Genomic DNA, 55242 nt, shown 5'->3' on the forward strand with positions numbered 1-55242 from the left:
CGCCTGCTCCGCGCTGGCCGACCACCACCAGATCGGCGGCGGCCGCCTCGGCCAGCAGGGTGGCGGCGGGCGAGCCCATGTCGAGACGTCCCCTGACGTCCAGCCGCGGCGCCAGCCCCCGGGCGAGGTCGACCCCCCGGTCGAGGACGTACCGGCCCATGTGCGCCAGGACGTCCATCGTCGCGGGATCGACGAAGTTCACGGGGTACGGCTGCCGCCAGACGTGGCAGACGGACAGCGGGACGAACCGCATCCGCGCTTCCTCGACGGCCCAGCGCACCGCCTGCTCACTCGCCTCCGAGCCGTCGTATCCGACGACGATCAGACCTTCGTCACGTGCCCGCATGGCATCCCCCGCCCCGCTGTATGTCCCCTCTCTCTATGTTTGCCCCGTTTGCTGGTTATGGCGAGCATCGGGTCGGGAGACGCGCCTGGCGCGGCCGGCGCCGGGCATGGAGGCGCGCCGGCCGTGGCGGATGCCGGGCACGGAGACGCGGAGGATCAGGGGAAAGGGCCGGCCGCGGCCGGGAGGGGGACCGGCCGGAAGGGGGGCCGGATCAGGCGCGCACCATCGCGGCCTGCTCCGCGGGCGAACGCTCCTCCCGGGGACGGCCCTGCGGGCCGGACTCCGGTGCGGCGTCCCCCTCGGCGGAACCGGGCCGCTGCGGCCCGGCCTGCGTGGAACCCGCCTGCTCGGGACGGCCCTGATCCGGGCGGGCGGCCTCGGCGGGGGCCGCCGTGGCGTGGGCGGCGTCCGCGGCGGATCGGCAGGCGCAGTATCCGTTCGCCACGATCAGCCGGGCTCGCTGCGCCGTGTAGGCACGCGCGTCCGCGGCGGGCGGGACACCGTTGCAGGTGGCGCAGACAACGGGCTGACGATCCATGGGCGGGATTCCTTCCTGAGGGGGCCGCCGGACGATGAAGACCCGATCGGCTGACTGCTCCTGCCCAGAGGAGAAGGAGTGAATCTCCCTGTCGGGACTTCCATCGTACTTCGTGTCATAGAGCGATCATGCGGATACGGAAAGCGATCTTGGGGTGTTCGTCGCGCCTCCGGGGGAGAACTCCCGTCACTATAGGGTTTTTCCGAAACAGCGGGTGAACTAGTGTTCGATTATGCCGAAGATCCTGCTCCTCGTTGACGTCCAGCGCAACATGCTTGAACCTCCGGGCCCGGTGCCCGCCGCGCGGGAGGTCTCGCTCGCCCTCACGACCCTGCTGGAACGCGCCCGTACGGCCGGCGCGCCCGTCGTCTTCGTCCGGAACAACGGAGGGGAGGGCGACCCCGACCTCCCCGGCACCCCCGGCTGGGAGCTCGTCCACGACGTGCTCCCCGGCGAGCACGTGATCGACAAGCACAGCCCCGACGCCTTTCTCGGCACCGGCCTCGCGTCGCTCCTGCAGCCTGCGGCGCCGCTGGTCGTCGCGGGGATGCAGAGCGAGTGGTGCGTGCGGGCCACGGCCCTGGCGGCTCTGGAGCGGGGCCACCCGGTCACCCTCGTGCGCGGCGCCCACGCCACCTACGACGCCGGCGAGCCCGCCGCGGCCGTCTCCCGGAGGGTCGAGGAGGAGCTCGCCGCCGCGGGCGTCCGGATCGCCGATCTCGACGAGGTCACTATGTCGTGACCGTGTTCTTCGTGGTCCTCCCGGCGCCGTTCTTCGTGGTGTCCTGGGTGATGACGGGCCGCTCCCCGCCGAGCGGGCGCCTCCGCAGCAGCGCGTTGGCGGCCACCGCGACGCACACCAGGCCGAGCAGGAGGCCCCAGCTCACGTCGGTCAGGTGGTGCATGCCCCGGTACATCCGCGAGTAGGCGATCATCAGGGGGATCCCCAGACCGACCGCCCACCACAGCACGTTGAGGATCTTGTAGCGGTGGGTGTGCAGGGTCAGTATCAGCGCGAGGCCGCAGTAGAAGGCGACGGCCGCGCTGGTGTGGCCGGAGGGGAAGCTGGAGGTGGGGGGCGCGGGGTCCAGGTGCTGCACCTCCGGCCGCTTGCGCTGGGCGAAGACCGTGGCCAGCAGGAAGATGGCCGACTGGGAGAAGACGGCCAGCGTCAGGAAGGCCGACTCGTTCCAGCGCTTGAACGCCAACCGGAAGACGATGATGAGCACCGCGGTGCCGGCGATGATCGTCGGCATGTCGGAGAAGGCGGTGAAGGTGTCCGTCAGCGAGTTCCAGAAGGCGTTGCGGTCCTTGGTCATCGCCGCGTTGACCCCCTCGTCGTTCGCGATGAGGGTCGTGGTCTGCAGGACCTTGGTGATGAGGAGCCCGACGCCGATCGTCAGGGCGGCCATGAGGACGAGCGGCAGGAGGATGAGGCGCGCCGCGTTCTTGAAGTCGATCGACGTTTTCGACATGGCGCGCGAACTACCCTAAAACATCTCCTCAGAACGTTCCGGCTCGACACCTTCCTTGTGCGGTTCGACCGGCCTGCGGCCTTCCTCGCGCCGCCAGCTCTCGAACCCGGCGACGGTCCCGGCGACCACCACCACGCCGAGGGTGAGCCCGGCGGTCACGTCGCTGAGCCAGTGGACGCCGAGCGCCACCCGCGTGTAGGCGACGAAGATCGAGATGGCCGCCGCGACGATCCACGCGGTCATGCGCGCGGCCGTGCTCCTCAGGTACGGCAGCAGGATGAGCACGAGGACGCACACCCCCGTCGCTGCCGCCATCGCGTGCCCGGAGGGGAAAGAGGCGCCCGGCGCCGTCGCCACCGGGTCGGGCAGGACGGGCCGCGCCCGGTTCACGATCTCCTTGACCGCGAGGTTCAGCAGCCCGCTGACGGTGATCGTGACCACCGCCCACACCGCCAGCCGCCGGGCTCCGCGGTACCAGAGCCACAGGGCCGCGGCCACCACCAGCGCCCGCCACACGTTCGGCCCCAGCACCTCGGTCGCCACGCTCAGGAAGTGCGTGTAACGGGGCTCCGCGAGGGCGCGGATGTGCAGGCTCCGCGCCACGCTCTCGTCGAGGTCGTTCAGCGGGGTGAAGGAGGAGACGACGAACACCAGGAGCAGGATGAACGGCACGGCGAACAGCGCGACCAGGGCCACCGCGAGGGTGAGTCGCGTACCCAGACGGCGGTCCGACGCCTTCCTGTCATGGCGGCCGGGCAACTTGAGCATTCCCTACGGGTACCCGAGGACGCCCGGATATGCGTGGGAGACCGCAAAAGGGAAGCCGCCGGTTTCCGGTGTCCCGGTCGCGGTGACCGGGAGGCCGCCGTCAGGCGGCGCGCCGGGCCTCGCGCCGGGTGGTCCAGCGCAGAACGTCGCAGTGCCGCCGCTCGGCCTCGGCGAGGGCGGCCTCTCCGGCGTAGGAGTCGAGTACGGCACGCAGCCACGGCATCTGCTCGGTGACGTCCCGCCACGCCTGGGCCGGGTCACCCGCGCCGAGTTCGAGCAGCGCGTCCAGGTGCGCCGCGTAGGCGGTCCACCACTGGCGGCTCAGCTCGGCGAGGAACCCGCCCAGGCCGCCGAACTCCTGCTCGATCTCCGGCTCCCACCACGGCGGCACGGTGGTGGCGCCGGTCTCCTCCAGGTCGCGGAGGACGACACGGGCCAGGGTGCGCCGGCGGCGGACTGCTGCGGAACGTGACAGAGTGCTCATATGCCTCACTCTGCCGTCTTCCACTTGCTGATCACTTAAAACCCTGTTGACGGCGGTTGCGGGGGTGTGCCCGGACGGCGCCCGGGGTGTGCCGGACTGTGCCCGGGGATGTTCCGGAGCGTGCCCCGGGACGCGCCGGACGGCGGCCCGCCGGGAGCGATTGGCCCAAGGCACCGGACGGCACTAGTCTTTGCCGCAGATCATTCCGCCTTGCGTCCGCGGAGCTACCTCGGCTCGGAGGAAGCTTTTCCCATGGCTCAAGGTGATGGACCATCCCGGCCCGTCGGCTACGACCCGGACCCCTCGCGCGGTGTTCCCCGCGCCGGCGCGCGCGGGCGGCACGTCGACCGGCCGCCCGGAATCCGGCGGCCGGACCGGCCGTGACCGGGCTCCCGGCCCCGGCCCGGCCCGGCCCGGTTCACGAACCCGGGCGATCCGGTTCCCCGGCCCGGCCCGGTTCGCGGGATCCGATCGGTCCGGTTCCGGGTCCGGAACGGCCGTGAACGGCAGCCCGTGAAACCCCGGCAGGAGAGCGTCCCATTGGACTCGCGGTGGCCGCCCCAAAGGTAATAACCGTTATTTCTCCTATTTCTGGGCAGTCGTAACGCTCACGTCAAGTAGGTAGGCCGACGCTGAAAGGCGCCACACATATGACCCATGTCGATCCGGACTCACTGGTCGCGAGTCTCAGACGTCTCCAGACGGCCTCGTCCGCCCAGGGGAAGGGCATCGTCCACCAGCTGGAGCGGGCCGTGGACGTCGTGGACACCCTCTTCGGCTACTCGGGCGCCGGCCTGATGTTCGCCGAGGAGGGCGGCAAACTGCGCTACCTGGTCGCCACCGACGACCGGGGACGCAGCCTCGAAGGCGCGCAGCTCCACCTCGGCCAGGGCCCGTGCGTGTCGGCCTACGCGGAGAACACCGCGGTCACCTCGACCGACGTGCACTCGGACCCGCGCTGGCCGAAGCTCGCCGACCTGCTCCACCCCGAGGTGCGGGCGGTCGCCGGGGTCCCGGTACGGCTCGGCGGCGACCCCGTGGGCACCCTGAACGTCTACCAGTCGGAGCCGTACGAGTGGGACGAGTCGGATGTCCAGGCCCTCTACGCCTACGCGGACGTGATCGAGCAGCTTCTCAGCGCCGCGATGGCCGCCGAGGAGAAGAGCGCCCTGGCCGAGCAGCTCCAGTACGCCCTGGACTACCGGGTCGTCATCGAGCGGGCCATCGGCTACCTGATGGGCAAACACGACCTCACCGCGGCCCAGGCGTTCACCGGGCTGCGCAAGCGGGCCAGGGACAGCCGCCGCCGGGTGGCCGATCTCGCGGCCGAGGTGCTGGGCGAGGGGGCGGGCGAGCCGAGGTGAGCGCGCGCTCCGCGACGACCGGCCGGGGCGAGCAGGCACCCCGCGGCCGGCCGGGCCGGGCGGACGCCCCGCGGCGGACGGCGGGCACCCCGCGGCCGGCCTGAGCGGGCGTCCACCGGCGAGCCGTACCGCTCGCCGGGGGCACTAACCTGATCGGTGATGTATCGATTCGTGTTCACGCAGGTCCTCAGCCGCTTCGACCCGGAGGATGTGCACCATCTGACGGTCCGCGCGCTCCACCTCCTGTCGGTGACGCCCGCGGTCAAGCGGCTCGTCCACCGGCGGCTCGCCCCCCGCGACCCCGCCCTGCGCGTGCGGGCGTTCGGCGTGCACTTCCCCGGCCCGTTCGGGCTGGCGGCGGGCTTCGACAAGGACGCCGGGTGCGTGGAGGCCATGTCCGCGCTCGGCTTCGGCCACGTCGAGGTGGGCACGATCACCGCGCACGCCCAGCCGGGCAACGCCAGGCCCCGCCTGTTCCGCGTCCCCCGCGCCCGCGGCATCGTCAACCGGATGGGCTTCAACAACGCCGGGGCGGGCGCGGCGGCCCGGGTGCTGAGCCGGCCGCGCGGGGTCCCGGCCGTCGTGGGCGTCAACATCGGCAAGACCAAGGTCGTGCCCGAGTCCGAGGCCGTCCAGGACTACGTCACGAGCGCCAGGGAGCTCGCCCCGCTGGCCGACTACCTCGTCGTCAACGTCAGCTCCCCGAACACCCCCGGCCTGCGCGACCTGCAGGCCGTCGAGCTCCTGCGGCCGCTGCTCGCGGCGGTCAAGGAGGTCGCCGACGCCACCCCCCGCCGCACCCCGCTGCTGGTCAAGATCGCTCCGGACCTGGCCGACGACGACGTCGACGCGATCGCCGACCTGGCCCTCGATCTCGGCCTCGACGGCATCATCGCCACCAACACCACGATCCGCCGCGACCTGGACGCCGCCGGGCGGGGCGGCCGGCCCGACGAGCACTGGAACGAGACCGGCGGGCTGTCCGGCCGTCCGCTGAAGGACCGCTCGCTGGAGGTGCTGCGCAGGCTGCGCGCCCGGGTGGGCGACCGCCTGACGCTCGTCTCGGTGGGCGGCGTGGAGGACGCCGACGACGTCTGGGAGCGCCTGCTCGCCGGGGCCACCCTCGTCCAGGGCTACAGCGCGATGATCTACGAGGGGCCGCTGTGGGCCCACCGGATCCACCGCGAGCTGTCCCGCCGGCTGCGCCGCCGCGGCGTCACCGACCTGCGAGAGGTCATCGGCCTCACGGCGACCGGAGCCGATACCCTCACCGGAGGAAACGAGGGTTGGAGGCGCTGATGAGTGTGATCACGTATACCGTCACCGGGATGACCTGCGGCCACTGCGTCAGCTCGGTCAAGGAGGAGGTCGGCGAGGTCCCCGGGGTCACCGGGGTCGAGGTCGACCTGGGAAGCGGCCGGGTCGAGGTCTCCGGCGACTCCCCCGACGACGCGGCGATCCGCGCCGCGATCAAGGAGGCCGGCTACGAGGTCGCCGGCTGACCCGCGCCCCGGCCGGCGCGGGCCGTACGGCGCGGCGCCCCGGACCCGGCGTCGCGCGGACGACCCGCGCGGCCGGTCAGGCCCCGTCTCCGGCGATGCTGGGCCGCGTGGAGTCGGCGAGGTGGGTCATCTCCTCCAGCCGCCGCATGACCTCCTCCACCTTGACGGCCCGCGGCCGGTGGCGGCGGTGGCCCGCGCCGCCGAGCTGCCAGGGGCGCGGCCCGGACGGCGGGCGGTACTCGACGCCCAGCGCGTCCAGGCGGTCCAGGTGGCGGGTGAGCCGTTCCGGGAAGTCGGCGCCGGCCGCGCCGGACCAGGTGACCTCGGCCAGCGCGCAGCCGCGGGGCCAGGCGCGGTAGTCCACCGCCCGTCCGTCGGGCAGTCGCTCACTCCACAGCTGGAACTGCGCCCCCAGCACGCGCCCGCGCTGCCCGGCCGTCCACGAGGACGGCGCCGGGTCGAAGGCCGCCACGTCCGCCAGGGTGATCGCGTCACCGATGGCGATCGGCTCGTCCTCCGAGGCGGACTCGGCGTAGTCGAAGTACAGCGGGAAGACCGGCGTCTGCACCACGTCGTGGCCCGCCTCGGCGGCGCGCCGGGCCACTCCCGTCCCGCGCCAGGGCATCACGATCGTGTCGGTCCGCAGCGCGCCGCTGACGAACGCCTCGTCCCAGACGACCGCCCGGCTGCCCCGCCCGGCCAGCTCGTCCGCCAGTCGCCGCAGGAACCAGGCGTGCAGGTCGCTCGGCTCGGCGAGCCCCAGCTCCTCGCGGAACGCGGTGATGGCCGGTGAGGCGGCCCAGTCGTCCAGCACGCACTCGTCGCCGCCGATGTGCACGTAGGGCGTCTCGCCCAGCGCGCCGAGCAGCTCGTCGAACACGGCGGTCAGGAACTCGATCGTCTCCGGCAGCGGGGACAGGATCGCGGGGGAGATGCCCCAGCGGTCCAGCACGGTGAAGGGCGCGGGCTCCCGGCCGTCCGCGGCCCGCGCGCCGAGCGAGGGGTAGGCGGCGAGGATCGCCGAGGCGTGACCGGGCACGTCGATCTCCGGCACGACCGTAACGGCCCTGGCCCTGGCGTAGGCGGCGATCTCCGTGAGGTCGCCGAGCGTGTAGTGGCCGCCGTGCGGCACCTCGTCGAAGGCGTCCTCCTCGCCGCGGAGGCTGGTGATCGTACGCGGCCGGTGCGAGCCGATCTCGTGCAGCCGGGGCGCGACACGGCTCTCGATCCGCCAGCCCTGGTCGTCGACCAGGTGCAGGTGGAGCCGGTTCAGCTTGTGCGCCGCCATGAGGTCGACCATCCGCAGCACCTCGCGCTTGGGCAGGAAGTGCCGTGCCACGTCCAGATGGACTCCGCGCCAGGAGAACGCGGGCGCGTCCTCGACCCGGCCGCACGGCACCGTCCACGAGTCGCGGGCCGTCGCGGCGCGGAACGCCTCGGCGCCCAGCGCCTGCCGCAGCGTCTGGCCCGCGTAGAACGCGCCTGCCCGGCCGCCGGCCGTGATCCGGACACCCTCGGGCGTCACCTCCAGCGCGTAGGCCTCCTCGCCCAGCGCCGGGTCCTCCGTCACCGTGACCGGCCCGTGCCCGGCGGGACGCAGGTCCAGCACGGGCAGCGCCCGGCGCAGGGAGTCCACCGGTCCGACGGGGCCCGTGACGCCCGCCCCGGAGGGAAGGTCGAAGGACCCGCCGGTCCGGTCGAAGCGGACAGGACGCGGCAGAAGATCAGTCATGCCTTCAGATCATGCCAATCCCGGCCGGACCGCGCACCCCCCGGACGGTCCGGCGGCGAGGCCGCGTGTCACCTCAGGTAGGTCTGCAGCCCGTTGGCCAGGGCGGTGGCGATCCGCTGCCGGAATTCCGGGCTCTCCAGCTTGGCGGCGTCACCGGCGTTGCGCATGTTGCCGGTCTCGATGAAGATCTTCGGAACCGTGGAGAGGTTCAGCCCGCCCAGGTCGTTGCGGAAGCTCAGCGCCTTGGAGCCGACGTAGGTGGAGTACGGGATGCCGGTGCCCGAGCGGTAGGCGTTCCTGACGTCGATGCCGAGCCGCCGGGAGTCGGCCACCACCGGGTCGACCGGGCCGCCGATCTTCTTCGGAATGATCACGTGGAAGCCGTGGTCGGCCGGGCCCGCGCCGTCGGCGTGGATGGAGATCGCCGCGTTCGCCTTCGCCTTGTTGCCGATGGCGGCCCGCTCGGTGATGCATGGGCCCACGCCGTTGTTGCCGTGCCTGGTGAGCTTCACCGTCGCGCCCCGGCTTTCGAGGATCTTCTCCAGCCGCCGGGAGACGTCCCAGGTGAAGGCCGCCTCGCTGTAACCGCTGTTGGTGGCGGTGCCGGTGGTGTCGCACGCCTTGCGCTGGGTCAGGACGTCGACCTGCTTGTTGATCTTCGCTGGGTACTTGTAGTTGGCCCCGTTGTGGCCCGGGTCGATGACCACGGTCTTGCCGCTCAGCGGCTTCGCCGAGGTGGTCCCGGCCGCCGGCGGGGTGGTCCGCGCCGTGGTCGCCGGGGCTGTCTCCGCCGCGGGACCGCTCGGGGCCGTCGCCGGATTCGCCGCGCGGGGCGCGGGCTCCGCGTCACGCGCCGGACCCGCGGCGGTGGCACCGCCACCGCACGCGGCGGCGCTCAGGCCGCAGGCGACGAGGGCCGTCGCCAGTGCTTTACTGGTCACGCTCATCCCCCTCGAAGGAGTCGTCAACCACCCAACTTACGTGGCTCGGAACGTGACCGGCGCCACCGTCACCAGACGTGGTCGCCCATCTCCTGTTTGGTGAGGAGCGAGGCGAGCTCCCGGGCGTCCTCGGCGTCCAGCCCCAGGACCACGCGCGGGCGCCCCCACGGATGGTCGATCGAATGGGCCACGTAACTCGCCACGGACTCGGCGCCGACGTCTCCGGCGCGGCCTCGGGCGGCCCTCCAGTGTGCCCACGCCCGCTCCAACTCGGCGGCCGCGCGCTGGGCGCATGAAACCAGTTCTGGATCACGCATCGTCAACCCCCTCCTGTCACACAGGAGTGAACACCGGTGGCTTTCCGCCACTTCGGGGGTTGACCAGGTCTTGACGGGAAACTGGGGCCCGCCTGGGCGCGGTGCGACGCATCCAGGCGGACGCCTCAGTCGGGAGCCGGGCCGGTGGTACGCCGTACGACCAGCCGCGGCGTCACCTGGCGCAGCCGCGAGGCCTTGCCGGGGTCGCCGATCCGGTCGCTGAGCAGCGCCGCGGCCGAGCGGCCCATGTTCCGGCGCGGCTGCTCGACGGTGGTCAGCGAGATCGGCGCGGTCCCCGCGAGGTGGGTGTTGTCGTACCCGATCACCGACAGGTCCTCGGGCACCCGCAGGCCGAGCTCGGCCGCCACGGCGAGCACGCCCATGGCGACCGTGTCGTTGGCGGCGAAGATCGCGGTCGGCCGGGGGGTGCGGGTGAGCAGGACGCGTGCCGCCGCCGCGCCGCCCTCCTCGGTGCAGTCGCCCTGCTCGACCATGATGTACGGCGCCAGCGCCCGGCGGCGCATCGCGACCAGGTAGCCCTCGCAGCGGAACCACCCCGAGGAGAACCGGGAGCCCTCGACGTGGGCGATCCGGCGGTGGCCGAGTTCCACCAGGTGGTCGATGGCCAGGCGGGCGCCGAGCTGGTCGTCGTCGACGACGATGTCCACGCCGCCGAGGTCGGTCTCGCGCTCGCCCACCACGACCGTGGGCGTGTAGGAGGTGGCCTCGATCAGCGTCTCGCTGGTGGGCGCGATGCCGAGGAGCACCAGGCCGTCCACCCGCAGCTCCAGGAACGCTCCCACGGCCTCGTCCTCGAAGGCGGGGTCCCACTGGCTGTTGCCGATGAGCAGCCGGAGCCCGTCGCCGTGCAGGCTCTCCTGCAGGCCGTCCAGGAACTCGGCGTAGAAAGGGTTGTGCAGGTCGGCGACGAGCGCGCCGACCAGGTGGGTGCGGCCCTCGACGAGGCTGCGGGCGACCGCGTTGGGCCGGTAGCCGAGCTCCCTGGCCGCCTGCAGCACGGCCTGCCTGCGGTGCTCGCTGACGTGCGGTGACCCGCGCAGGACGAGTGACACCAGCGACTTGGAGACGCCGGCGCGTTCGGCGACGTTACGGATCGTCGGCCGTGGGCGCGGTCCGTAGCCGTCGGGCGCGACGGGTTCGGTGAGCCCGCGGGCTCGGGTGGCGGTGACATTGATCGGCGGACCTGACATGGCTCTCCCCCGTGATGGTGGATGGGCACCTGTCACTCAAAACGATCGAGAACCCGAAGGGGTACGGCCTGTGTTCAGGAAGTCCGATCTTGCGATGGCCGCGGGTGCCGGGCCGTACGGGCGGGCACCGGGCGGCGTGCCGCGCGCAGGGCGCCTCTGACCAGGCGGGACGTCACCGGGGGAAGGCCGCCGAGGGTGTCGTCGGCGCGGCGTGGTGCGCGGGAGAACGGCGGCGGCCCGCCGGGCGGATCCGGGCGGGTCCGCCCGTCCGGTTACGGAGCGGATACGGAACGATCCACCGGACGGGCCGGGACGGCTCGCGACACGCGCGGACGGCCCCGGACGAGGCGGCCCGTACGGGGCGGAAGACGATCGGCGCGCGAGGCGCGGACGGCCCCGGGAGGCCCGGTCGGCCCCGGGTGCGCGCGGGCGTGTGACCCGGTGCGGACGGCACGGGCGGCACGGTACGACCGGTGCGGCCGGCGCCGTGCCGGGGCGGCGCCGGGCGGGCGGCGCCGCTCCCCACACAACCGGTGTGGTCTGCGCGCCCACGGCGTGAGCGCGCGGTTGGTCCCCCTAGTTTCTGAAGCGATCGATCCCCGTCTTACTCGGAACGCTGTTGCGGAATCCCCGCGAGCAGCGCCCGGACCTCGGTCTCCCGGTAGCGGCGGTGACCACCCAGGGTGCGGATGGACGTCAACTTGCCCGCCTTCGCCCACCGGGTGACGGTCTTGGGATCGACGCGGAACATGGTTGCGACCTCCGCCGGGGTGAGCAGCGGCTCTGCCTCGGGTGTACGAGCTGACATTTGTGCGGCCTCTCCTCCATGTGGACCGGCGACAGCGATCCTGCGACTTGACGCTTGTCACGGATGTCCGCTTATGGCCCCTTGCGTGCGGCTGTTCGGACCATATGCGGCATCACCCGATGTGACCATACAGCCACGTAGAGCGATTGGCGAGCCTTTGCGGGGCTCATCTCTCTTGTGCACCTGTTGTTGTCACGCTCGGTGATTCTAGCGACACGTTTCGTGGTATCGCAGTGAAAACGGCAAACTACTCAGTTCGTAGATGTGTCGCCGGTCATCGACTGAACTACTTATGCAGGTCAGAGGGATGATTTGCGACTCAGTTTGCTGATTCGAGAAGTTGTATTGATCTCCAGCGGAGAATCACCCGCCGGTACATGGTGAAGGCCAACTCTTCCTCGCCGGTTTCCAGACCCGTCAGGGCCGCCGAGACCTCCGCGACCGAGTGGTCGGCCTGCAGCGTGTCGTCGTCCATGAGGTGGACGATGCCGCCGTAGTCGAGCTCCACCAGCGAGTGGGGATGGAACTCCTCCAGCCAGCGCGCCACCTCCTCGATCCCGGAGATCAGCGTGTCGTCGCCCACGTGCCTGCGGACGATCTGCAGGGCGCGGGCGCTGCGGCGCCTGGCGTGGGCCATGGACGTCACGTAGATCAGGTTGCGCGTGGTGGTCGCGCCGCTCCGGGGCCGGCCGTCGTCCAGGACGAGCCACCGCTCGTTGTGGTCGAAGGGGACGAACCACTCCGTGGGAACGTGCCACGTCGAGGTCCGGATGTTGGTTCGCAGCGCCGCCGAACCGCCGCGCCGCTTGAACCTGTCGAAGTCGTCGGCCGTCTGCTGGGCGACGGTGAGCGGCACGAACCGCTCCGCGAGGCGGGCCGGCGTCGCCCCCCGGAAGCGGGAGAAGGCCAGCCACGACCTCAGCCGGCTCTGCCAGGGGCAGACGTACAGCACCTCCTCCACGCGCCTGAGATAGGCGTTGGGGCTCTCGTGGGGAGGGGCCGGGACCGGAGGGACGCCGAGCAGGCGCCGTACCGCCTCGCCGTGCTCGGCGCGCAGGGCGCCCGCGCGGCGGGGCCGGTCGGCGGCCTCGGCGTAGGCGGCCCAGGAGGCGCGTTCCTGCGGGGCGAACGCGGCCAGCGGTTCGTAGACGCGGAGGTAGGCGGCATAGGGCAGCACGACCGTAATCGTGTCATGAAGAACCGCTTCCTGTCCGGTATCGACCCCGTGCCCGCCGGGCGGGCCCGGGGCCGTCCGCCGCCGTCAGGCCGTCCCACCTGGTGGGAAGGCGGGGTTTCCTCCTCCGCTGTCCCGGAAGTTGTGGTTACTCTGAGACTGATCTCCGCCGCGACGGAGCGGCGGACCTGAACGACCGGGAGTCACCACAGTGACCGACGTCTTCGGGCTGTCCCACCAGGACATCAGCCCCTCGAACGGCCAGACCAAGCACGAGCAGGTGGTCTTCTGCTCCGACGAGCGCAGCGGTCTGTACGCGATCATCGCGATCTACAACACGGCCCTCGGGCCGGCGCTCGGCGGCACCAGGTTCTACCCCTACGAGAGCGAGCAGGCGGCGCTGGCCGACGTGCTCAACCTCTCGCGGGCCATGGCCTACAAGAACGCCCTGGCCGGGCTCGACCTCGGCGGCGGCAAGGCCGTCATCATCGGGGACCCGGCGGCGGACAAGAGCGAGGCGCTGCTGCGCGCCTACGGCCGTTTCGTGCAGTCACTGGGCGGCCGCTACTACACCGCCTGCGACGTCGGCACCTACAGCGAGGACATGGACGTCGTGGCCCGCGAGTGCTCCTTCGTGACCGGCCGCACGCCGGAGCAGGGCGGGGCGGGCGACTCCTCGATCCTGACCGCCTTCGGCGTGTTCCAGGGCATGCGCGCCGCGGCCGAGCACACCTACGGCTCGCCGAGCCTGCGCGGCAGGCGCGTCGGCGTCGAGGGCGTGGGCAAGGTCGGCCACCGCCTGGTCGAGCACCTCCTCGCGGACGGCGCCGAGGTCGTGCTCTGCGACGTCAGCGAGCAGGCCGTCGAGCGGGTCAGGGCGCGGCACCCCGAGGTGGACGTCGTCACCGACAAGACCGAGCTCACCGGGGCCGACCTCGACGTCTACGCGCCGTGCGCGCTGGGCGGGGCGCTGGACGACGAGACGGTCGCCCGCCTGCGCGCCAGGATCGTCTGCGGCGGGGCCAACAACCAGCTCGCCCACCCCGGGGTGGAGAAGGAGCTCGCCGGGCGCGGCATCCTCTACGCGCCCGACTACCTGGTCAACTCCGGCGGGGTCATCCAGGTCGCCGATGAGATCGGCGGTTTCGACATGGACCGGGCGAAGGCAAAGGCCACCCAGATCTACGACACGACTCTCAAGATCTTCGCCATGGCCGCTGAGGACGGGGTCCCCCCGGCGGTCGCAGCCGATAGGCTGGCGGAACGCAGAATGTCGGAAGTCGGGCGAATTAGGGGCATTTGGCTGGGCCACTAGCGCCTCGCGCCCATACGGCGTACCGAGCCGGGCGTAAAACAGGTACGGTTGTAGTCGAACGAGAGCTGACGCCTCAAGTCAGGTGGCGTCAGTGCGTGGTGCGTTAGCGACGAGGGGTCGGGCACGACCCCACACGAGGGGGTCGAGCCAATGGGGCGCGGCCGAGCAAAGGCCAAGCAGGTCAAGGTTGCTCGCCAGCTGAAGTACAACAGCGGTGGCACTGATCTTGAGCGTCTTCGCAACGAGCTCGGAGTCAGGGACGACTCCAACCACGGTGACGACGCCAACGACTCCTACGACGAGCTGGCGGATCGCTATGCCGATTACGCCGACGACTTCGACGACCGCGACAGCGGCCCGCCCGGTCGCCGTTAGGCCCAACTTCAGACGGAGCGTGAGCTGGACACCCGGTGGCCTCGGGCCACCGGGTGTTTTCTCCGTGTCCTGACCGAAGAGCGCCCCGGATCCCCGGGGCGCTCTTCGTCGTATCGGGCCGCCCGGGGACCGGCGCCGGCCGTACGGCGAGACGGGAGCCGTACGGCCGGCGGACGGGACGACGCGGCGGGTCCCCCTGATCTAGCGGTAGCGGGCCAGGCCGGTGCCGGGGACGACCTCGCCGAGCACCCAGGCCGGGAGGTTCCGCTCCGCGAGCAGGGCCAGGGCGGCGTCGACGGCGTCCGGCGCGACCACCGCCGCCATGCCCACACCCAGGTTGAAGGTGCGGTCCATGTCGGCCTGCGCCACCTTGCCGTGCCCGGCGAGCACCTCGAAGATCGCCGGAGGGGTCCAGGAGGACCGGTCGAGCAGGGCGTCCAGGGTCGGTGGCAGGGACCGCGACAGGTTGCCCTCCAGGCCGCCGCCGGTGATGTGGGCGTAGGCGTGGACGTCGACGGCGCGGGCCAGCTCCAGGCAGTCGCGGGAGTAGATCCTGGTCGGCTCCAGCAGCTCCTCGCCCAGCGTCCGGCCCAGCTCGGGGACCTCCGCCTCCAGGGAGAGGCCGGCCAGCTTGATGACGTGCCGGACCAGCGAGTAGCCGTTGGAGTGCACGCCCGAGGAGGCCAGGGCCAGCACCACGTCGCCCTCGCGGACGCGGTCCGGGCCCAGCATCGCGTCGGCCTCCACCACGCCGGTGGCGGCGCCCGCGAGGTCGTACTCGTCGGCGCCCATGGCCCCGGGGTGCTCGGCCGTCTCGCCGCCGATCAGCGCGCAGCCCGCGAGGCGGCAGCCCTCGGCGACGCCGCCCACGATCTCGGCGATCCGCTCGGGGACCACCTTCCCGCAGGCGATGTAATCCGTCATGAACAGCGGCTCGGCGCCGCAGACCACCAGGTCGTCCACGACCATGCCGACCAGGTCGACGCCGATCGTGTCGTGCCTGCCGAGCGCCTGCGCCAGCATCACCTTGGTGCCGACGCCGTCGGTGGAGGCGGTCAGCAGCGGTCGCCGGTAGGACAGCAGCGCGGAGGCGTCGAACAGGCCGGCGAAGCCGCTGGGGTCGTCGACCACCTCGGGCCGCCGGGACCGCGCGACCTTCGACTTCATCAGCTCGACGGCGCGCTCGCCGGCGTCGATGTCGACGCCGGCCGCGGCGTAGCTGGTCACAGCTTGGCCTCCAGGACGTACTTGCCCACGTTGTCGCGGTCGATGGGAATCGGGTACACACCGTCGAAGCAGGCCCGGCAGAGCCGCTCGGCGGGAAGCGTGGTGGCCTGGGTCAGGCCCTCCATCGAGATGTAGCCGAGCGAGTCGGCCCCGAGGGAGGCGCGGATCTCCTCCACGCTGAGCGAGCCGGCGATCAGCTCGGCCCGGGTGGCGAAGTCGATGCCGTAGAAGCACGGCCAGGAGACCGGCGGGGAGGAGATCCGGACGTGGACCTCGCGCGCGCCCGCCTCGCGCAGCATCTTGACGATCGCCCGCTGGGTGTTGCCGCGCACGATCGAGTCGTCCACGACGACCAGGCGCTTGCCCGCCACGACCTCCTTCAGCGGGTTCAGCTTGAGCCGGATGCCGAGCTGGCGGATCGTCTGGGACGGCTGGATGAAGGTCCGGCCGACGTAGGAGTTCTTGACCAGGCCCTGGCCGTACGGGATGCCGCTCTCCTCGGCGTAGCCGACCGCGGCGGGGGTGCCCGACTCGGGGGTCGGGATGACCAGGTCGGCCTCGACCGGGTGCTCGCGGGCCAGCACCCGCCCGACCTCGACGCGGGTGGACTGCACGCTGCGGCCGGCGATCGTGGTGTCGGGGCGGGCGAGGTAGACGTACTCGAACAGGCAGCCCTTGGGGTCGGCCGCGGCGAAGACGCGCGAGCGCACGCCGCGCTCGTCGATGGTGAGCAGCTCGCCCGGCTCGATCTCGCGGACGAACGTGGCGCCCACGATGTCCAGCGCCGCTGTCTCGGAGGCGACCACCCAGCCGCGCTCCAGGCGGCCGAGCACCAGCGGGCGGATGCCCTGCGGGTCGCGGGCGGCGTAAAGGGTCTTCTCGTCCATGAAGACGAGGGAGTAGGCGCCCCTGACCTGGGGGAGGAGCTCGGCCGCGGCGTCCTCGATGGGCCGGCCGCGGTCCTGCGCCAGCAGCGCCGCGAGCACCTCGGTGTCGGTGGTCGCCCTGGTCGAGCCGGGGGCCAGGCGCCGCGCCAGCTCGGGGGTGTTGATCAGGTTCCCGTTGTGGGCGAGCGCGAGCCCGCCGTCCTCGGTGGAGCTCAGCGTCGGCTGGGCGTTCTCCCAGACGCTCGACCCGGTCGTCGAGTAACGGCAGTGGCCGACGGAGATGTGGCCGCGCAGCGTGCCGAGCACCGACTCGTCGAAGACCTGGGCGACCAGGCCCATGTCCTTGTAGACGAGGATGCGGTTGCCCTCGCTGACCGCGATGCCCGCGGACTCCTGTCCGCGGTGCTGCAACGCGTACAGCCCGTAGTAGGTGAGTTTGGAAACTTCTTCCCCCGGCGCCCAGACACCGAAGACGCCGCAGGCGTCCTTCGGAGGACGGTCTTGGGGATCAAGGTCATGGCTCAGCCGGCCGTCGCCCTTCAGCACATGCCTCAGTCTAGGTCGGCCGAATCGCTGCTCGCGCTCCGGGGGGCGCCCGGCCTTGACCGAACTATGATCTGTCGTTTGCCGTGTCGGCCTGTTTCGGGGCAAAGGGCGGGGGGAGTGTGAGGTATCCGGCATATCTAGCGTCGGGAGAAGAGACGTGACAACACCTGAGGATCCGCGCCAGCCCGACCCCCGGCGGGAGCCGGGAGAGGAGGGCCCGGAGGAGACCCGGCCACGTTCCCCGGAACCGCACGTCCCCGGTGAGGACGAGGACACCGAGCAGCCGCCGGTCTCCACCCCCTCGGAGCCCACGCCGCCCCGCCACCCGGACGTGCCCACCGCACCGGAGGTCCCCGAACCGATCCGGTCGGAGCCGGAGCCCCCCTACGTCGTGCCGGGTTCCACCCCGCCCGCCTACCCCGGGTGGGAGAGCGCGCCCGAGGAGGCGGCCCACGAGCCGCTCGGCGAGCCGGGCGTGCCGCCGATCGCCGCGCAGCCTTCCCGCTTCGACCCCCCGCCGGGCGGGGAGGAACGGCAGGGCGAGCCCGGTGAACCGGAGCGGCCGGGCGAGCGTGCCGAGACGGGCGGAACGGGAGGGCCGGGCGGAGTGAACGAACCGGGCGGAACCGGTGGACAGGGCGGAGCCGGTGAGCAGGGCGGAACCGGCGGGCAGGGCGGAGCCGGTGAGCCGGACCGGGCCGTGCCGCCCGGTGGGGAGCCGGGCCGGGGCGCCGCGCCGCCGCCGGGCGGCGGGCCGTACGAGGGCGCTCCGCCGTACCAGGGAGCCCCGCCGTACGAGGGGGGCGGCCCGTACCGGGGAACCCCCGGCTACCCGGGGGGAGGCACGGGGGAGACGCCGGCCTACCCGCCCGCGGGCGGCGGCGAGCCGTACGGGACGGGCGGCGCCTACCCGGGGCCGGCGCCCTACCCGGGGTATCCGGGGGGCCGGTGGGCGCCGGAGAAGCCGAGGACGGGGATCGGCACCGCCGCGCTCGTGCTCGGCATCGTGAGCATCTTCCTGCTCCTGGTGTGCGGTTTGGGCGTGCTGACGGCGGTGGCCGGACTGATCGTCGGCATCGTCGCGGTGGCGAAGAACTCCGGCCGCGGGCGCGGCTGGGCGGGCATCATCCTGAGCGCGCTGACCCTGATCATCGCTGTGGTCTTCCTGAGCTGGCTCTACAGCAAGGTCGGCGACTGCGCCAACCTGCCGTCCGAGCTCCAGCGGCGCTGCATCGAAGACCGGCTCGGCATCCAGGTGAGCACGCCGTGACCGCCGGACGGTGACCGCGCGCCCCTCCCGGCGGGATCCGGCCCGCCCGTCGGACGGGCTGCCCTGACGGGTGCGGCCGAACCCGGTGTGATCGGGCCGGGAGTCCGGACACGGGTGCCGGGACCGGATGCCGGACGTGGAAGGCCGGACCGGGGCCCGGGATCGCCCTCAGGGCACCGGGAGGTACGCCGACAGGTCGGCCCTGGCCCCGCTCGCGGAGACCTTCCCGGCGGCCGTCGCCTCGGCCCACGTCACCCGCCCGGTGGCGAGCTCCAGCCAGGTCCGCGCGTCGGTCTCGATCACGTTCGGCGGGGTGCCGCGGGTGTGCCGGGGGCCTTCCACGCACTGCACGGCGGCGTACGGCGGGACCCGCACCTCGACGGTCCGTCCGGGAGCCGCCGCCGCCAGCCGGTCCAGCAGGTGCCGTACGGCCAGCCGCGCGATGTCCCGCTCGGGCCGCAGATCACGGTCGTAGGCCCGCAGCACCACCGGCACGCACGCGGCCAGCAGCGCCGCGGGGCTTCCCGGCCCGTCGTAGGGCGGCTCGTCGAGCGCGGTGAGCTGGGCGTCCAGCGCGGCGCGGACCTTGGCGGGATCGGGCTTGTGAGGCGGCACGCCCCCCATCATGCCCGCCCCCGGGAGCGGCGCGGCCGGTGAGTCGCCGGCCGTCGTCCCGTCCGGAGTCCTGGTGGGCCGCTCTCGCTCGACGCGCGGAGGCGGGGCGGCGCGGCCGGTCAGGCACCGGCGCGGGGGGTCACGAGCCCGTGGTCGTAGGCGGCGATGACGAGGTGGACCCGGTCCCGCGCGCCGAGCTTGGCGAGCAGGTGGGAGATGTGGGTCTTGACGGTCTTGACGGAGATCGTGAGGTGGTCCGCGATCTCTCCGTTGGAGAGCCCGGCGCCGACGAGCGCGAGTATCTCGACCTCCCTGGCGGTGAGCCCGCCGACCGGCGCGGGCTCGCGGACGGCCGGCGTCCTCAGGTAGTGCTCGACGAGTCTGGTGAGGATCGAGGGGGCGAAGAGCGCCTCCCCGGAGTGGGCGCGCCGGATCGCGGCGATGAGCTCGCCGGGCTGGATGTCCTTGAGGAGGAACCCGGACGCCCCGGCGCGGAGGGCCTCGTGGACGTACTCGTCGAGTTCGAACATGCTGAGCACGAGGACCCGGGTCGCCGCCAGGTGCGGGTCGGCGCATATCCGGCGGGTGGCCTGGATGCCGTCGAGCACGGGCATCCGCACGTCCATCAGCACGACGTCGGGGCGGGCGGCCCGGACGGCGGCGAGCGCGTCGGCGCCGTCGCCGGCCTGACCCACGACCGTGAGACCGGGGTCGTGGTCGATGACCATGGCGAGGCTGCGCCGGAGAAGCGGCTGGTCGTCGACGAGCAGCACCCGGATCGGGCGCTCACCGCCGTCCGCGGCGGCTTCCGGAACGGCTCCCGGAGAGCCGTCCGGGGTCACGACCCCGGCGGTGTCCGGCGTCGTCCCGCCGGGGCGTCCCGTACGGCCGGGCGCGGTCACGCCGCCTCCCCGTCCGGGATGCGGGCGGTGACGCGGAAGCCGCGCCCGGCGCGCTCCGCGCCGAGGACGCCGCCGAGCGCGGTCACCCGCTCGTTCAGCCCGAGCAGGCCGTGACCGGCGCCGGGCCTGGCCGTCCAGTGGCCCGCGGGACCGTCGTCGTCGACGGTGACGACGACGGCGTCCGCGTCGCGGCGGAGACGGACCCGGACGCCGGTGGGGCCGGCGTGCCGCGCGGCGTTGTCGAGGGCCTCGCGGATCACCTTGCAGACCGCCACCTGGACACCCGGCGACACCTCCCCGACCGGCCCGAGGTCGAGCCGGACACGCAGCCCGGCGAGCCGCGCGGCCCGCACGATCCCGGGGACCCGGCCGAGGTCCTCCACGGGGTCGAGGGTCTCGGGCCCGTCGGTACGGCGGAGCACGGTGAGCATGCGGCGCAGCTCGGTGGTGGCGTGCCGGCTCGCCTCCTCGATGTCCGCCAGCGCCTCCCGCGCCTCGCGGACGGCGGCACCACAGGCGGGGTCACAGGCGGTGTCACCGGCGTCGATGACGTGCCGGGCCGCGGCGGCGCGGACGGTGACGAGGCCGAGGCCGTGGGAGACGATGTCGTGCAGGTCGCGGGCGACGCGCAGCCGTTCGACCAGCACCGCCTCGGACGCCGCCCACTCCGTGAGCCTGGCCTCGTGGGCGGCGCGCTCGGCGCGGCCCCGGCGGACGGCCCAGACCGCGACGCCGAACGCCGCCGCCGTGATCACCGGGGGCACGACGACCGCGAGGGGGCCGCTCGCCCCGACCCCGAGGAGGATCGCGGCCAGTACGGCGAAGGCCGTCCCGGCGAGATATCGCACGCGTGACCGCCACACCGGCCGTCCCGGGGTGTTCATCGCCCCGATCCTACGGTCCGCCCGCCCCGGCGTCGTCGGACCGGGGACTGACGTCCCGCGGGCCGAGCCCGCCCCCGCGGACCCGCTCCGGGACCGATGCGCCCACCCCGGTGACGGCCGTTGGCTGGGGTCCTGCTTCACGGATCGTCCCGCCCGCCGCGGTCGCCGAGGGGCCGCCCGACCGGGCCCCGACACGGCGGAGACCCGCGGAACGGAACCCGGGGGACGGCGGCGATCCGGCGACGACGGGAGACACATGATCACGATCGACCAGGTCAGCAAACAGCGGGGGAGCAAGCGGATCCTCACCGAGGTCGGCTTCGAGGCCCGCCCGGGGCGGGTGACCGGGTTCCTAGGCCCGAACGGGGCCGGGAAGTCCTCCACCCTGCGCATCCTCCTCGGCCTGGACCGCCCCGACGGCGGCGTCGCCCTCGTGGCGGGGCGGCCGTACGCCCGGTTGCGCCGGCCCCTGACGACGGTGGGCGCGGTGCTCGACGGCGGCGGCGCGCACCGCTCCCGCACCGGCCGCGGGCACCTGCGCTGGATCGCCGCCTCCAACGGGCTGCCCCGCGCCCGGGTGGACGAGGTCCTCGACCTCGTCGGCCTCACCGAGGCCGCGGGCCGGCGCGTGGGCGGCTACTCGCTCGGGATGGGCAGACGCCTCGCCCTCGCGGCGGCCCTGCTGGGCGACCCGCCGGTGCTGGTGCTCGACGAGCCGGTCAACGGGCTCGACCCCGAGGGCATCCGCCGGCTCCGCGGGCTCCTCCGGGACCGCGCCGCGGCCGGCGGGACCGTGCTGCTGTCCAGCCACCTCATCGGCGAGCTGGCCGAGACCGTCGACGACGTCGTGGTCATCGACCACGGGCGCGTCGTGGCGCTGGGCACCCTCGCCGAGGTCACCGGCGCCCACCGCGGCCTTGAGGACGCGTTCTTCGCCCTCACCTCGGGCACGGGTCCCGGCGCGGGGCAGGGGGGCCGGCCGTGAGGGCACTCCGCGCGGAACTCCTCAAGCTCTCCGGGATCCCGTCGGCGTGGGTGGCGGCCGTGGTCGGCCTGGTCGTGCCCTTCGCCGTCGCGGCCCTCAACGCCGGCGCCCGGAGCGCCGGCCGGGCCGCCGGGGGCTCCGACCCGTCCGGTGCCGACGCCGGGTTCCAGGAACTGGCCTTCGGGGTCATCGGCGTGGTCGTCCTCGGCGTCGTCGCGGCGAGCAGCGAGTACTTCGCCGAGGGCGGGGACTCGGCGGGCGGCCGGCAGATCACGGCGAGCCTGACCGCGGTGCCGTCCCGCGTCGGGTTCCTCGCCGCGAAGGCCGGCGCGCTGATCCTGGCCGCGGCAGTCCTCGCCGCCCTCTCCACGGCGGCCACGCTCACCGTCAGCCGGGTCGTGCCCGGAGAGCTCACGGCGCCGCTCACCTCCGCCGACGCGCCGCGTGTCCTCGGCGTGGTCGCCTACTGGGTGCTGACCGCGCTGCTCGCCCACGGGCTCACCCTCCTCACCCGCGGCGGCGTGGTGCCGCTCGTCGTGCTCATCCTGAACACCTCCGTCGTCAGCGTCACCTACCTGCTGACCCGGGTCACGCCCCTGGCGAACTACCTGCCCGACCTGGCCGGGGCGCGGATGTTCATCCGGACGTTCCGGTCCTCCGTGGAGATCCCGCCCCTCGCCGGGGGCGCCGTCATGGCCGCCTGGACGCTCGCGCTGCTCGGCGTCGCCGCCGCCGTCTTCCTCCGGAGGGACGCGTGACCGCCGCCGCCCGTCTCCCGAGGCCCGGCCCGTCCGGTGCGTCCAGTCTGTCTGGTGCGTCCGGCGGGTCCGGTCATTCCGGTACGTCCGGACCGCGCGCCGTGGCCGGCACGTTCCGCGCGGAGGTCCTGAAGCTCCTCACTCTCCCGGCGCTGTACCTGACGGCCGCGATCACCTGGGCGGTCGCCCCGCTCCTGGCGGTCGCGTCCGTCTCGGCCGCCGCCGGGGAGGGGAACGGGCCCGGCCCGGGGACGGACCCGGGTCTGGTCCCGGTCGGGTACGCGCAGGCCGGGTTCGTCGTCCTCGGCGTCCTCGCCGCCGCCTCCGAGTACCGGGGCGGGCAGATCAGGACGACGCTGACGTGCGTGCCCCGCCGGGTCGAGGTGCAGCTCGCGAAGGCGGCGGCGCTCGCCGTGACGGCCCTTCCCGTCGCCGTGGCGACCACCGGGTCCGGCGTCCTCGCCGCCCGCGCGGCGCTCGCCGCGCACGCTCCGCCGTACGGCGCCGCCGGGCCGGTGGACGCGCCGGGGGAGGTCCGGGCCGTGGCGGGGGCGGCCGTGTACCTCGTCCTCACCGCGCTGCTCTCCTCCGCCGTGGCGACGTTGACGCGCGGGACGATTCCGGCCGTCACGGTGCTCCTCGGCCACCACTTCGTCGTCGGCCCCTACCTGGCCGGCCGGACCGTGCTCGCCGCGTACCTGCCCGGCACCGCGGGTCTGTGGCCCGGCGGCGGTACGGGCGCCGACGGGGTGCTCGGCGCAGGGGGGAGGTGGGCCGTCGTCACCGGCTGGACCGTCGCCGCGCTCGGCGCCGCGATCGTCTCGTTCCGGCGCCGGGACGCGTAGGGCCCGTCCGCGCCGCCGTACGGTGTCCCGGCGGTCTCAGAAGTTCAGAAGTACTGCCAGATGCTGAACCTGCGGACGATCAGGGGGACCGCGGCCCGGCCGACCACCCGGATGTGCCGGATGCGGGTCCTGAGGTTCATCGTGACCTTCACGCACTTCAGGCAGACCTCATGGAAACCCGGCAGGGCGTAGTAGGAGATCGAGGCGGCGCGGTGCCCCAGGCCCCTGTTGGACAGGCCCAGCCCGACCTCCCGGTAGATCCGTCGCGATCCCTTCAGGTTGAAGGCGGTCGAGCCGATGAGCGCGTGGTTCGCCGTCTTGGGGCAGTGCACGAATATCCGGACGTGGCTGGCCTGGCGGGGGTCGAAGGGCAGGACCCGGAGCGACGGGACCTTCCTCAGCAGCGGGGGGATGTGGTTGCGCCCCCTGGTGAACGGCGTGAACACCGTCTGGTCGGTCCGGGACCTGACGTAGGCCGTGCTCGTGGCGCTGGCGCTCGCGGTGGCACTGGCACTGGCGGTGGCTGTGGCGCTCGCGCCGGCACTCGGACTCGCACTGGCACTCGCACTGGCACTGGCACTGGCACTGGGGCTGGCACTGGGGCTGGGGCTGGCACTCGGACTCACACGGGCGCTGGGGCTGGGACCGGGGGCGGCGCCTGCGTTCGGGATCGCGCCGGGACCGGGTGCGGGAACGACCGCGGTCCCGGGCACGGGGGCGCCCGCGACCGGGGCGGCGCCGGGCCAGGCCACGACGGCCGGACCCGCCAGGAAGGCGGCGGCCACCCCGGCGCCGATGACGAGACGCATGCGCTCCTCCTGCCCGGACGGGTGCCCGCGTCGGCCGAGTGCCTCCGCCGGGCACGGCACGGGTGACGGTGGAGGGGCGCTCGTCCGGCCCGCTCCGCGGTCTCCACCGTGGCGGGGATCCACGGCCCGGACCAGGGGCGACCCGGGCGAGGATTCCCGGATCGCCGTCCTGACCAGGCTGTTCGTCTTAATTATGTGTGCCGTGTCGCGAAAAAATGGGAGCCACGCTGGTCCGGCGTACCGCGTCCTACGCGATCGGCGCCGTGGCGACCGCCGTCCCGGCGGGTTCGACGGTTCCGGCCGCCCGCGGTCCCGCGGGGCTCCCCGCGACACCGGCCGGCTCGGACGCGGTCGCGGCCCCGGCGGGTTCGGCCCCGGGGCCGGCGGTCCGGGCCGTCCGCAGCGCGAACAGGCTGATCGGCACGCCGGCCAGCACGATCGCCGCCGACACCACCAGCGCGTACCGGTAGGCGTCCAGGAAGGCCGCCGCCGGCGCGGCGCCGTCCGTCAGGAGGGACGCCTGCCGGGTGCTGAGGATCGCACCGAGGACCGTGACGCCGAGCAGTCCGAACACCTGTCGTGAGACGTTCAGCGCCCCCGAGGCGACCCCGGCGCGGCCGGCGGGCAACGCGGTGAGGATGGCGGTGGTCAGCGGCACCAGCAGCCCGCCGCCGAGCCCGTAGAGCAGGAACCACGGCAGCAGGTCGGCGAACGATCCGCCCTCTCCGACGAAGGAGATCCCGAAGATCGCCACGGCCATCAGCAGCATCCCGGCGGCCACGGTGCGGGCGGTCCCGAGCCGGGTGGTGACCCGGGGCGCGACCGCCGCGACCACGGACATGACCAGTGCCATCGGCACGAACGACGCCCCGGCCTCGGTGGGCGAGAAGCCCAGCGCGTTCTGCAGGTAGAGGGCGGTGAAGAAGTAGATCCCGAACACCGCGAACGACCACAGCCCCGTCACCAGGGTGCCGCCGCCGAACACCCGTGACCGGAACAGCGACAGGTCGATCATCGGCTCGGACGTACGGAGCTCGACCGCGACGAAGACCAGTGCCGAGGCCAGCGCGAGGCCGAACGCGCCGAGGATCTCCGGCGAGGTCCAGCCGGCCTTCCCGCCCTCGATGAGGGCGTACGTCAGGGAGACCATCGTCAGGCTCGACGTGACGATGCCGGGCAGGTCGAGGCGGCGCCGTGCCGGGTCGCGGGGGGCGGCCGCGATGGCCCACAGGCCGAGCCCGAACGCCACGATCCCGATCGGGACGTTGATCAGGAAGATCCACCCCCAGTGCCACCGCTCGCTGATCACCCCACCGGTCAGCGGCCCCAGTGCCATGGCCAGCGCGCCGATCGCGCTCCACAGGCCGACCGCGGTCGCGCGCTCCCTGGGATCGGGGAAGACCGTGGTCAGCAGCGCGAGGGCGGTGGGCGCCAGGAGGGCGGCGCCGACGCCCTGGAACACCCGGGTGGCGGTCAGCACGCCGCCGTCCGAGGCCAGGCCGGCGGCGAGGGAGGACAGGGTGAAGACGGCGAGGCCGGCCAGGAAGATCCGCCTTCTTCCGAGCAGGTCGGCCAGCCGCCCGCCGGCCAGCATCAGCCCGGCCGAGACGAGGACGTACACGCTCACGACCCATTCCAGGCCCGAGACGTCCAGCGAGAGGTCCCGCTGGATCGTCGGCAACGCGACGTTGACCACGTTGTTGTCCAGATAGGTCATGAAAGTGGCGAGGGAGATCGCTCCCAGTGCCCACCACCTGCGGTCCTGCGACATAACAGCTCCTCTACGCTGTACTTGTACGTCGTACATGTACAGCGCATAGTGGAACCTGTACCGCGTATAGTTGTCAAGCGTGATGGGAAAACTGACGCGTGAGGCGGTCGTCGAGCGGGCGCTGGAGATCGGTGACGCCGAAGGGCTTCAGGCGGTCACCATCCGGCGGCTCGCCCAGGAGCTGGGCGTCACACCGATGGCGCTGTACTGGCACTTCAAGAACAAGGAGCAGCTGGTCGTCGGCATGGCCGACCATCTGATCGAGGGCTTCGAGATCACCCCCGACGGCTCACGCCCGTGGCGGGAGCAGCTCCGCGAACTCGTCGGCCGGCTGGTGCGGATGCTGCGGCGCCACCCCTGCGCGGAGGCCGTGCTGGAGGAGGTCGACAAGATGGAGGTGCCGGCCTTCCTGCGGGTGTGGGACACCGCCCTCGGCCTGACCCTGCGCGCCGGGTTCGGCGCCCGGGAGAGCTGCCTGATCACCCGGTACATCCTCCAGGGGGCCATCGCCCTGGCCGGAGGCTCGGTGGAGCACCGCAGGTGCGGGCCGGAGGGGCACGCGGAGCACGTCCGCCTCAAGCGCGTCCGCTTCCAGTCGCTCCCGCCGGACACCTACCCGAACATCGTGCGGATGGCCGTACCCCTCACCGAGAGGGGCGACGCCGAGCTCTACGACACGTTCGGCGTGGACCTGCTGCTGTCCGGCATCGAATCCATGGCGGCCCGGCTCGACGGCTGAGCCGCGGGCGTCCCGGACGGTCCAGATGATCCGGGCGGTCCGGACGGTCCCTCGCCGCGCCGCCGCGGCCGGGCGAGCAGCGCGCACACGGCCCCGCACAGCGCGACGCCCAGCAGCACGGCGTAGGTGTTGCGGAAGCCGGTCATCAACTGCTCCACGGCGGCCGGGGAGACGCGGGAGAGCGTGCCCGCGTACACCCTGCCGCGCAGCTCGGCGCTGACCGGCGCGGTCAGCACGCTCAGCGTGAGCGCGACACTGAGCACGATCCCGACGTTCATGATCATGAGGCGGAAGCCGTTCACCAGACCCAGGTTGCCGGCCGGCAGCGCGGCCATGACCTGGGTGGTGTTGCCGGTGAGGAACGTCCCGCTGCCGCACCCGCACAGGAACAGTCCCGTCCCCACGATCCAGTACGGCGTGCCCGGCGCGGTGGACGGCATCAGCACGGCCAGGCCGGCGCTGCTCAGCAGCGCCCCTCCGACGGACAGCGCGTGCGGGGAGATCCGGCGGCCCAGGGAGCCGGCGAGCGGCGAGGCGACGGCCATGCCGACCGGGACCGGGAGCACGGCCAGGGCGGCGGTGACCGGCCCGACGCCCGTGGCCGCCCGGAAGTGGAGGGCGGCCAGCAGGATGAGCGACGCGCGGGCCAGCGCGTTGCAGAACGAGGCGGCGTTGGCGAAGGCCAGCATGCGCTCGCCGAACAGCCGGACGTCGAGCACGGGCCGCGCCGCCCGGCGCTCCACCGCCACCAGCACCGGCACCAGGGCCGCCGCGACGACGGCGCCGGTGAGCGCGACCGGGCTGGACGGGCCGCGCGACCCCGCCTCCGACAGCGCGACGAGCGCGGCCGACAGCAGGGCGAACATGACCAGGTTCCCGGCCGCGTCCACCGGCTCGCGGGGGCCGGGGGCGACCCGGCGCAGCACGAACGCGCCCCAGACGAGGGCGAGCAGGCCGGCCGGGACGTTCATCCAGAAGATCCACCGCCAGCCCGCCGTCTCGGCGACCAGGCCGCCCAGCGTGGGGCCGGCGAGCTGGGCGACGGAGAGGGTGCCGATGTAGACCCCCATGCCCTGGCTGAGCCGGTCGGGCGGGAAGGCGTCGGTGATGATCACCGTGCCGTTGGCCAGGATCATCGACGCCCCGACCGCCTGCACGGCCCGCATGGCGATCAGGAACCACACCCCCGGGGAGAGCCCGGCCAGCAGCGACCCGGCGGTGAAGAGGGCGAAGCCCGCCAGGTAGACCTCCCTGCGCCCGAGCAGGTCGGCCACCCGGCCGAAGAACACCAGGCTGGCGGTGTTGACCAGCATGAAGGCCAGCAGGACCCATCCCGCGGCGAACGCGTCGGCGTGGAAGTGCCTGACCACCTCGGGGAGCGCCACGTTGAGCGTGTTGCCCGCCACGCCGATCAGCACCAGGCCGAGGCCGGTCACGGAGCAGACCAGCCACGCGTGGCGGAGCCGGGCGGCGTACTCGGGCGAGCCCGGCGTGTCCCGCGGGTCCGGCACGTCCTGTTGGTCCGGCGCGTTCGGGGCGTCCTGTTGGTCCGGCGCGCCCGGTGTGTCCTGCGGGCCCGGTGGTCCCGGCACTTCCGGTGGGCTCTGCGGACCCGGCGGGTTCGGTGCGTTCGGGGCGGCCCGGGTACCGGGACGCGGGTCCTGGGGGGCGGAGACCATGCCGCCCAGTGTGACGTACGGCACGCCGCTGGCCCGGCCCCGGCCGGGCCGGTTCGCGGGCGGCCCGCATCCGGCGGACAGTGATGCCGAACTGTGATGTTTGTCACGTCATCTCTTGGAACGGTTCAAACGTGTATCACGCGTATCCATGGAACACGCCAGTCTCTGGCGTCGCAGAAAGGAAGCCCAGTGGCTATCAGGTTGCCGGGCAGGCGGATGATCACCGTCACGGCCGTCGGAGTACTGGCCGGAACGATGCTGACGGTCGGTGGCGGCAGCGCCGTCGCATCCTCGGCGGACGCGGAGATCCACGCGTGTGTGAACAAGAAGACGCGCTACGCGCGCATCGTCAACGCGTCGGCGAGGTGCCGGACCACCGAGGTCCGGGTGACCTGGGGCGGTGAGGGCGGCGGCTCCCAGACCGTCGGCACCGCCGGTCCGCAGGGCCCCCAGGGTCCGCAGGGCAGGCCCGGTCCCGCCGGTCCGCAGGGTCCCCAGGGTCCGCAGGGCCCGCGCGGCTTCCAGGGTAAGCAGGGTCCGCAGGGCCCGCAGGGTGCGCCCGGTAAGGACGGTGCCCCCGGGGCGAAGGGCGAGCAGGGCGAGCGCGGCCTGCCGGGCAAGGACGGCCAGGACGGCGCCCCCGGCAAGCAGGGCGAGCGCGGTCCCCAGGGCGAGCAGGGCCCGCAGGGCAAGCCGGGCGAGAACGGCAAGGACGGCGCCCCGGGCAAGCAGGGCGAGCAGGGCCCGCAGGGCAAGCCTGGCCAGGACGGTGCCCCGGGCAGGCAGGGCCTGCCCGGCAAGGACGGCAAGGACGGTCAGGACGGCGGTCTGGCGGCCGTCACGACCCGCCATCAGAGCTCCAACATCAAGGGTGACGGATCCGTCTCGGTGAGCTGCCAGACCGGTGAGCTGGCCACCGGCGGCGGCTACTCCATGAACGGTAACGGCAGCTACCTGGTCTCGGCGTCGATGCCCTCCGGGAACGGCTGGGTGGTGAAGGTGAGCCAGGGCAACTCCTACTCCTCCCTCACCGGAAACAAGTCCGACGAGTCCGCCGACTCCGCCGCCAAGAGCTCCACCACCTCCAGCCCCACCCCCGGCACGGGCGGCAAGGCGCAGGGCCTGGCCACCCAGACCAACGGTGCCTACGTCACGGTCACCGCCTACGTGGTCTGCGCCAAGAAGGGCTGACGCCCGTACACGGCCGACGCCCGTACACGGATGACACCCCGCGTACGGGCGTCTCGCGCGCGCCGTACATGACGACCAGCCGGGTCTTCTCCCGAAGGGGAGAGGAGGCCCGGCCGGTCCCACGGTCCGCCGCGGCCGTCGAAGGTCCGCGAACGGACCGCGGACGGCCGGCATGCCGCTCTGTCCGACCGTCCGGCATTATCCGGTCGGAGCGTTGACTATTGTCCGGTTCATGAGCTCTCACTATGACGTCGTCGTTCTCGGTGCCGGCCCCGGCGGATACGTGGCCGCCGTCCGGGCCGCCCAGCTGGGCCTCCGCACCGCGATCGTCGAGGAGCGGTACTGGGGCGGTGTCTGCCTCAACGTGGGGTGCATCCCCTCCAAGGCCCTGCTGCGCAACGCCGAACTGGCCCACCTGTTCACCCACGAGGCCAAGACGTTCGGCATCCAGGTCGACGGCCAGGTCACCTTCGACTACGGCGCGGCTTTCCAGCGCAGCCGCAAGGTGGCCGACGGGCGCGTCAAGGGCGTCCACTACCTGATGAAGAAGAACGGCATCACCGAGTACGAGGGGCGCGGCACCTTCACCGACGCCAACACGATCGAGGTGGCCAAGAGCGACGGCGGCACCGAGACGGTGACGTTCGACCACTGCATCATCGCCGCGGGCGCGACCACGAGGCTGCTGCCGGGCACCTCGGTGAGCGACCGGGTCGTGACCTACGAGGAGCAGATCCTCACCGAGAAGCTCCCCGAGAGCATCGTCATCGCCGGCGCGGGCGCGATCGGCGTCGAGTTCGCCTACGTGCTGCGCAACTACGGCGTCAAGGTGACGATCGTGGAGTTCCTCGACCGCATCGTCCCCCTGGAGGACGAGGAGGTCTCGGCGGAGCTGGCCAAGCGCTACAAGCGGCTCGGCATCGAGGTGCTGACCTCGACGCGGGTGGAGTCCATCGACGAGTCGGGCGACAAGGTGCGCGTGACGGTCTCGCGGGACGGCGCGCAGCAGGTCCTGGAGACCGACAAGGTCATGCAGGCGATCGGCTTCCAGCCGCGCGTCGAGGGCTACGGGCTGGAGCGGACCGGGGTCGCGCTGACCGAGCGCGGCGCCATCGACGTCGACGGCCGGTGCCGGACGAACGTGCCGCACATCTTCGCCATCGGCGACGTGACCGCCAAACTGATGCTCGCGCACACGGCTGAGGCCATGGGCATCATCGCGGCGGAGACCATCGGCGACGCCGAGACGATGGAACTCGACTACGTGATGATCCCCCGGGCGACGTACTGCCAGCCGCAGGTCGCCAGCTTCGGCTACACCGAGACGCAGGCCCGGGAGCTGGGCTACGACGTCAAGGTCGCGAAGTTCCCCTTCACCGCCAACGGCAAGGCCCACGGCCTGGGCGACGCCACCGGGTTCGTCAAGCTCATCAGCGACGCTCAGTACGGCGAGCTGATCGGCGCCCACATGATCGGCCCGGACGTCACCGAGCTGCTGCCCGAGCTGACCCTGGCCCAGCAGTGGGACCTCACGGTCCACGAGGTGGCCCGCAACGTCCACGCCCACCCCACGCTCAGCGAGGCGGTCAAGGAGGCGGTCCACGGGCTCGCCGGCCACATGATCAACATGTGAGGCCGCCGGAGACGGCCTGGACAGAAGGGGAGGCGCGGGCCCGGCCCGCGCCTCCCCTTCTCTTTTCCGGAAGTTCTCTTTTTCGGAAGATCAGCCGAAGATGCCCGGCAGGGTGGCCTCGTGGGTCTCCCTCAGCTCGGCGACCGGGATGTCCAGCACGCCCTCGACGGCCAGCGAGGAGCCGCCGGTGACGCCCAGCCGCTGGCAGGGCACCTCGTGCGCGGCGCACAGCTCGGCGAAGGCGTCGAAGGAGTCGGGACGCACCGTCACCAGCGCGCGCGCCGGCGACTCGCTGAACAGGTCGGTGAACGCGTCGTCGCCCGGCAGCGAGACCGAGCAGCCGACGCCCTGGGCGAGGACGGCCTCGGCCAGCGCGACGGCCAGGCCGCCGTCGGACAGGTCGTGCGACCCGGTCAGCAGGCCCTGGGCGGCGGCCTCGGTCAGGACGTGGGCGAGGGCCCGCTCGGCCTCCAGGTCCGCCTGGGGCGGCAGGCCGCCGAGGTGGCCGTGGACGACGTGGGCCCACTCCGAGCCGCCGAACTCCGCGAGGGTCTCACCCAGCAGGACGACCCGGTCGCCCTCGCCGGTGAAGCCGTTCCTGACCCGCCGGGCCACGTCGTCGATCACGCCCAGCACGCCGACGACCGGGGTCGGGTGGATCGCGGTGGTGCCCGTCTGGTTGTAGAACGACACGTTCCCGCCGGTCACCGGCACGCCGAGGATCTTGCAGGCGTCGGCCAGGCCGCGGGTGGCCTCGGCGAACTGCCACATGACCTCCGGGTCCTCCGGGGAGCCGAAGTTCAGGCAGTCGGTCACCGCGAGGGGCCGCGCGCCGGTCACGGCGACGTTGCGGTACGCCTCCGACAGGGCGAGCTGGGCCCCGGCGTAGGGGTCGAGGCGGGCGTAGCGGCCGTTGCCGTCGGTGGCCAGCGCGATGCCCCGGGTCGTCTCCTCGGCGCCCGGCATGACCTCGCTGATCCGCAGCACGCCGGCGTCGGCGGGCTGGGCCAGCACGGTGTTGCCCCGGACGTAGCGGTCGTACTGGGAGGTCACCCACTCCTTCGACGCGAGGTTCGGCGAGCCGAGCAGCGTGAGCAGCGTCGCCCGCAGGTCGTCGGGGCGCGGCAGGCGGCTCGGGTCGTCGGCGTTCAGCGCGGCCTGGCCGGCGGGCTCGTGGAACGGCCGCTCGTAGACCGGGCCCTCGTCGGCGGCGGTGCCCGGCGGGATGTCCACGATGGTCTCGCCGTACCAGGTCATCACCAGCCGGCCGCCGTCGGTGACCTCGCCGATGACGGTCGCGGGGATGTCCCACTTGGCGCAGATCGCCATGAAGGCGTCGATGTCGTCGGGGGTGACGACCGCCATCATGCGCTCCTGCGACTCGCTCATCAGGATCTCCTCGGGCCGCAGCGACGGGTCGCGCAGCGGGACGAGGTCGAGCCGGACGTCCATGCCGCCGGTGCCCTTGGCCGCGAGCTCGGTGGTGGCGCAGGAGACGCCGGCCGCGCCGAGGTCCTGGATGCCGACGACCACGTCGGCCTGGTACAGCTCCAGGCAGCACTCGATCAGCAGCTTCTCCATGAACGGGTCGCCGACCTGGACGCTGGGCCGCTTGGCCTGCGACTCGTCCTCGAAGGTCGCGCTCGCCAGGACGGACGCGCCGCCGATGCCGTCGGGGCCGGTCAGCGCGCCGAACAGCACGACCTTGTTGCCCGGCCCCGGGGCGGTGGCCAGCTTGATCTGGTCCTTGCGGAGCAGACCCACGCACAGGGCGTTGACCAGCGGGTTGCCGATGTAGCAGGGGTCGAAGACGACCTCGCCGCCGATGTTGGGCAGGCCCAGGCAGTTGCCGTAGTGGCTGATGCCCTCCACCACGCCGGGCAGCACCCGCCGGGTGTCGGGGGCGTCGGCCGCGCCGAACCGCAGGGCGTCCATCACCGCGATCGGCCGGGCGCCCATCGACATGATGTCGCGGACGATGCCGCCGACGCCGGTCGCGGCGCCCTGGTGCGGCTCGACGTACGACGGGTGGTTGTGCGACTCGATCTTGAAGGTGGCGGCCCAGCCGTCGCCGATGTCCACCACGCCGGCGTTCTCGCCCATGCCGACGAGCAGCGCGTCGGAGGCGGGGGCCTTGGCGCCGAACTGGCGCAGGTGCACCTTGGAGGACTTGTAGGAGCAGTGCTCGCTCCACATGACGCTGTAGATGGCCAGCTCCGAGCTCGTCGGGCGGCGGCCGAGGATCTGCCGGACCCGCTCGTACTCGTCGGCCTTCATGCCCAGCTCGGCGTACGGCTGGCGCTCGTCGGGGGTGTCCTCGGCCCGCTTGACGGTATCGAGGGTCACGCCGTGCTCGCCGGGTCGCTCGCTCACAGGTTCACCAGCCTCTTCAGGATCGAGGAGAAGAATCCGCGGCCGTCCGTGCTCGGGGCGCCGGTGAGGTCCTCGACCGCGTGCTCGGGGTGGGGCATGAGGCCGACGATGTTGCCCGCCTCGTTGCGGATGCCCGCGATGTCGTTCATGGAGCCGTTGGGGTTGCTCCCGGCGTAGCGGAAGACGACCTGGCCGCCCGCCTCCAGCGCCGCCAGGGTCGCCGCGTCGGCGACGTAGCGGCCCTCGCCGTGCTTGATCGGCAGCACGATCTCCTGGCCCTCGGTGAAGTCGGAGGTCCAGGGGGTGGCGGTGCTCTCGACGCGGACGCGCTGGTCGCGGCAGATGTAGTGGAGCCCGGCGTTGCGCATCAGCGCGCCGGGCAGCAGGTGGGCCTCGCAGAGGATCTGGAAGCCGTTGCAGGTGCCGAGGACCGGGAGCCCGGCCCTGGCGGCGGGGATCAGCTCCTCCATCAGCGGCGCGAACCGGGAGATGGCCCCGCACCGGAGGTAGTCGCCGTAGGAGAACCCGCCGGGCAGGAAGACCGCGTCCACCCCCTTGAGGTCGGGGTCCGCGTGCCACAGCGGCACGGCCTCGCCACCGGCGTGCCGTACGGCGCGGGCCGCGTCCTGATCGTCAAGAGTCCCGGGAAAAGTGACCACGCCCACGCGGGCAGCACTCATGACAGCGTTCCCCTCCACAAACGAGCGCCGCGCCGGCCGTCTCACCCAGCGGACGGCGGTCTGCGGCGGTGCGCCCAGGCTATCCGCTCGCCGACGGTGGGAACGCACGGGATCCGTCCGATCGCACAACCTGCCGCTTCGCCCGGACGGCCCGCCTTGGAGGATCGCACAACGGCGGCGCGAGATGCCCCCCGCGGGCCGTACGGAGGGTCAGACGGCGGCGAGCGCCCGCTGCCGGGGGATGATCGGCTCGTCGTCCCAGGCGAGGTGCTTGCGCAGGTGCACGGTGGTCCCCCGCCCCGGGGTGATGTCGAAGGAGATCTCGTCCACCACGGCCTGCATGATCAGGATGCCCCGGCCGTGCTCGGCGTCCGTCGGGGGATACCGGTCGGGCATCCTCGGCAGCCCGTGGCCGCGGTCGATGATGCGGACGTCGCAGCGGCCGTGCCCGATCGAGACCTCGACCACGTAGCGGTTGGCGGGTCCGCCGTGGCGCACCGCGTTGGCGCACGCCTCGGTCACCGCGAGGAGGATGTCGGAGACGCAGCTCTCGGTGACGCCGAGCGAACGCAGGGAGTCGCCCAGCGCCCGCCGGACCATGGGAATGCCCATGGCCTCTCTCGGCAGTGCCAACGAGAACTCGATATCCACCGGATTCCTCCCGGGGCCAGACGTCACCCTGTCAAGGCTTCCCCACAGAATCCGGGCTAACCGCAAAATAACCCTGATCTTATTTAGCGTTGGTCAAGCCGTGGGATTACGGCCATCCATAGTGGAACCCACCCGGCGGAATACGGCATGAACCGCGCCGGCGTGACACGGCACGGTTCGGCCGTGACACGGCACGGTTCGGCGGGCGGAACGCGCCGCCCGCCGGTGAGACTCGCGGCCCGCGGCCCGTGGTCCACGGACTCGGCGGGCGGCCTACGACTCGGCCCGCTCCACGGTGACGGTGTAGTCCTCGATCACGGTGTTGGCCAGCAGGGTCTCGGCCATCTTCCGGACGTCGGCGAGCGCGGCGTCGTCGACGGGCCCGTCGAGCTCGACCTCGAATCGCTTGCCCTGCCGTACCGAGGCGACAGCGGAGAAGCCCAGCCGCGGGAGCGCACGGGCGATCGCCTGACCCTGCGCGTCGAGAATCTCGGGCTTGAGCATGACGTCGACGATGACGCGCGCCACGGTGTTCCTCCTGCTGGAAGCGGGGATGGATCGGGGCCTCAAGCGTAGCCGCCCGCCGTGGCGGCTCGTCGCGGGGCCGGGGGCCCGCGTGCGGGCGTAAGCGGGGTGCGTGTCGGGAACTGGGAGCTTATGGAAGCCGGGACAGGTCTTGCGCGCAGGTATGTGACCTCTGCCACGATGTCCACAAACGCATACGAACCACCATCATTCGGTTCGCATGCTTCCCTGACCGGCCGGGCAGAGGCGGAGAACCCGTCCCGACGGCCCCGAGCACACAGGAGAGGCGCGTGACCACCGAGCCCCCTCGTGGTGCGGAAGCACCCCCGGAACTCGTCCAGCTGCTGACCCCCGAAGGCGAGCGGGTCGAGCATCCCGACTACGACATCGATCTGACCCCCGAGGAGGTCCGCGGCCTGTACCGGGACCTGGTCCTGGTGCGCCGCGTCGACCTGGAGGCGGTCGCCCTGCAACGCCAGGGAGAGCTGGGGATCTGGGCCTCGCTGCTCGGCCAGGAGGCGGCGCAGATCGGCTCGGGCAGGGCGCTGGCCGAGTCGGACATGGTCTTCCCGACCTACCGCGAGCACGGCGTGGCCTGGTGCCGGGGCGTGGACCCGGTCAACCTCCTCGGCCTGTTCCGCGGGGTCAACCACGGCGGCTGGGACCCCGCCGAGCACAACTTCCACCTCTACACCATCGTGATCGGCAGCCAGACCCTGCACGCGGTCGGCTACGCCATGGGCGTCCAGCGCGACGGCGCCGTCGGGGAGAACGGCACCGCCACGATCGCCTACTTCGGCGACGGCGCCACCTCCCAGGGAGACGTGAACGAGTCGTTCATCTGGGCGTCGGTGTTCAACGCGCCGATCGTGTTCTTCTGCCAGAACAACCAGTGGGCCATCTCCGAGCCGCTGGAGAAGCAGACGCGGATCCCGCTGTACCGGCGGGCCAGCGGCTTCGGCTTCCCCGGCGTCCGGGTCGACGGCAACGACGTCTTCGCCTGCCTGGCGGTCACCCGCAAGGCGCTGGCCGACGCCAGGTCCGGGCAGGGCCCGATGATGATCGAGGCGTTCACCTACCGGATGGGCGCCCACACCACCTCCGACGACCCGACGCGTTACCGCCTGGCCGACGAGCTGGAGGCGTGGAAGCTCAAGGACCCGATCGAGCGGGTCCGCGCCTACATGTTCAAGAACCGCATCGCCGACCAGGACTTCTTCGACGCGATCGACGCCGAGGCCGACGAGCTGGGCCGTGACGTGCGCAAACGCTGTCTCGAACTGCCCGATCCGGAGCCCCTGGCCATCTTCGACCACGTCTACGCCGAGCCGCACCGGCTGATGGACGAGGAGCGCGCACAGTTCGCCGCCTACCTGGAGGGGTTCGAGGGATGACGACTCTCACGCTGGCGAAGGCGCTCAACGAGGGCATGCGCAAGGCCATGGAGGACGACCCCAAGGTCCTCGTCATGGGCGAGGACGTGGGCAAGCTCGGCGGGGTGTTCCGGGTCACCGACGGGCTGCAGAAGGACTTCGGCGAGCAGCGGGTCATCGACACCCCCCTGGCCGAGTCCGGCATCATCGGCACCGCGATCGGCCTGGCGCTGCGGGGCTACCGCCCGGTCTGCGAGATCCAGTTCGACGGGTTCGTCTTCCCCGCGGCCGACCAGATCATCACCCAGCTCGCCAAGATGCCGCTGCGCTCGCTGGGCAAGCTGAAGCTGCCCGTCGTGGTGCGCATCCCCTGCGGCGGTGGCATCGGCGCGGTCGAGCACCACAGCGAGTCCCCCGAGGCGTACTTCACCCACACCGCCGGCCTGCGGATCGTGGCCTGCTCCAACCCCGCCGACGGCTACACGATGATCCAGCAGGCGATCCGGTGTGAGGACCCGGTCATCTTCTTCGAGCCCAAGCGGCGCTACTGGGAGAAGGCCGACGTCGACACCTCCGCCCCCGCCGACGACTGGACGCCGTTCGACCAGGCCCGCGTCGTACGGCCCGGCGCCGACGCCACCCTGCTGGCCTACGGCCCCATGGTGCGGACCTGCCTTGAGGCCGCGGCGGCGGCCGAGGAGGACGGCCGCTCCCTGGAGGTCGTGGACCTGCGCTCGCTCAACCCGCTGGACATCGACCGGGTCGTCGAGTCGGTCGCCAGGACCGGGCGCTGCGCGGTGGTGCACGAGGCTCCGGTCTTCAGCGGGTTCGGGGCGGAGATCGCCGCCCGGCTCACCGAGCGGTGCTTCTACAACCTGGAGGCCCCGGTGCTGCGTGTCGGCGGCCCGTCGACGCCGTACCCGCCCTCCCGGCTGGAGGACCACTACCTGCCCGACCTGGACCGCGTCCTCGACGCCGTCGACCGCCTGTTCGCGTTCTGAGGGGGAGACGAGGATGAAGGAGTTCAAGCTCCCCGACGTGGGCGAGGGCCTGACCGAGGCGGAGATCGTCCGCTGGCACGTCAAGCCCGGCGACCCCGTCAAGGTCAACCAGATCATCGTGGAGATCGAGACGGCCAAGGCCGTCGTCGAGCTGCCCTGCCCGTTCGAGGGCGTGGTGACCGCCCTGATGGCCGACGAGGGCGAGACCGTCGACGTCGGCAGGCCGATCATCTCCGTGGACGACGGAACCGGCCCCGCCGCCCCGGCCGTGGGCGAGGGTACGGCCGGCGGTCGCGCGCAGGCCCTGGCCGAGGACATGGTGCCCGAGCCCGCCGCGGCGGACGAGCCGCCCGCGGAGAAGCGCCAGCCCGTCCTGGTCGGGTACGGCGTCAAGCCCGGCGCGGCCCGCCGCCGTCCCCGGAAACCCTCGGCGGCCTCCCCGGCGACCTCGTCCGCGGTCGCCCCGGCTGCCCCGGCCGTCTCTCCGGCTGCTCCGGCCGTCCCCGCGCGGCCGGCGCCGGAGCCCGCCGTCCGGGAGACGCCGCCCACGGGCTCGGCGGCGCGGCGGGCCGCCGTGCTCGCCAAGCCCCCGGTGCGCAAGCTGGCCAAGGACCTCGGGGTCGACCTGGCGACCGTTCCCCCGACCGGCCCGCACGGCACGATCACCCGGGAGGACGTCCACGCCGCGGTCGAGGCGGCGGCCGACGCCGGCCGTACGGCCCCGCAGGCGGTTCCGGCCGCGCGCGGCGGCGAGGAGCGGATCCCGGTCAAGGGGGTGCGCCGGGCGACCGCGCAGGCCATGACGGCCTCGGCGTTCACCGCGCCGCACGTCACCGAGTTCCTGCAGGTGGACGTCACCGGCACGATGGAGGCCGTGACCCGCCTCCGGGCGCTGCCCGACTTCGCCGAGGTCAAGGTCTCGCCGCTGCTGCTGGTGGCCAAGGCGGTGCTCGTCGCCGCACGGCGGTACCCGATGATCAACTCGGTGTGGGACGAGGCCGCCCAGGAGATCGTGGTCAAGCACTACGTGAACCTCGGCATCGCCGCGGCCACCCCGCGTGGCCTGCTCGTCCCCAACGTCAAGAACGCGCACGAGCTGTCGCTGCCGGACCTCGCCCGGGCCATCGGCTCCCTCGCCGAGACGGCCAGGGCCGGCCGTACCCAGCCCGCCGAGATGTCCGGGGGCACGATCACGATCACCAACGTGGGCGTGTTCGGCGTGGACGCGGGCACCCCGATCCTCAACCCGGGCGAGTCGGCGATCCTGGCGTTCGGCCAGGTCAGGGACCTGCCCTGGGTGGTGGACGGGCAGGTCGTGCCCCGCAGGGTCTGCACGCTCGCGCTCTCCTTCGACCACCGGGTCATCGACGGGGAGCTCGGCTCGCTCTTCCTGCGCGACGTCGGAGCCATGCTGGAGGACCCGCTCCGCATGCTCGCCTGGGGCTGATCCCGTAAAACCGGCTGAAAGCCGTAAAAACGGCTGAGCCCTTTGGGCAGGCCGGGACCCACGAAAAGCGGGCCCGTCCCCGGAGAAAAGGGGACGGGCCCGCCGCGGGGCTTCGATCCTGGGAAATTCCACCCCGGAAAACGATGAGCAGAAACCTCCCCGGGCGTTTCTTGGGGCGGTTTTTCCATGTGGCCCGGAAAGGCGGGCACGCCTTTCCGGTCGTGCGGTTCTCAGGCGCCTATCGGGTGCCGCGGGCCTTTACCACCAGTCGCCCCAGCCGCCGCCGCAGCCGCCGCCGCACCCGCAGCGGCGGCAACCGCAGCCGCGGCGGCAACCGCAGCCGCACCCGGTGACGAAGTTGGACGCGGTGACTCCCTGGACGGCCGGGGTCGAGGTGGTGGTCGAGGACGACGCCTGTGCGGGCCCGGCTACGAGGGCTCCCGCGATGAGCCCGGCGCCCATCAGGCCCGTGACGAACGAGGCGGCCGTTCTGCTTTTCATGCGGTCCTCCGATTCCACGAGAGGACGTGACCCGTCCTCCTGGATTGCTGGACAGTTCACAGCGTGCCGGAGCCGGAGCGACCAAGTCACCGCAAACCACTTATGGCTTGGCAAAGGCCCACAGATGTGTATAAATACCAAATAAATAGCAGATATCCGGGCATTTCGGACAGGTAGTACGGCGAGCCCGCGTGCCGGGCCCAAGGGCGAGAACGCGGGATGACCGCGGAGGGGCATAAGGGGCCGCGGAGGGCCCGGCCCCGTACGCTGGCGGGGCATCCGAGCGAAGGGAAGACCATGTTCCGCCACGTCGTGCTGTTCACCTGGTCCGAGACGGCCACCGAGGAGCAGAAGGCCGCGGTCGCGACCGAGCTGGGCCGGCTCCCGGGGGTCATCCCGGAGATCCGCGCCTACGCCGTCGGAGCCGACGCGGGCGTGAATCCGGGCAACCACGAGTTCGCGGTCGTCGCCGACTTCGACGGCCTCGACGACTACCTGGTCTACCGCGACCACCCGGTCCACCAGGCGGTGATCGCCGAACACATCAAGCCGATCCTGGCCTCACGGGCGGCCGTGCAGTTCGTCGTCTAGCCCTGCCGGAGGTACGGCGCGCCGTCAGGCCGCCGTCACAGTTCCGGCGGGTGGTTCTCCCGGTGCATCAGGCGGCCCTCCGACGTCGCCCCGCGCCGGGGCGCCAGCACCACGCTCAGCACCACCCCGACGGCGCCGACGATCATGAAGATCACCCCGATGACATCGATGTGCACGTTGTCGCCGAGGACGTCGGGCTCGATGGCGAACCGGAGGATGGCGCCGATCGTGAGGAAGAAGATGCTGACCCCGACACCCATCGGACCCTCCGGACACAGGTAGTGATCAGGCAAAGAGAGCGTCTGCGATCCCTCATACCCCTTCCCGCGCGATCCCACCACCGGCCCGGTGTGCGCCCGCCCGGAAAGGCCGGGAACGGAGGACCGGAAAAGGGACCCGGGGCGGCGGGCGGGGGAGGCGCCGGATGGCCGAGGCGGAGGCGGAGGCCGGAAAAGGGGCGCCGGAGGCCGGGACGCGGAGGGTCCGGGAACGCGGACGGGGGCGGTCCCGTGAGCGGGACCGCCCCCGTCACCGCCTGCCGCGGGAGCGGGGCGTCTTCGGAAGGCCGGGATCAGCGGATCAGAAGGCCTCTTCGGGCAGCTCCATCAGGTCCTGGTTCGTCGCGGCGAGCACCCGGCGCTCGGCCGCGACGCGGGGCAGGACGGTCTGGGCGAAGAACGAGGCCGCCGCGACCTTGCCGGTGTAGAACGCCCTGTCCCGGTCGGACTCGCCGAGCGCCTTGAGGGCCACCTCGGCCTGGCGCAGCAGCAGCCAGCCGATCACCACGTCGCCCAGGGCGAGCAGGAACCGGGTGGTGTTGAGACCGACCTTGTAGACCTCCTGCGGCGTCTCCAGCGAGGAGATCGCCCAGCCGGCCATCGTGTCGGCCATGGCCTTGACCTCGTCCGCGGCCTCGCCGAGGAGCTTGCGCTCCTCCTTGAGGCGGCCGTTGCCGGCGTCGGAGGCGGCGAACGCCTTGATGTCGCCGTACATCGTGCCGAGGGCGACGCCCTGGTTGCGCATGACCTTGCGGAAGAACAGGTCCATGCCCTGGATCGCGGTGGTGCCCTCGTAGAGGGAATCGATCTTGGCGTCCCGGATGTACTGCTCGATCGGGTAGTCCTGCAGGTAGCCGGAGCCGCCCAGGGTCTGCAGCGAGCGGGCCAGCAGCTCGTAGGAGCGCTCGGACCCGACGCCCTTGACCAGCGGGAGCAGCAGGTCGTTCATGGCCTCGGCGTGCTCGTCGCGGCGGCCCTCGGCCCCGGCGATCTGCACGGCGTCCTGGTAGGTCGCGGTCAGCAGGACCAGCGCGCGCATGCCCTCGGCGTACGACTTCTGGAGCATGAGCTCGCGGCGGACGTCCGGGTGGCGGATGACGGTCACGCGCGGGGCGGACTTGTCGGCCATCTGGGTGAGGTCGGAGCCCTGCACCCGCTGCCTGGCGTACTCCAGGGCGTTCAGGTAGCCGGTGGAGAGGGTGGCGATCGCCTTGGTGCCGACCATCATGCGGGCGTGCTCGATGATCATGAACATCTGCTTGATGCCCTGGTGCACGTCACCGACCAGCGTGCCGACGGCCGGGTGCTTCTCGCCGAAGGTGAGCTCGCAGGTCGTGGAGACCTTCAGGCCCATCTTCTTCTCGACGTTGGTGACGTAGACGCCGTTGCGCTCGCCCAGCTCACCGGTGGAGAGGTCCACGTGGTACTTCGGGACCAGGAACATCGACAGGCCCTTGGTGCCGACGCCGTGCCCCTCGGGGCGGGCCAGCACGAGGTGGAAGATGTTGTCGGCCATGTCGTGCTCGGCGCTGGTGATGAAGCGCTTGACGCCCTCGATGTGCCAGGTGCCGTCGGGCTGCTGCACGGCCTTGGCACGGCCGGCGCCCACGTCGGAGCCGGCGTCGGGCTCGGTGAGGACCATCGTGGCGCCCCACTGGTGCTCGATGGCCAGCTCGGCGAAGCGCTTCTGGTCCTCGGTGCCGATCGTGTGCAGCACGTGGGCGAAGGCGGGGCCGCTGGAGTACATCCAGATGGCCGGGTTGGCGCCGAGCACCAGCTCGGCCAGCGCCCAGTTGACGCTGTTGGGCAGGCCGGGGCCGTTCAACTCGGCGGGCAGGCCGAGGTTGGTCCAGCCGGCGTCACGGTAGGCGGCGAAGGACCTCTTGAAACCCTCCGGCATGGTGACGGTGCCGGAGGCCGGGTCGAACACCGGAGGCTTGCGGTCGCCCTCCTCGAAAGAGTCGGCCAGCACGCCGGAGGCGAGGCGGTTCACCTCGTCCAGGACGCTGCGCACGACGTCCTCGTCGATGTCGGCGAACAGACCGCTGCCCAGGATGTCCCGGCGCCCGAACACCTCGAAGAGATTGAACTCCAGGTCACGGATGTTGCTCTTGTAGTGGCCCATGGGGTCGGCTCCTTCACACGGGTGAACCGGGACGCTTGCATACTCGCCAGTAACCTTACCGACAATGCTACCCGCGAGTAACCCCTAAAAAACGGCAATGATGGGACGTTTGTCACACGCCCTGGAGAAACCCTTTACCCAGGGGACCTCCGGGTTCCGGCCTGCCGGTCCGCCGGCCTGCGGGACGCGCCGCCGTACCCTCGGGACATGACGAAGTCGTACGGCGGGACGGGCGGGCGGGGACCGGCGGGCGACCCGCCGGTGGACGGGCGGTGGCGCGCCGACCTCGCGCGGTGGGACATCCCCGAGCACATCCTCAGGCGGGCCCCGGTGAGCCCCTGGGGACACTCCCCGGCGCGGTTCGCCCAGCGCACCGAGCACGCGCTCGCGGCCCCCGAAGGCCCGTCCCTGACCAGGATCGCCGAGGCGCTGCCCGCCGGGGGGAGCGTGCTCGACGTCGGCGCCGGCACCGGGGCGGCCTCGCTGCCGCTGGCCGGCCGCCTGGGGGAGCTGATCGCGGTGGACGCCTCCGCCGGGATGCTGGCCGAGCTGACGCCCCGGGCCGAACGGCTCGGCGTCCCGGTCCGGACGGTGCCGGGCCGCTGGCCCGACATGGCGGCCCGCACCCCGGTGGCCGACGTCGCGGTCGCCGCCCACGTCGTCTACAACGTGCCCGACCTGGCCGCTTTCCTGTCCGAGCTGACCGGCCACGCCCGGCGCCGGGTCGTCCTGGAGCTCACCGAGCATCACCCGATGAGCTGGCTCACCCCGCTGTGGAGGCACTTCCACGGCCTTCCCCGCCCCGCCCGGCCGACGGCGCACGACCTGATCGCCGTCGCCGGGGCGCTCGGCCACGAGGTCCGCCACGAGTCCCACGCGGCTCCGCTGCCCCGCTACGCGTCGCTGGACGAGCTCGCCGAAAGCGCCTGCCGGAGGCTCTGCCTCACCCCCGACCGGGTGGGGGAGGTGGCCGGGGCCGCCGTCGCCCTGGGCATGTGGCCGCTCCCGCGCGAGCGGTGGTTCACGGTGTGGTGGGAGACGGCCTGACGGCCGCGCCTGGCCTCGGTGCCGGTTCCGGCGTGCCGCGTAACCTGCTTGACGGCTTAGACGGTGTCGCGATTAGGTGTGGGGCATGATTGCGATCGAATACGTGACCTTCGACTGCGCCGAGCCGTACGAGCTGGCGACCTTCTGGAGCCAGGCCACCGGACGGCCGATCCACCCGGACGGCAGCGCCGGCGACGACGAGATCCTCGTGCCGGGCACGCCCGGCCTGCTGTTCATCAAGGTCCCCGAGGGCAAGGCGGTCAAGAACCGCATCCACCTGGACGTCACCGGGTCCGACGGCACCACCCGCGAGGAGGAGGTGGAGCGGCTGCTGAAGCTCGGCGCCACGATCCACGACGACCGGCGCGCCTCCGACGGCAGGGGCTGGGTGACCATGCTCGACCCCGAGGGCAACGAGTTCTGCGTCTGCCGCGCCGAGTACGAGAGGTCCTGACGCCGGTCCCCGCGCGGAGCGCACGACAGCCCTGGGATGTGCGACGGCCCCGGGAGGTTCAAGGGCCCTGGGATGTGCGGCGGCCCCGGGACGGCCCGGGGCCTCAGGGGCGGCCGGTCCCCGTGCGATGGCGGGTCTTGCCGGAATGATGTTCGCTCGGGAATGCTGCGGTCATGAGCCCCCCGAGCGCGTCCGTGAGCATTCATGTCTCGGCGCCGCCCGAGACGGTCTACGAGCTCGTCACCGATGTCACGGACATGAGCGGCTGGAACGTCGAGTGCGAGAGCGCCGAATGGGTCGGCCCGATCCGCGGGCCGCGGCCCGGCGCGAGGTTCCGCGGGCGCGACAGGAACGGCCGGCGGCGGTGGTCCACGCTCTGCACGGTCACCGTCGCCGATCCCCACCGGGTCTTCGCCTACGGCGTCCGCGCGGGCGGCCTGCTGGACGTGGCGATCCGGCGCTTCGAGATCACCCCCTCCGGGACCGGCTGCCATGTGGAGCAGAGCACCTGGGACACCCGCGGCCCGGTCCTGCGTCTGCTGGGCGGGCTCGTCTCCGGCGTCCGCGACCGGGCCGCCCGCGAGCGGGCCGACATGCTGCGGACCCTGGAGCGCCTGAAGGCGGCGGCGGAGGCGGTGGGCGCGCCGCCGTCCACCGGCGGTTGATCGCTCCGCGCCCGCCACGAGGACCTGACAAACCTGACCGACCGGACGGACCCGACCGGGAGCCGGCGGGCCGTACCGGGAAGGCCGGCGGCCGGGTGCGGCGGGACCGCGCCCGCGCTCAGCCGCCGTACGGCAGGGAGCGGTGCTCGCGGCCCCGTCCCCGGAAGACCAGGGCCAGGAACGCGGTGATGAGGTACACCGCGACGCCGCCCTGGAGCGCGTCGAACGCCGCGCCGAACACGCCCTCGCCGTCCACGACGAGCTGGACCGGATACATGAGCGCGGCGGCCCCGAGCGCCGGGTAGAGCGAGAAGCGCCAGGGGTGGCGCAGGGCCCAGAGCCGGGCCTGCCGGGTCACCCGGTCGCCCCTCTCGGGCCTGGAGACCGCGCCGACGGCCGTGACCAGGCTGAACAGGACGATGCCCAGCGACAGCGCCCAGGTCAGGTCGGCGCTTCCCGGCAGGATCACGCCGAGGCCGAAGCTGACGGCCGCTGCGGTACCGCCGGTCACCGCGGCGGCCTTCCAGGGCGCGCCGTGCAGGGCGGCTCCGGCGAGTGAGATCTCGTCACGACGAGTCAGTTCGTTGCTCATGCGTTCAGGGTGCCTCCCGAGCCCCCCTGCCCGCATCGGGGAGAGACCCTGATTTCGACCCTGACCCCGCGCCCTGCGGCTTCGCGCCGGCTCCATGCCCCCCGCACCCTGCGGATTCGCCGGATTCCCGCCCCGGTAGGTTGGTCGCCATGCCCGTGGAATTCCGCCTCGCCCGGCCCGGCGACCTGCCGGCCATCGTGTCCCTGATCGCCGACGACGCCATCGCGGCCGCCCGCACCGGCGAGCTCGGCGAGGAGCACCGCGCCGCCTTCGACGCCATCGAGGCCGACCCCGGCAACGAGCTCGTCGTCGCCGAGCTGGACGGCGAGGTGGTGGGCACCATGCAGCTCACCTACATCCCCGGCATCTCCCGGCGCGGCGCCCTGCGGATGCAGATCGAGGCGGTCCGCGTCGCGGCCCCGCTGCGCGGCCGGGGGCTGGGCCGCCGGATGATGGAGTGGGCCGTCGAGCGGGGCCGCGCCCGCGGCTGCGCGCTGGTCCAGCTCACCACCGACAAGGCCCGCAAGGACGCCCACCGGTTCTACGACTCGCTCGGCTTCGTCGCCTCCCACGAGGGATACAAGCTCACCCTGAGTTGATCGTTATCCTCGTCCCCACCGCTAACGACACGAGCCGACGGGACGGGCGATATGAGACGACACGCGTTGGGGCTGGGAGCCCTGGCCATGCTGCTGGCGGCCTGCGGCGGGAACACCGGCGACCCGGCGGCGGCCCCGGCCGCCACCACGAGCGCCGCCGCGAGCGCCACGGAGAGCGCCGCGGCGAGCCCCACCCCGACCGGCCTGCCGACCCCGAACTCCAGTCCCAGCCCTACCGGGGAGAACATCGCCGGCTGCGTCACCGCGGACAAGGGCGAGATCTTCAAGTACACCCGTGACGGCACCGTCACCAAGGGCGTGATCATGGGCAAGGGGAAGGTCGGCGCGGTCGTCTCCTACGAGCGTCGCGGCACCGTGTGCGACTGGCTGCCGCTGGCCGAGCGGCTGGTCGCCGAGGGCCGCCGCGTCCTGCTGTTCGACCGCAACGACGTGGTGAGCCCCGAGAAGGACACCGTGGAGATGGCCCGGCGGCTGCACGACGCGGGCGTCGAGAAGGTGTTCCTGATCGGCGGCTCGATGGGCGGGCGGCAGTCCGTGCTCGCGGCCGGCCTGCTGAAGTTCCCGGTGGCCGGGGTCATCAGCGTCTCCGGCGGCACGACCCAGCCCGGGGACGTCACCGCCCTCAAGGCGCCCTTCCTCCAGGTCACCGCCGACGAGGACTCGACCGCCCCGCTCGAACTGGCGCGGGCCGTCTACCAGGAGGCGAAGAAGTCGGCCGACCGCCAGCTCCTCGTGCTGAACGGCCGGGAGCACGCCAGCGCCCTGTTCACCGCCGAGCAGGGCGACAAGGCGCTTCAGGCGATCACGGCGTTCGTCACGAAGCACTCGGGCTGATCTCGACCAGGTTGTCGTGGTAGACGGCGCCCCGGCCCAGGTCGGCGTCGCGCGCCTCCACCGCGGCGTTCACCGTCGAGCCTCCGGCGCTCAGCTTGCGCCAGTGGCCCTTGGTGGCGGCCACCACGCCGGGCCGTACCCGGTCGCTGATCTCCACCACGGCCTCGAACCCGCCGACGTCGTTGAACACCCGGGCCCGCTGCCCGTCGACGAGCCCCCGCGACCCGGCATCGGCCGGGTTGACCAGGACCCGGGGGCCCCGGGAGCGCCGAAGCAGCTCGGGGTTGTTGCCGAACGTGCTGTTCAGGAACATGTGCGAGGCCGGGGTGACCAGCGTCAGCGGGTACGGCCCCTCGGCGGCCGAGGCCGTGCGCGGGGGGACGTAGGCGGGTCCGGAGCCGAACCGGAGCCTCCCCGAGGGGGTGGGGAAGCCGTCGGCGAACGGCGTGAACGGCCGCGGCACGCTCAGCCGGACCCACCCCTCCTTGCGCAGCCGGTCCACCGTGATCCCGGCCAGCGACGGGTGGCCGGAGGACAGGAGCTGCTCGGCCAGCTCAAGGTCGGAGTCGTACAGCGACGGCTCGGTCAGGCCCATGTGCCGGGCCAGCCGGCGGAACGTCTCCATCGTCGACAGGCACTCGCCCGGCGGCGGGACGGCGGGCTCGTTCCACATCAGGTACATGTGCCCGTAGCCGGCGTGCAGGTCGGTGTGCTCGATCTGCATGGTCGCGGGCAGCACGATGTCGGCGTAGTCGACGGTGTCGGTGGGGAAGTGCTCCATCACGACCGTGAACAGGTCCTCGCGCAGCAGCCGCTCGCGGATGCGGTTCTGGTCGGAGGTGGAGGCCATCGGGTTGGCGCCGTAGACCCACAGGCACTTCACCGACTCGTCCAGCTCGTCGGCCAGCCGGGTCATCGTCCGCCGCCGCACCGGCCGGGCGAGCAGGTCGTCGCGGGTGTCGATGTTCAGGTGGATGTATCCGCTGGTGGAGTAGGCGACCCCGCCGCCGGGACGGCGCCAGTCGCCGGTCACCGCCGGGATGGCGGCGATCGTGCGCAGCGCGGCGCCGCCGCCGGCGTGCCGCTGGATGCCCATCGTGGCCCGGATGCCGGTGGGCCGGGTGTGCGCCAGCCGCAGTCCCAGGGCCCGGATGTCCGACTCGGGCAGCCCGGTGATCTCCGCGACCACCTCCGGGGGGTGGCGGAGGATCTCCTCGCGGAAGCCCTCCCAGCCCTCGGTGTGCCGGGCGAGGTAGTCGCGGTCCTCCGCGCCCTCGGCGAGGACCACGTTCAGCAGCCCCAGCGCCAGCGCCGCGTCGGTGCCGGGCCGGATCGGCAGGTACTCGTCGGCCTGGTCGGCGGTGCGGGTGCGGATCGGGTCGATCGCGACCACGTGCGCTCCGTCCGCGCGGGCGTCCTGGATGAACTTCCACAGGTGGTGGCCGCTGGTCAGCGTGTTGGTGCCCCACAGCAGGATCAGCTTCGACAGCGCGAACGTCTCGGGGTCCATCCCGCCGGGCGTGCCGTTGATCTCGGTGAGGCCGGCGTTGCCGGCGGCCGAGCAGATGTTCGCGACGTGCCGGGAGGCGCCCAGCACGTTCCAGAACCGGCGCCCCGCCTCGCCCTCGACGCCCTGGATGTAGCCGAGCGTGCCGGTGCCCTGGTAGGGCCAGATGGCCTCGCCGCCGTGCTCGTCGACGATCCGGCGCAGCCGTACGGAGATCTCCTCCAGGGCCTCGTCCCAGGTGATCCGCTCGAACTCCCCCGACCCCTTGGGACCGGTACGGCGCAGCGGGTACAGGATGCGGTCGGGCGACTTCACCTGCTCCAGGTAGCGGTTGACCTTCACGCAGAGCGCGCCCCGGGTGTAGGGCTGGTCGGGGTTGCCCCGCATCCCGAGGGCCTCGCCGTCCCGCACCGTCACGACCCACGAGCACGTGTCGGGACAGTCCAGCGGGCAGGCCCCCAGAACGCGCAGTTCACCCATATCACCCAGCGACATGGCTCCGACTTTAGCCGTGGACGCCGAAGGGGGGTACGGCCACGCTGGCCGTACCCCTCTCCCTTTCCCGGGTCGCCCCGGGGCGCCCTCGCGGGTCACCCCGGAACACCCCTGCGCGTCACCCGGGGACACCCGGAGCTCCGGGACGCCCGGACATGTCACCCGGACGCCCCCGCGGGTCACTCCGAGACGTCGCCGTGGTCGTGGTCGGCCCCGAGGCCGCCGCCCCCGGTGCCCGCCCGGGTGGCGGCGGGCGTGCCGCCGCCGGGCAGGTCGCGGCTGTAGGCGTAGACGAACGCCGCCGTCGCGACCGCGCCGGTGTTGATCGTCAGCGCCTTGTCGCTGATGTTGGCGATGGTGTCGCACGCCTGGTGGTAGCACTTGTCGTAGGCGACCCCGGCCTGGCCGCCGAACTTGGCCGCCTCCTCGGGGCTCTTGATGCCCTCCGCGCCGGTGAACAGGCCGCCGGCCGGGATGCCCACCGCGATGAACGGGCCGTAGTCGGACCGGCCGGTGAAGTCGGTGCCGACGTACGGCTGGCGGATCGTCCGGTAGTACGTCTCGAAGAGCTTCTCGATCTCGTCCGATCCCGCCGGGCCCGCCGGGGCGCCCGTCTTGTCGGAGTCGTCGCCGTCGTAGATCCCCAGCGTGTAGTTCGGTGAGGCGATCATGTCGAAGTTCAGGTACAGCTTGATCCGGGCCTTCTCCTCGGCGGAGAGGCCGTCCACGTAGTGCTCGGAGCCGAGCAGGCCGAGCTCCTCGGCGCCCCAGAAGGCGAAGCGGAGCCGGTTGCGGGTGGGCAGGTGACCCGCCCGCAGCGCGGTCTCCAGGATGGCCGCGCTGCCCGAGCCGTTGTCGTTGATGCCCGGTCCCTCGGGGACGCTGTCGAGGTGGGCGCCCAGCATGACGACCTTGCCCGGGTCGCCCTTGCGGCTCTCGGCGATGACGTTGCGGGTCTTGCGGTGCAGATCGCTCTCGGTGCTCACCGCGAGCCGCACCGTCGTCCCGGTCGCGGCCAGCTCGCTGCCGGCCGCGAAGGTGGCGCCGACGACGGGGATGTGCGTGGTGGGCTCGTTGAGGGTGCCGCTCAGCAGGGTCCGGCGGTCGTTGGCGCCCTCGCCCGGCTGACCCTCGTTGAAGATGATCACACCCGAGGCCCCGGCCGCCTGGGCGTTCTCGGCCTTGACCTGGAAGTTGCAGGTGCCGCGCTGCATCAGGGCGATGTTGCCCGCGGTGAAGCCCGCGAAATCGCTCGCCTCACACCCCGAGGTCGAGCTGTTGGGCGTCGGGCTCGGCGGCAGCGTCAGGTCCACACCCTGCACCGGGGCCGTGACGCTCCCCGAGCCGGAGTAGGTCATGACCTTGAAGTCGGTGTTGCGCGCGTAGGTCTTCGCCGCGGGGGAGACCCGCTCCATGACGGCCGGGGTGATCTCGCGGAAGAACGGGAACTCGAACTCCTGCAGGGTCACGTCGTACCCGGCGGCGCGCAGCTTGCCGGCGACGTAGGCCACCGAGGCCTCGTGGCCGGGGGTGCCCGACGCCCGGGTGCCGCCGTTGGCGTCGGCGATCTGCTGGAACTTCGCCAGGTGCTGCTTGACGGACGGGACCTTGACCGACTGGCTCAGCCCGGCCGGGTTGGGATCGGCGCTCGCCGGGACGGCGGAGACGACGGGCAGGGCCACGGCCGCCGCGGTGGTGACCGCGGCTACCAGACCCCTCGACGCGCGTGCGCGCATGCGGACTCCTTTGGAGAACAACGGTGGTGCCGGAAATCCCCCGTGATCGCGATGGGACAGAACGTAGTCCGGACAATCTTGATCTTTAAAGACCGCACCGACATTCGTTATCGAGCGGAGTCGAATCAGCGTTCGGGGTGTTCCCCCCTCCCTACTTGACGGGTCGTCCCCGGCGGCGTAGGCGCGCGGGAAGCCGGGCCTGGAACGTGCCTTTCATGATCCATTCGCCCCGTCGGTCGCCGCCGGGATCCCCGTACGGGGGAGGGCGGGGCTTCTTTTCCGGTTCCGCACAGCAGAATGGAAGCCAACCGCCGGACGGCCGGAAGCCCGGACGGCACGGTGTTCACGGCTCCGGGCGCCGGCACGAAAGGAAGATCGGTGACGTATCCGTAATGAAGATCGATGACGCAACAGCAATGGAGAACGTGCAGAATCGCGGGTGGTGACCGAAATCAGAGAGCACGGAGAAGCGTCGTCCGCCGGCGGTGAGAGGCCCCCGGCGAGCGGCGATACCGCCGTGCTCGTCATCGAGCCGCTGCTCCCGCAGCGCATCCGGCGCCCCTCCGACCTGCTGCGCTTCCTCGCCACGGTCATCGTGCTGGCGGCCGTGGTGCTCCTCGCGCTCGTGGCGCAGAAGACGCTCAACGGCCTTGAGGGCGACGTGGCCGACAGCACCAACCACCTGCCGTTCCTCCTCGGCGGCGTGGTGGGCGTGCTGAGCGGGGCCGCCATGCTCGGCGTCCCCGCCGCCTACGCGATCGAGCGGGTGCTCCACCGCGACGGCCTGCGGGTCGCCGAAGGCGTCTTCGCCGCCATCGCCGGCATGGTCCTCTCCTTCGCACTCGGCGAGTGGATCATCAAGTTCGGCTCCGCCGAGCTGCGGTTCCTGTTCACCAACGGCCGCGGCGACATCGAGCCGCTCAACACGCTGGTCACCTCGGTCATCGCCTACGTCACCGCGGTGCGCATCTCCCGCCGCCCCACCTGGCGCGCGGCCCTGTGGAGCGCGGTCGCGCTCAACACCATCGCGCTCTTCGCCGGCAGCGCCGCCACCCTCCTCGGCGTCGCCGTCTCCCTCCTGGTCGGCCTGGCCGTCGGCTACGCCACCCTGTACGGCCTGGGCAGCCCCAACACCCGTCCGCCGGGCAGTGCGATCATCACCACGCTCCGCAAGCTGGGCTTCCAGCCCGTCAAGGCCCGGCGGATGGACGACGACCACCAGAGCAGCAGGCGCTACGCCGTCGACCTCAAGGACGGCAACCGCCTCGACGTCACCGTCCTCGACCGCGACCGCCAGGTCGCCGGGCTTCTCTACCGGCTCTGGCGGCGGATCCGGCTCAACAGCGAGACCCGCCGCCGCGCCATCCGCTCGCTCCGCGCCGAGCTGGAGCGTGAGGCCCTGATGGCGTACGCCGCCCAGGCCGCCGGAGTCAGCACGCCCCGCCTCGTCGGCACCAGCGAGATCGGCACCGAGGCGGCACTGCTCGCCTACGCGCACGTCCCCACCCGTCCCCTCGACGACATCCCCGACGAGGAGATCGACGACAACCTGCTCGCCCAGATCTGGGAGCAGGTCCTGCTCCTGCAGGTCCAGCGCCTCGCCCACCGGAGGCTGACCGGTGACAGCATCCACGTCGACGACGAGGGCCGCATCGTCCTCATGGACGCCCGCAGCGGAGAGATCGCCGCCGGCGACCTGCTGCTCCGCCTCGACGTCGCCCAGCTCCTCACCTACCTCAGCCTGCGCGTCGGCGCCGAGCGCGCGGTCGACGCCGCCGCCACCGTCGCGGGGCCCGGCGTGCTGGCCGGCGCGCTGCCGCTGCTGCAGCCCATCGCGCTCACCCGCGAGACCCGGGCGGCGCTCAACCGGAACAAGGGCCTGCTGCCGGACATCCGGGAGCGGATCGTCGAGCTCGCCCCCAAGGTGGAGAGCGAGGAGGTCCGCCTGGAGCGCTTCCGCCCGCGGACCCTCGTCACGATCATCGCCAGCACCGTCGCCGCGTACTTCCTGGTCGGCTCGCTCAGCCAGATCAACCTGAACGTCCTCAGCTCCGCCAAGTGGGGCTGGACCGTCGTCGCGCTCGCCGCCGCGATGCTGAGCTACGTCGCCGCCGCCCTGATGCTCAAGGGCTTCGTGCCGGAGAAGCTGCCGCTGGGCCGTACGGTGCTCGTCCAGTTCGCCGGGTCCTTCGTCAAGCTCGTCGCGCCCGCCGCGGTCAGCGGCGTCGCCATAAACACCCGGTACCTGCAGAAACGTGGCATTCCGCCGGGGCAGGCGGTGGCCAGCGTGGGCGCCTCGCAGGTCATCGGCCTGGCCTTCCACATCGGCCTGCTGCTGCTGTTCGCCTACGTCACCGGCTCCCGGACCGCCCAGTCGTTCACGCCCTCGCGGACCCTGGTGTTCGCGCTGCTGGCCGTCGCCCTGGTGACGTTGGGCGTGCTGGGAGTCCCGCGGCTGCGCAGGATGGTCACCTCCCGGGTCCGCAGCCTGTTCTCGGGCGTCGTCCCGCGCCTGCTGGACGTCCTGCAGACGCCCAGCAAGCTCTTCGAGGGCTTCGCCGGCACGCTCATGCTGACCATCTTCTTCGTGACCTGCCTCGACGCCTCCATCCGGGCCTTCGGCGGCTCCCTCGACTTCACCGCCGTGGCGATCGTCTTCCTCGCCGGCAACGCCATCGGCTCCGCCGCCCCCACCCCCGGCGGCCTCGGCGCCGTCGAGGTCTCCCTCGCGGCCGGCCTGACCCTCGCCGGCCTGCCCAAGGAGATCGCCACGTCGGCGGTGCTGCTGTTCCGGCTGTTCACCTTCTGGCTGCCGGTCCTGCCCGGGTGGGCCTCGTTCGCCTACCTCCAGCGGCACGAGGCGCTGTAGGACGCTCCCGCCCGTCCGGCGGGCCCCGGTCCCGGGAGGCGGACGCCCACGTCCGCGGGTCCGGCGCGGCTCCCGTCCGTGGACCCCGCCCGGCGGGACCCCGTGCCCGAGGTCCCTTCCGGCGCCCGGAACCGCGGTCCCGGGCGCCGGAAGGTCAGGCCTCGCTCGACCGGGCCCAGATGTTGATGCCCGCCTCGACCGCGTCCTTGTCGATGGCCACGAGCTCGTCGTCGGTGAACGACAGGTTCCGCACCGCTCCGAGGCTGTCCTCAAGCTGCCCGACGCTGCTCGCGCCGATCAGCACGGACGTCACGCGGCTGTCGCGCAGCGCCCAGGAGAGCGCCATCTGGGCGAGCGTCTGCCCCCGCCCCTGGGCGATCTCGTTGAGCCGGCGGACGTGCCGCATCGTCTCCTCGGTCAGCATCTCGGGGGTGAGGAACCTCCCCAGCGATGCCCGGGACCCCTCGGGGATCCCGTCGAGGTAGCGGCTGGTCAGCATGCCCTGGGCCAGCGGTGAGAACGCGATGCAGCCCATGCCCTCCCGCTCCAGGGCGTCGAGCAGCCCGCCCTCGATCCACCGGTTGAGCATCGAGTAGGACGGCTGGTGGATGAGCAGCGGCGTGCCCATCTCCCGCATGATCCGCGCCGCCTCGACGGTGTGCTCCGGCGAGTAGGAGGAGATGCCCGCGTACAGCGCCCGGCCCGACCGGACCGCGTGGTCCAGCGCGCCCATCGTCTCCTCCAGCGGGGTGTCCGGGTCGAACCGGTGGCTGTAGAAGATGTCGACGTAGTCCAGGCCCATCCGCTTCAGCGACTGGTCGAGGCTGGCGAGCAGGTACTTGCGCGACCCCCACTCACCGTAGGGGCCGGGCCACATGTCGTACCCGGCCTTCGTCGAGATCACCAGCTCGTCGCGGTACGGCGCGAAGTCCTCCCGCAGGTGCCGGCCGAAGTTGGTCTCCGCCGAGCCGTACGGCGGGCCGTAGTTGTTGGCCAGGTCGAAGTGGGTCACCCCCAGGTCGAACGCCCGGCGCAGGATGGCCCGCTGGGTCTCGAAGGGCTTGTCGTCGCCGAAGTTGTGCCAGAGCCCCAGGGAGACGGCGGGCAGCCTCAGCCCGCTCCTGCCGACCCTGTTGTACGGCTGCCGCCCGTCGTAGCGGTCGTCCGCCGCCGTGTACGTCACTTGGTCACCTTGGCCGTGTCGAGGATCCAGGAGAGGACGAGAGCCTCCTCGCGCCAGGCGTCGTACCTGCCACTGCGTCCGCCGTGGCCGGCGCCCATCTCCGTCTTGAGCAGGAACGGCCCGCCCCGCGCGGTGTCGCGGAGCTTCGCGACCCATTTGGCGGGCTCGTGGTAGAAGACCCGGGTGTCGTTGAGGCTGGTGATCGCGAAGATCGGCGGGTAGACCCGGTCGTCCACGTTCTCGTACGGCGTGTACGACTTCATGTACTCGTACACGTCGGCGTTGTGCAGGGGATCGCCCCACTCGTCCCACTCGATCACCGTCAACGGCAGCGACGGATCGAGGATCGTGTTGAGCGCGTCCACGAACGGCACCTGGGCGACGACGCCGGCGAAGCTCTCCGGCGCGAGGTTCGCCACCGCCCCCATCAGCAGCCCGCCGGCCGAACCGCCCCGGGCGACGATCGAGCTCGACCACCCCTCGGCCTTCAGGTGCTCGGCGGCGGCGACGAAGTCGGTGAAGGTGTTCTTCTTCTGCTGGAACTTGCCGTCCTCGTACCAGCGGCGGCCCATCTCGCCGCCGCCCCGGATGTGCGCGATGGCGA

Annotated in this window: 54 protein-coding genes (2 of these 54 running past the window's edge); 23 read left to right on the forward strand and 31 right to left on the reverse strand. The window is 72.4% G+C overall.

Annotated features, from left to right (window positions below; translation table 11 throughout):
• Both HDA43_RS18285 and HDA43_RS18290 read right to left on the reverse strand, forming a co-directional pair.
• A protein-coding gene (locus HDA43_RS18285) for a universal stress protein (RefSeq protein ID WP_179822391.1) crosses the window boundary here: on the reverse strand, positions 1-346 show its 5' end (the start). It extends 500 nt beyond the left edge of the window; the window shows 346 of its 846 coding nt (coding positions 1-346); it begins with the start codon at positions 344-346; the stop codon falls past the left edge of the window.
• 211 nt (positions 347-557) lie between these two features.
• The gene (locus tag HDA43_RS18290) at positions 558-884 is read right to left on the reverse strand and encodes a hypothetical protein (RefSeq protein WP_179822394.1); all 327 of its coding nucleotides are present in this window, start codon (positions 882-884) and stop codon (positions 558-560) included.
• Positions 885-1116: 232 nt separating this feature from the next.
• Here HDA43_RS18290 and HDA43_RS18295 point away from each other — a divergent pair, with 232 nt between their 5' ends.
• Entirely contained in the window at positions 1117-1626 is a 510-nt protein-coding gene (locus HDA43_RS18295; RefSeq protein WP_179822396.1) for an isochorismatase family protein, read from the forward strand.
• Here the strand turns inward: HDA43_RS18295 and HDA43_RS18300 are convergent.
• The 3 genes from HDA43_RS18300 to HDA43_RS18310 all read right to left on the reverse strand — a co-directional run bounded on the left by HDA43_RS18300 (position 1616) and on the right by HDA43_RS18310 (position 3611).
• Positions 1616-2359: a phosphatase PAP2 family protein gene (locus HDA43_RS18300; protein WP_179822398.1), complete on the reverse strand. Its 744-nt coding sequence runs from the start codon at positions 2357-2359 to the stop codon at positions 1616-1618. The two genes, HDA43_RS18295 and HDA43_RS18300, sit on opposite strands and share 11 nt — an antisense overlap.
• 15 nt (positions 2360-2374) lie before the next feature.
• On the reverse strand, positions 2375-3127 hold the full coding sequence (locus tag HDA43_RS18305; protein ID WP_179822400.1) for a phosphatase PAP2 family protein: 753 nt from the start codon (positions 3125-3127) through the stop codon (positions 2375-2377).
• A 100-nt stretch (positions 3128-3227) separates the two neighbouring features.
• Entirely contained in the window at positions 3228-3611 is a 384-nt protein-coding gene (locus HDA43_RS18310; RefSeq protein WP_179822403.1) for a hypothetical protein, read from the reverse strand.
• 650 nt (positions 3612-4261) lie between these two features.
• On the opposite strand from HDA43_RS18310, the gene HDA43_RS18315 reads away from it, so the two are divergent.
• From HDA43_RS18315 to HDA43_RS18325, 3 genes are all read left to right on the forward strand, one after another.
• A complete protein-coding gene (locus tag HDA43_RS18315; protein ID WP_179822405.1) occupies positions 4262-4975 on the forward strand; it encodes a GAF and ANTAR domain-containing protein in 714 nt (237 codons plus the stop codon).
• 159 nt (positions 4976-5134) lie between these two features.
• Positions 5135-6274, forward strand: coding sequence for a quinone-dependent dihydroorotate dehydrogenase (locus tag HDA43_RS18320; RefSeq protein WP_179822407.1), 1140 nt, complete (start codon positions 5135-5137; stop codon positions 6272-6274).
• On the forward strand, positions 6274-6477 hold the full coding sequence (locus HDA43_RS18325) for a heavy-metal-associated domain-containing protein (RefSeq protein ID WP_179822410.1): 204 nt from the start codon (positions 6274-6276) through the stop codon (positions 6475-6477). The genes HDA43_RS18320 and HDA43_RS18325 overlap by 1 nt, the downstream gene beginning before the upstream one ends.
• Before the next feature lie 76 nt (positions 6478-6553).
• On the opposite strand, the gene HDA43_RS18330 is transcribed toward HDA43_RS18325, so the two are convergent.
• The 6 genes from HDA43_RS18330 to HDA43_RS18355 all read right to left on the reverse strand — a co-directional run bounded on the left by HDA43_RS18330 (position 6554) and on the right by HDA43_RS18355 (position 12663).
• The gene (locus HDA43_RS18330) at positions 6554-8209 is read right to left on the reverse strand and encodes a beta-N-acetylhexosaminidase (RefSeq protein WP_179822412.1); all 1656 of its coding nucleotides are present in this window, start codon (positions 8207-8209) and stop codon (positions 6554-6556) included.
• Between the two features lie 68 nt (positions 8210-8277).
• The gene (locus tag HDA43_RS18335) at positions 8278-9150 is read right to left on the reverse strand and encodes an N-acetylmuramoyl-L-alanine amidase (RefSeq protein ID WP_312873366.1); all 873 of its coding nucleotides are present in this window, start codon (positions 9148-9150) and stop codon (positions 8278-8280) included.
• A gap of 68 nt (positions 9151-9218) precedes the next feature.
• Positions 9219-9467, reverse strand: coding sequence for a hypothetical protein (locus tag HDA43_RS18340; protein ID WP_179822413.1), 249 nt, complete (start codon positions 9465-9467; stop codon positions 9219-9221).
• A gap of 125 nt (positions 9468-9592) precedes the next feature.
• On the reverse strand, positions 9593-10678 hold the full coding sequence (locus HDA43_RS18345) for a LacI family DNA-binding transcriptional regulator (protein WP_218911771.1): 1086 nt from the start codon (positions 10676-10678) through the stop codon (positions 9593-9595).
• A 604-nt stretch (positions 10679-11282) separates the two neighbouring features.
• Positions 11283-11486, reverse strand: coding sequence for a developmental transcriptional regulator BldC (gene bldC / locus HDA43_RS18350; RefSeq protein WP_013133571.1), 204 nt, complete (start codon positions 11484-11486; stop codon positions 11283-11285).
• A gap of 319 nt (positions 11487-11805) precedes the next feature.
• A complete protein-coding gene (locus HDA43_RS18355) occupies positions 11806-12663 on the reverse strand; it encodes a DUF8083 family protein (RefSeq protein ID WP_179822414.1) in 858 nt (285 codons plus the stop codon).
• 208 nt (positions 12664-12871) lie between these two features.
• Here HDA43_RS18355 and HDA43_RS18360 point away from each other — a divergent pair, with 208 nt between their 5' ends.
• Positions 12872-13975 (forward strand): Leu/Phe/Val dehydrogenase, encoded by a 1104-nt coding sequence (locus HDA43_RS18360; RefSeq protein ID WP_179822415.1) that lies wholly within the window; start codon positions 12872-12874, stop codon positions 13973-13975.
• A gap of 150 nt (positions 13976-14125) precedes the next feature.
• Positions 14126-14350, forward strand: coding sequence for a DUF3073 domain-containing protein (locus tag HDA43_RS18365; protein ID WP_179822416.1), 225 nt, complete (start codon positions 14126-14128; stop codon positions 14348-14350).
• A 201-nt stretch (positions 14351-14551) separates the two neighbouring features.
• Here HDA43_RS18365 and purM read toward each other — a convergent pair whose 3' ends face one another.
• Positions 14552-15577 carry a phosphoribosylformylglycinamidine cyclo-ligase gene (gene purM / locus HDA43_RS18370; protein WP_179822418.1) on the reverse strand — a complete coding sequence of 342 codons (1026 nt, stop codon included), beginning with the start codon at positions 15575-15577 and terminating at the stop codon, positions 14552-14554.
• A complete protein-coding gene (gene purF / locus HDA43_RS18375; protein WP_179822420.1) occupies positions 15574-17010 on the reverse strand; it encodes an amidophosphoribosyltransferase in 1437 nt (478 codons plus the stop codon). Before purF ends, purM begins: the two co-directional genes overlap by 4 nt.
• A gap of 157 nt (positions 17011-17167) precedes the next feature.
• Here purF and HDA43_RS18380 point away from each other — a divergent pair, with 157 nt between their 5' ends.
• Complete coding sequence (locus tag HDA43_RS18380) at positions 17168-18280, forward strand: DUF4190 domain-containing protein (RefSeq protein WP_179822423.1); 1113 nt, start codon at positions 17168-17170, stop codon at positions 18278-18280.
• Between the two features lie 168 nt (positions 18281-18448).
• Here the strand turns inward: HDA43_RS18380 and HDA43_RS18385 are convergent, their stop codons facing one another.
• The 3 genes from HDA43_RS18385 to HDA43_RS18395 form a co-directional block, all read right to left on the reverse strand.
• Positions 18449-18904, reverse strand: coding sequence for a sterol carrier family protein (locus HDA43_RS18385; protein ID WP_246424447.1), 456 nt, complete (start codon positions 18902-18904; stop codon positions 18449-18451).
• Between the two features lie 110 nt (positions 18905-19014).
• Entirely contained in the window at positions 19015-19674 is a 660-nt protein-coding gene (locus tag HDA43_RS18390; RefSeq protein ID WP_312873407.1) for a response regulator, read from the reverse strand.
• A 119-nt stretch (positions 19675-19793) separates the two neighbouring features.
• The gene (locus HDA43_RS18395) at positions 19794-20681 is read right to left on the reverse strand and encodes a sensor histidine kinase (protein ID WP_179822428.1); all 888 of its coding nucleotides are present in this window, start codon (positions 20679-20681) and stop codon (positions 19794-19796) included.
• Between the two features lie 256 nt (positions 20682-20937).
• On the opposite strand from HDA43_RS18395, the gene HDA43_RS18400 reads away from it, so the two are divergent.
• The 3 genes from HDA43_RS18400 to HDA43_RS18410 all read left to right on the forward strand — a co-directional run bounded on the left by HDA43_RS18400 (position 20938) and on the right by HDA43_RS18410 (position 23269).
• Positions 20938-21666: an ABC transporter ATP-binding protein gene (locus HDA43_RS18400; RefSeq protein ID WP_179822440.1), complete on the forward strand. Its 729-nt coding sequence runs from the start codon at positions 20938-20940 to the stop codon at positions 21664-21666.
• A complete protein-coding gene (locus HDA43_RS18405; protein WP_179822442.1) occupies positions 21663-22424 on the forward strand; it encodes an ABC transporter permease in 762 nt (253 codons plus the stop codon). The genes HDA43_RS18400 and HDA43_RS18405 overlap by 4 nt, the downstream gene beginning before the upstream one ends.
• Before the next feature lie 101 nt (positions 22425-22525).
• Positions 22526-23269, forward strand: coding sequence for a hypothetical protein (locus tag HDA43_RS18410; protein ID WP_179822445.1), 744 nt, complete (start codon positions 22526-22528; stop codon positions 23267-23269).
• A gap of 44 nt (positions 23270-23313) precedes the next feature.
• Here the strand turns inward: HDA43_RS18410 and HDA43_RS18415 are convergent, their stop codons facing one another.
• Both HDA43_RS18415 and HDA43_RS18420 read right to left on the reverse strand, forming a co-directional pair.
• Positions 23314-23715 (reverse strand): hypothetical protein, encoded by a 402-nt coding sequence (locus HDA43_RS18415; protein WP_179822448.1) that lies wholly within the window; start codon positions 23713-23715, stop codon positions 23314-23316.
• A gap of 610 nt (positions 23716-24325) precedes the next feature.
• On the reverse strand, positions 24326-25849 hold the full coding sequence (locus HDA43_RS18420; protein WP_179822451.1) for a DHA2 family efflux MFS transporter permease subunit: 1524 nt from the start codon (positions 25847-25849) through the stop codon (positions 24326-24328).
• 82 nt (positions 25850-25931) lie between these two features.
• Between HDA43_RS18420 and HDA43_RS18425 the strand changes: the two genes are divergently transcribed.
• Positions 25932-26588: a TetR/AcrR family transcriptional regulator gene (locus HDA43_RS18425; protein ID WP_246424448.1), complete on the forward strand. Its 657-nt coding sequence runs from the start codon at positions 25932-25934 to the stop codon at positions 26586-26588.
• On the opposite strand, the gene HDA43_RS18430 is transcribed toward HDA43_RS18425, so the two are convergent.
• A complete protein-coding gene (locus HDA43_RS18430) occupies positions 26519-28099 on the reverse strand; it encodes an MFS transporter (protein ID WP_312873369.1) in 1581 nt (526 codons plus the stop codon). The genes HDA43_RS18425 and HDA43_RS18430 overlap by 70 nt on opposite strands.
• A 357-nt stretch (positions 28100-28456) precedes the next feature.
• On the opposite strand from HDA43_RS18430, the gene HDA43_RS18435 reads away from it, so the two are divergent.
• Together HDA43_RS18435 and lpdA are read left to right on the forward strand one after the other, a co-directional pair.
• Positions 28457-29458, forward strand: coding sequence for a collagen-like domain-containing protein (locus HDA43_RS18435; protein WP_218911772.1), 1002 nt, complete (start codon positions 28457-28459; stop codon positions 29456-29458).
• 232 nt (positions 29459-29690) lie between these two features.
• Entirely contained in the window at positions 29691-31091 is a 1401-nt protein-coding gene (lpdA, locus tag HDA43_RS18440) for a dihydrolipoyl dehydrogenase (protein WP_179822458.1), read from the forward strand.
• A 90-nt stretch (positions 31092-31181) separates the two neighbouring features.
• Here lpdA and purL read toward each other — a convergent pair whose 3' ends face one another.
• The 4 genes from purL to purS form a co-directional block, all read right to left on the reverse strand.
• Entirely contained in the window at positions 31182-33464 is a 2283-nt protein-coding gene (gene purL / locus HDA43_RS18445; RefSeq protein WP_376770483.1) for a phosphoribosylformylglycinamidine synthase subunit PurL, read from the reverse strand.
• On the reverse strand, positions 33461-34144 hold the full coding sequence (gene purQ / locus HDA43_RS18450) for a phosphoribosylformylglycinamidine synthase subunit PurQ (RefSeq protein ID WP_179822460.1): 684 nt from the start codon (positions 34142-34144) through the stop codon (positions 33461-33463). Before purQ ends, purL begins: the two co-directional genes overlap by 4 nt.
• Positions 34145-34354: 210 nt before the next feature.
• Positions 34355-34795: an ATP-binding protein gene (locus HDA43_RS18455; RefSeq protein WP_179822463.1), complete on the reverse strand. Its 441-nt coding sequence runs from the start codon at positions 34793-34795 to the stop codon at positions 34355-34357.
• A gap of 273 nt (positions 34796-35068) precedes the next feature.
• Positions 35069-35323: a phosphoribosylformylglycinamidine synthase subunit PurS gene (purS, locus tag HDA43_RS18460; RefSeq protein ID WP_179822465.1), complete on the reverse strand. Its 255-nt coding sequence runs from the start codon at positions 35321-35323 to the stop codon at positions 35069-35071.
• Between the two features lie 287 nt (positions 35324-35610).
• Between purS and pdhA the strand changes: the two genes are divergently transcribed.
• The 3 genes from pdhA to HDA43_RS18475 are packed head-to-tail and all read left to right on the forward strand — an operon-like array spanning position 35611 to position 39141.
• Positions 35611-36714: a pyruvate dehydrogenase (acetyl-transferring) E1 component subunit alpha gene (pdhA, locus tag HDA43_RS18465; RefSeq protein ID WP_179822468.1), complete on the forward strand. Its 1104-nt coding sequence runs from the start codon at positions 35611-35613 to the stop codon at positions 36712-36714.
• Positions 36711-37694, forward strand: a complete 984-nt coding sequence (locus HDA43_RS18470) for an alpha-ketoacid dehydrogenase subunit beta (RefSeq protein WP_179822471.1) — start codon at positions 36711-36713, stop codon at positions 37692-37694. The genes pdhA and HDA43_RS18470 overlap by 4 nt, the downstream gene beginning before the upstream one ends.
• Positions 37695-37707: 13 nt before the next feature.
• A complete protein-coding gene (locus HDA43_RS18475; RefSeq protein WP_179822473.1) occupies positions 37708-39141 on the forward strand; it encodes a dihydrolipoamide acetyltransferase family protein in 1434 nt (477 codons plus the stop codon).
• A 258-nt stretch (positions 39142-39399) separates the two neighbouring features.
• Here HDA43_RS18475 and HDA43_RS18480 read toward each other — a convergent pair whose 3' ends face one another.
• On the reverse strand, positions 39400-39642 hold the full coding sequence (locus HDA43_RS18480; protein ID WP_179822476.1) for a hypothetical protein: 243 nt from the start codon (positions 39640-39642) through the stop codon (positions 39400-39402).
• A gap of 297 nt (positions 39643-39939) precedes the next feature.
• On the opposite strand from HDA43_RS18480, the gene HDA43_RS18485 reads away from it, so the two are divergent.
• Complete coding sequence (locus tag HDA43_RS18485) at positions 39940-40233, forward strand: Dabb family protein (protein WP_179822478.1); 294 nt, start codon at positions 39940-39942, stop codon at positions 40231-40233.
• 35 nt (positions 40234-40268) lie between these two features.
• Here HDA43_RS18485 and HDA43_RS18490 read toward each other — a convergent pair whose 3' ends face one another.
• Both HDA43_RS18490 and HDA43_RS18495 read right to left on the reverse strand, forming a co-directional pair.
• Positions 40269-40493 (reverse strand): DUF6458 family protein, encoded by a 225-nt coding sequence (locus tag HDA43_RS18490; protein WP_179822481.1) that lies wholly within the window; start codon positions 40491-40493, stop codon positions 40269-40271.
• 319 nt (positions 40494-40812) lie between these two features.
• A complete protein-coding gene (locus HDA43_RS18495; RefSeq protein WP_179822483.1) occupies positions 40813-42636 on the reverse strand; it encodes an acyl-CoA dehydrogenase in 1824 nt (607 codons plus the stop codon).
• A 207-nt stretch (positions 42637-42843) separates the two neighbouring features.
• Here HDA43_RS18495 and HDA43_RS18500 point away from each other — a divergent pair, with 207 nt between their 5' ends.
• The 3 genes from HDA43_RS18500 to HDA43_RS18510 all read left to right on the forward strand — a co-directional run bounded on the left by HDA43_RS18500 (position 42844) and on the right by HDA43_RS18510 (position 44802).
• A complete protein-coding gene (locus HDA43_RS18500; RefSeq protein ID WP_218911773.1) occupies positions 42844-43683 on the forward strand; it encodes a class I SAM-dependent methyltransferase in 840 nt (279 codons plus the stop codon).
• 85 nt (positions 43684-43768) lie between these two features.
• On the forward strand, positions 43769-44137 hold the full coding sequence (locus HDA43_RS18505) for a VOC family protein (RefSeq protein ID WP_179822485.1): 369 nt from the start codon (positions 43769-43771) through the stop codon (positions 44135-44137).
• Positions 44138-44310: 173 nt separating this feature from the next.
• The gene (locus HDA43_RS18510) at positions 44311-44802 is read left to right on the forward strand and encodes an SRPBCC family protein (RefSeq protein ID WP_179822488.1); all 492 of its coding nucleotides are present in this window, start codon (positions 44311-44313) and stop codon (positions 44800-44802) included.
• Positions 44803-44920: 118 nt separating this feature from the next.
• On the opposite strand, the gene HDA43_RS18515 is transcribed toward HDA43_RS18510, so the two are convergent.
• On the reverse strand, positions 44921-45394 hold the full coding sequence (locus HDA43_RS18515) for a hypothetical protein (protein WP_179822490.1): 474 nt from the start codon (positions 45392-45394) through the stop codon (positions 44921-44923).
• A 149-nt stretch (positions 45395-45543) separates the two neighbouring features.
• On the opposite strand from HDA43_RS18515, the gene HDA43_RS18520 reads away from it, so the two are divergent.
• Positions 45544-45993: a GNAT family N-acetyltransferase gene (locus HDA43_RS18520; protein WP_179822492.1), complete on the forward strand. Its 450-nt coding sequence runs from the start codon at positions 45544-45546 to the stop codon at positions 45991-45993.
• A gap of 51 nt (positions 45994-46044) precedes the next feature.
• Complete coding sequence (locus HDA43_RS18525; protein ID WP_179822494.1) at positions 46045-46848, forward strand: alpha/beta hydrolase; 804 nt, start codon at positions 46045-46047, stop codon at positions 46846-46848.
• Here HDA43_RS18525 and HDA43_RS18530 read toward each other — a convergent pair.
• Positions 46829-48850 (reverse strand): molybdopterin-containing oxidoreductase family protein, encoded by a 2022-nt coding sequence (locus tag HDA43_RS18530; protein WP_179822497.1) that lies wholly within the window; start codon positions 48848-48850, stop codon positions 46829-46831. The two genes, HDA43_RS18525 and HDA43_RS18530, sit on opposite strands and share 20 nt — an antisense overlap.
• A gap of 179 nt (positions 48851-49029) precedes the next feature.
• Complete coding sequence (locus HDA43_RS18535; protein WP_179822499.1) at positions 49030-50586, reverse strand: M28 family metallopeptidase; 1557 nt, start codon at positions 50584-50586, stop codon at positions 49030-49032.
• Between the two features lie 442 nt (positions 50587-51028).
• On the opposite strand from HDA43_RS18535, the gene HDA43_RS18540 reads away from it, so the two are divergent.
• Positions 51029-53455: a lysylphosphatidylglycerol synthase transmembrane domain-containing protein gene (locus HDA43_RS18540; RefSeq protein WP_312873371.1), complete on the forward strand. Its 2427-nt coding sequence runs from the start codon at positions 51029-51031 to the stop codon at positions 53453-53455.
• Positions 53456-53609: 154 nt separating this feature from the next.
• On the opposite strand, the gene mgrA is transcribed toward HDA43_RS18540, so the two are convergent.
• Both mgrA and HDA43_RS18550 read right to left on the reverse strand, forming a co-directional pair.
• Entirely contained in the window at positions 53610-54638 is a 1029-nt protein-coding gene (mgrA, locus tag HDA43_RS18545) for an L-glyceraldehyde 3-phosphate reductase (RefSeq protein ID WP_179822502.1), read from the reverse strand.
• Positions 54635-55242, reverse strand: the final stretch of a protein-coding gene (locus HDA43_RS18550) for a S9 family peptidase (RefSeq protein WP_179822505.1). It continues 1453 nt past the right edge of the window; the window shows 608 of its 2061 coding nt (coding positions 1454-2061); its start codon lies off the right edge, out of view; the stop codon is at positions 54635-54637. The genes mgrA and HDA43_RS18550 overlap by 4 nt, the downstream gene beginning before the upstream one ends.

The sequence above is a fragment of the Streptosporangium sandarakinum genome (genome assembly GCF_013409935.1).
Lineage (GTDB): Bacteria > Actinomycetota > Actinomycetes > Streptosporangiales > Streptosporangiaceae > Streptosporangium > Streptosporangium nondiastaticum.

What these genes read in the sequence shown, in the direction of transcription:
- HDA43_RS18290 (WP_179822394.1), bottom strand. Translation starts at nt 884, where the DNA reads ATGGATCGTCAGCCCGTTGTCTGCGCCACCTGCAACGGTGTCCCGCCC.
- HDA43_RS18295 (WP_179822396.1), top strand. Translation starts at nt 1,117, where the DNA reads ATGCCGAAGATCCTGCTCCTCGTTGACGTCCAGCGCAACATGCTTGAA.
- HDA43_RS18300 (WP_179822398.1), bottom strand. Translation starts at nt 2,359, where the DNA reads ATGTCGAAAACGTCGATCGACTTCAAGAACGCGGCGCGCCTCATCCTC.
- HDA43_RS18305 (WP_179822400.1), bottom strand. Translation starts at nt 3,127, where the DNA reads ATGCTCAAGTTGCCCGGCCGCCATGACAGGAAGGCGTCGGACCGCCGT.
- HDA43_RS18310 (WP_179822403.1), bottom strand. Translation starts at nt 3,611, where the DNA reads ATGAGCACTCTGTCACGTTCCGCAGCAGTCCGCCGCCGGCGCACCCTG.
- HDA43_RS18315 (WP_179822405.1), top strand. Translation starts at nt 4,262, where the DNA reads ATGACCCATGTCGATCCGGACTCACTGGTCGCGAGTCTCAGACGTCTC.
- HDA43_RS18320 (WP_179822407.1), top strand. Translation starts at nt 5,135, where the DNA reads ATGTATCGATTCGTGTTCACGCAGGTCCTCAGCCGCTTCGACCCGGAG.
- HDA43_RS18325 (WP_179822410.1), top strand. Translation starts at nt 6,274, where the DNA reads ATGAGTGTGATCACGTATACCGTCACCGGGATGACCTGCGGCCACTGC.
- HDA43_RS18330 (WP_179822412.1), bottom strand. Translation starts at nt 8,209, where the DNA reads ATGACTGATCTTCTGCCGCGTCCTGTCCGCTTCGACCGGACCGGCGGG.
- HDA43_RS18340 (WP_179822413.1), bottom strand. Translation starts at nt 9,467, where the DNA reads ATGCGTGATCCAGAACTGGTTTCATGCGCCCAGCGCGCGGCCGCCGAG.
- HDA43_RS18345 (WP_218911771.1), bottom strand. Translation starts at nt 10,678, where the DNA reads ATGTCAGGTCCGCCGATCAATGTCACCGCCACCCGAGCCCGCGGGCTC.
- bldC (WP_013133571.1), bottom strand. Translation starts at nt 11,486, where the DNA reads ATGTCAGCTCGTACACCCGAGGCAGAGCCGCTGCTCACCCCGGCGGAG.
- HDA43_RS18365 (WP_179822416.1), top strand. Translation starts at nt 14,126, where the DNA reads ATGGGGCGCGGCCGAGCAAAGGCCAAGCAGGTCAAGGTTGCTCGCCAG.
- HDA43_RS18385 (WP_246424447.1), bottom strand. Translation starts at nt 18,904, where the DNA reads ATGGGGGGCGTGCCGCCTCACAAGCCCGATCCCGCCAAGGTCCGCGCC.
- HDA43_RS18395 (WP_179822428.1), bottom strand. Translation starts at nt 20,681, where the DNA reads ATGAACACCCCGGGACGGCCGGTGTGGCGGTCACGCGTGCGATATCTC.
- HDA43_RS18400 (WP_179822440.1), top strand. Translation starts at nt 20,938, where the DNA reads ATGATCACGATCGACCAGGTCAGCAAACAGCGGGGGAGCAAGCGGATC.
- HDA43_RS18420 (WP_179822451.1), bottom strand. Translation starts at nt 25,849, where the DNA reads ATGTCGCAGGACCGCAGGTGGTGGGCACTGGGAGCGATCTCCCTCGCC.
- HDA43_RS18425 (WP_246424448.1), top strand. Translation starts at nt 25,932, where the DNA reads ATGGGAAAACTGACGCGTGAGGCGGTCGTCGAGCGGGCGCTGGAGATC.
- lpdA (WP_179822458.1), top strand. Translation starts at nt 29,691, where the DNA reads ATGAGCTCTCACTATGACGTCGTCGTTCTCGGTGCCGGCCCCGGCGGA.
- purQ (WP_179822460.1), bottom strand. Translation starts at nt 34,144, where the DNA reads ATGAGTGCTGCCCGCGTGGGCGTGGTCACTTTTCCCGGGACTCTTGAC.
- HDA43_RS18470 (WP_179822471.1), top strand. Translation starts at nt 36,711, where the DNA reads ATGACGACTCTCACGCTGGCGAAGGCGCTCAACGAGGGCATGCGCAAG.
- HDA43_RS18475 (WP_179822473.1), top strand. Translation starts at nt 37,708, where the DNA reads ATGAAGGAGTTCAAGCTCCCCGACGTGGGCGAGGGCCTGACCGAGGCG.
- HDA43_RS18480 (WP_179822476.1), bottom strand. Translation starts at nt 39,642, where the DNA reads ATGAAAAGCAGAACGGCCGCCTCGTTCGTCACGGGCCTGATGGGCGCC.
- HDA43_RS18485 (WP_179822478.1), top strand. Translation starts at nt 39,940, where the DNA reads ATGTTCCGCCACGTCGTGCTGTTCACCTGGTCCGAGACGGCCACCGAG.
- HDA43_RS18490 (WP_179822481.1), bottom strand. Translation starts at nt 40,493, where the DNA reads ATGGGTGTCGGGGTCAGCATCTTCTTCCTCACGATCGGCGCCATCCTC.
- HDA43_RS18495 (WP_179822483.1), bottom strand. Translation starts at nt 42,636, where the DNA reads ATGGGCCACTACAAGAGCAACATCCGTGACCTGGAGTTCAATCTCTTC.
- HDA43_RS18500 (WP_218911773.1), top strand. Translation starts at nt 42,844, where the DNA reads ATGACGAAGTCGTACGGCGGGACGGGCGGGCGGGGACCGGCGGGCGAC.
- HDA43_RS18505 (WP_179822485.1), top strand. Translation starts at nt 43,769, where the DNA reads ATGATTGCGATCGAATACGTGACCTTCGACTGCGCCGAGCCGTACGAG.
- HDA43_RS18510 (WP_179822488.1), top strand. Translation starts at nt 44,311, where the DNA reads ATGAGCCCCCCGAGCGCGTCCGTGAGCATTCATGTCTCGGCGCCGCCC.
- HDA43_RS18515 (WP_179822490.1), bottom strand. Translation starts at nt 45,394, where the DNA reads ATGAGCAACGAACTGACTCGTCGTGACGAGATCTCACTCGCCGGAGCC.
- HDA43_RS18520 (WP_179822492.1), top strand. Translation starts at nt 45,544, where the DNA reads ATGCCCGTGGAATTCCGCCTCGCCCGGCCCGGCGACCTGCCGGCCATC.
- HDA43_RS18525 (WP_179822494.1), top strand. Translation starts at nt 46,045, where the DNA reads ATGAGACGACACGCGTTGGGGCTGGGAGCCCTGGCCATGCTGCTGGCG.
- HDA43_RS18530 (WP_179822497.1), bottom strand. Translation starts at nt 48,850, where the DNA reads ATGTCGCTGGGTGATATGGGTGAACTGCGCGTTCTGGGGGCCTGCCCG.
- HDA43_RS18535 (WP_179822499.1), bottom strand. Translation starts at nt 50,586, where the DNA reads ATGCGCGCACGCGCGTCGAGGGGTCTGGTAGCCGCGGTCACCACCGCG.